59 protein-coding genes and 1 other RNA gene (2 of these 60 cut by a window edge) are annotated in these 54,533 nt (G+C 62.1%); 43 read left to right on the forward strand and 17 right to left on the reverse strand.

Annotated features, from left to right (window positions below):
* Positions 1-940, forward strand: partial view of an acetolactate synthase 3 large subunit gene (locus NKH90_RS19265; RefSeq protein WP_352820436.1) — the 3' portion only. It extends 857 nt beyond the left edge of the window; 940 of the gene's 1,797 nt are visible here — the last part of the coding sequence; its start codon lies beyond the left edge, outside the window; the stop codon is at positions 938-940.
* A 98-nt stretch (positions 941-1,038) separates the two neighbouring features.
* Here NKH90_RS19265 and ssrA read toward each other — a convergent pair.
* Positions 1,039-1,394, reverse strand: a transfer-messenger RNA (tmRNA) gene (gene ssrA, locus NKH90_RS19270).
* A 161-nt stretch (positions 1,395-1,555) separates the two neighbouring features.
* Here ssrA and NKH90_RS19275 point away from each other — a divergent pair.
* The 6 genes from NKH90_RS19275 (at position 1,556) to NKH90_RS19300 (ending at position 6,105) form a co-directional block, all read left to right on the forward strand.
* A complete protein-coding gene (locus NKH90_RS19275) occupies positions 1,556-1,867 on the forward strand; it encodes a DUF2853 family protein (protein ID WP_023676702.1) in 312 nt (103 codons plus the stop codon).
* A gap of 113 nt (positions 1,868-1,980) precedes the next feature.
* Positions 1,981-2,775 carry a thymidylate synthase gene (locus NKH90_RS19280; protein WP_023676701.1) on the forward strand — a complete coding sequence of 265 codons (795 nt, stop codon included), beginning with the start codon at positions 1,981-1,983 and terminating at the stop codon, positions 2,773-2,775.
* Positions 2,776-3,061: 286 nt separating this feature from the next.
* Positions 3,062-3,853, forward strand: a complete 792-nt coding sequence (gene modA / locus NKH90_RS19285; RefSeq protein WP_352471611.1) for a molybdate ABC transporter substrate-binding protein — start codon at positions 3,062-3,064, stop codon at positions 3,851-3,853.
* A 15-nt stretch (positions 3,854-3,868) separates the two neighbouring features.
* Complete coding sequence (modB, locus tag NKH90_RS19290) at positions 3,869-4,573, forward strand: molybdate ABC transporter permease subunit (RefSeq protein WP_352614324.1); 705 nt, start codon at positions 3,869-3,871, stop codon at positions 4,571-4,573.
* Entirely contained in the window at positions 4,570-5,682 is a 1,113-nt protein-coding gene (modC, locus tag NKH90_RS19295) for a molybdenum ABC transporter ATP-binding protein (protein WP_352820439.1), read from the forward strand. Before modB ends, modC begins: the two co-directional genes overlap by 4 nt.
* Positions 5,683-5,763: 81 nt before the next feature.
* Entirely contained in the window at positions 5,764-6,105 is a 342-nt protein-coding gene (locus NKH90_RS19300; protein ID WP_023676697.1) for a winged helix-turn-helix domain-containing protein, read from the forward strand.
* A 33-nt stretch (positions 6,106-6,138) separates the two neighbouring features.
* On the opposite strand, the gene cobF is transcribed toward NKH90_RS19300, so the two are convergent.
* Positions 6,139-6,912 (reverse strand): precorrin-6A synthase (deacetylating), encoded by a 774-nt coding sequence (gene cobF / locus NKH90_RS19305; RefSeq protein ID WP_352820440.1) that lies wholly within the window; start codon positions 6,910-6,912, stop codon positions 6,139-6,141.
* 141 nt (positions 6,913-7,053) lie between these two features.
* On the opposite strand from cobF, the gene NKH90_RS19310 reads away from it, so the two are divergent.
* From NKH90_RS19310 to NKH90_RS19330, 5 genes are all read left to right on the forward strand, one after another.
* On the forward strand, positions 7,054-8,064 hold the full coding sequence (locus NKH90_RS19310) for a DUF4424 domain-containing protein (RefSeq protein WP_352681743.1): 1,011 nt from the start codon (positions 7,054-7,056) through the stop codon (positions 8,062-8,064).
* On the forward strand, positions 8,064-8,582 hold the full coding sequence (locus tag NKH90_RS19315; RefSeq protein ID WP_352681742.1) for a dihydrofolate reductase: 519 nt from the start codon (positions 8,064-8,066) through the stop codon (positions 8,580-8,582). Before NKH90_RS19310 ends, NKH90_RS19315 begins: the two co-directional genes overlap by 1 nt.
* 161 nt (positions 8,583-8,743) lie before the next feature.
* Positions 8,744-9,838 carry an FtsH protease activity modulator HflK gene (gene hflK / locus NKH90_RS19320; protein ID WP_352471619.1) on the forward strand — a complete coding sequence of 365 codons (1,095 nt, stop codon included), beginning with the start codon at positions 8,744-8,746 and terminating at the stop codon, positions 9,836-9,838.
* Positions 9,838-10,800: a protease modulator HflC gene (gene hflC / locus NKH90_RS19325; protein WP_352471620.1), complete on the forward strand. Its 963-nt coding sequence runs from the start codon at positions 9,838-9,840 to the stop codon at positions 10,798-10,800. The genes hflK and hflC overlap by 1 nt, the downstream gene beginning before the upstream one ends.
* A gap of 145 nt (positions 10,801-10,945) precedes the next feature.
* Entirely contained in the window at positions 10,946-12,463 is a 1,518-nt protein-coding gene (locus NKH90_RS19330) for a DegQ family serine endoprotease (protein WP_352539566.1), read from the forward strand.
* A 46-nt stretch (positions 12,464-12,509) separates the two neighbouring features.
* Here NKH90_RS19330 and NKH90_RS19335 read toward each other — a convergent pair whose 3' ends face one another.
* Complete coding sequence (locus tag NKH90_RS19335) at positions 12,510-13,082, reverse strand: GNAT family N-acetyltransferase (protein ID WP_352820443.1); 573 nt, start codon at positions 13,080-13,082, stop codon at positions 12,510-12,512.
* Positions 13,079-13,966 (reverse strand): phosphoserine phosphatase SerB, encoded by an 888-nt coding sequence (gene serB, locus NKH90_RS19340; RefSeq protein WP_352820445.1) that lies wholly within the window; start codon positions 13,964-13,966, stop codon positions 13,079-13,081. The genes NKH90_RS19335 and serB overlap by 4 nt, the downstream gene beginning before the upstream one ends.
* On the opposite strand from serB, the gene miaA reads away from it, so the two are divergent.
* From miaA to NKH90_RS19355, 3 genes are all read left to right on the forward strand, one after another.
* On the forward strand, positions 13,956-14,924 hold the full coding sequence (miaA, locus tag NKH90_RS19345) for a tRNA (adenosine(37)-N6)-dimethylallyltransferase MiaA (RefSeq protein WP_352820466.1): 969 nt from the start codon (positions 13,956-13,958) through the stop codon (positions 14,922-14,924). The two genes, serB and miaA, sit on opposite strands and share 11 nt — an antisense overlap.
* Positions 14,925-15,028: 104 nt before the next feature.
* Positions 15,029-15,823, forward strand: a complete 795-nt coding sequence (locus NKH90_RS19350) for a GGDEF domain-containing protein (RefSeq protein ID WP_352501016.1) — start codon at positions 15,029-15,031, stop codon at positions 15,821-15,823.
* Between the two features lie 131 nt (positions 15,824-15,954).
* On the forward strand, positions 15,955-16,341 hold the full coding sequence (locus NKH90_RS19355) for an ester cyclase (RefSeq protein ID WP_352539569.1): 387 nt from the start codon (positions 15,955-15,957) through the stop codon (positions 16,339-16,341).
* Positions 16,342-16,377: 36 nt separating this feature from the next.
* Here NKH90_RS19355 and NKH90_RS19360 read toward each other — a convergent pair whose 3' ends face one another.
* Positions 16,378-18,204, reverse strand: coding sequence for an ATP-binding protein (locus tag NKH90_RS19360; protein ID WP_352820447.1), 1,827 nt, complete (start codon positions 18,202-18,204; stop codon positions 16,378-16,380).
* A gap of 151 nt (positions 18,205-18,355) precedes the next feature.
* Here NKH90_RS19360 and NKH90_RS19365 point away from each other — a divergent pair, with 151 nt between their 5' ends.
* The 7 genes from NKH90_RS19365 to NKH90_RS19395 all read left to right on the forward strand — a co-directional run bounded on the left by NKH90_RS19365 (position 18,356) and on the right by NKH90_RS19395 (position 24,601).
* Positions 18,356-18,922, forward strand: coding sequence for a helix-turn-helix domain-containing protein (locus NKH90_RS19365; protein WP_352768935.1), 567 nt, complete (start codon positions 18,356-18,358; stop codon positions 18,920-18,922).
* A gap of 1 nt (position 18,923) precedes the next feature.
* Positions 18,924-19,235, forward strand: coding sequence for a hypothetical protein (locus NKH90_RS19370; RefSeq protein ID WP_352471626.1), 312 nt, complete (start codon positions 18,924-18,926; stop codon positions 19,233-19,235).
* Positions 19,236-19,257: 22 nt separating this feature from the next.
* Positions 19,258-19,785: a GNAT family N-acetyltransferase gene (locus NKH90_RS19375; RefSeq protein ID WP_352471627.1), complete on the forward strand. Its 528-nt coding sequence runs from the start codon at positions 19,258-19,260 to the stop codon at positions 19,783-19,785.
* 219 nt (positions 19,786-20,004) lie between these two features.
* Complete coding sequence (locus NKH90_RS19380; protein ID WP_352539572.1) at positions 20,005-21,165, forward strand: PcfJ domain-containing protein; 1,161 nt, start codon at positions 20,005-20,007, stop codon at positions 21,163-21,165.
* 352 nt (positions 21,166-21,517) lie between these two features.
* Entirely contained in the window at positions 21,518-23,269 is a 1,752-nt protein-coding gene (locus tag NKH90_RS19385; RefSeq protein ID WP_352471629.1) for an acetolactate synthase 3 large subunit, read from the forward strand.
* Positions 23,270-23,335: 66 nt separating this feature from the next.
* On the forward strand, positions 23,336-23,908 hold the full coding sequence (gene ilvN, locus NKH90_RS19390; protein WP_023676680.1) for an acetolactate synthase small subunit: 573 nt from the start codon (positions 23,336-23,338) through the stop codon (positions 23,906-23,908).
* Between the two features lie 543 nt (positions 23,909-24,451).
* A complete protein-coding gene (locus NKH90_RS19395) occupies positions 24,452-24,601 on the forward strand; it encodes a hypothetical protein (RefSeq protein WP_352539573.1) in 150 nt (49 codons plus the stop codon).
* Here NKH90_RS19395 and NKH90_RS19400 read toward each other — a convergent pair.
* Positions 24,598-25,002, reverse strand: coding sequence for a metalloregulator ArsR/SmtB family transcription factor (locus NKH90_RS19400; RefSeq protein WP_352539574.1), 405 nt, complete (start codon positions 25,000-25,002; stop codon positions 24,598-24,600). The genes NKH90_RS19395 and NKH90_RS19400 overlap by 4 nt on opposite strands.
* Positions 25,003-25,188: 186 nt before the next feature.
* On the opposite strand from NKH90_RS19400, the gene NKH90_RS19405 reads away from it, so the two are divergent.
* From NKH90_RS19405 to NKH90_RS19440, 8 genes are all read left to right on the forward strand, one after another.
* On the forward strand, positions 25,189-26,145 hold the full coding sequence (locus NKH90_RS19405; RefSeq protein WP_352539575.1) for an acyl-CoA desaturase: 957 nt from the start codon (positions 25,189-25,191) through the stop codon (positions 26,143-26,145).
* 131 nt (positions 26,146-26,276) lie between these two features.
* Positions 26,277-26,873, forward strand: a complete 597-nt coding sequence (locus NKH90_RS19410) for a LysE family translocator (protein ID WP_352539576.1) — start codon at positions 26,277-26,279, stop codon at positions 26,871-26,873.
* A gap of 168 nt (positions 26,874-27,041) precedes the next feature.
* Positions 27,042-28,289 carry an efflux RND transporter periplasmic adaptor subunit gene (locus NKH90_RS19415; RefSeq protein ID WP_352820451.1) on the forward strand — a complete coding sequence of 416 codons (1,248 nt, stop codon included), beginning with the start codon at positions 27,042-27,044 and terminating at the stop codon, positions 28,287-28,289.
* Positions 28,286-31,444 (forward strand): efflux RND transporter permease subunit, encoded by a 3,159-nt coding sequence (locus NKH90_RS19420; protein WP_352820452.1) that lies wholly within the window; start codon positions 28,286-28,288, stop codon positions 31,442-31,444. The genes NKH90_RS19415 and NKH90_RS19420 overlap by 4 nt, the downstream gene beginning before the upstream one ends.
* 56 nt (positions 31,445-31,500) lie before the next feature.
* Positions 31,501-32,106, forward strand: a complete 606-nt coding sequence (gene nthA / locus NKH90_RS19425) for a nitrile hydratase subunit alpha (protein ID WP_352501008.1) — start codon at positions 31,501-31,503, stop codon at positions 32,104-32,106.
* Positions 32,103-32,762 (forward strand): nitrile hydratase subunit beta, encoded by a 660-nt coding sequence (gene nthB, locus NKH90_RS19430; RefSeq protein ID WP_352767821.1) that lies wholly within the window; start codon positions 32,103-32,105, stop codon positions 32,760-32,762. The genes nthA and nthB overlap by 4 nt, the downstream gene beginning before the upstream one ends.
* A 19-nt stretch (positions 32,763-32,781) precedes the next feature.
* On the forward strand, positions 32,782-33,114 hold the full coding sequence (locus NKH90_RS19435) for a nitrile hydratase accessory protein (protein ID WP_156937343.1): 333 nt from the start codon (positions 32,782-32,784) through the stop codon (positions 33,112-33,114).
* 148 nt (positions 33,115-33,262) lie between these two features.
* Positions 33,263-34,390: an ATP-dependent DNA helicase gene (locus tag NKH90_RS19440; protein WP_023720791.1), complete on the forward strand. Its 1,128-nt coding sequence runs from the start codon at positions 33,263-33,265 to the stop codon at positions 34,388-34,390.
* A gap of 19 nt (positions 34,391-34,409) precedes the next feature.
* Here the strand turns inward: NKH90_RS19440 and NKH90_RS19445 are convergent, their stop codons facing one another.
* Positions 34,410-34,814: a SpoIIAA family protein gene (locus tag NKH90_RS19445; protein ID WP_352450052.1), complete on the reverse strand. Its 405-nt coding sequence runs from the start codon at positions 34,812-34,814 to the stop codon at positions 34,410-34,412.
* Between the two features lie 115 nt (positions 34,815-34,929).
* Between NKH90_RS19445 and NKH90_RS19450 the strand changes: the two genes are divergently transcribed.
* The 3 genes from NKH90_RS19450 to NKH90_RS19460 all read left to right on the forward strand — a co-directional run bounded on the left by NKH90_RS19450 (position 34,930) and on the right by NKH90_RS19460 (position 39,758).
* A complete protein-coding gene (locus NKH90_RS19450) occupies positions 34,930-35,670 on the forward strand; it encodes a pyridoxine 5'-phosphate synthase (protein ID WP_352471639.1) in 741 nt (246 codons plus the stop codon).
* Between the two features lie 96 nt (positions 35,671-35,766).
* On the forward strand, positions 35,767-37,680 hold the full coding sequence (locus NKH90_RS19455; protein WP_352539580.1) for a potassium transporter Kup: 1,914 nt from the start codon (positions 35,767-35,769) through the stop codon (positions 37,678-37,680).
* Positions 37,681-37,838: 158 nt separating this feature from the next.
* Positions 37,839-39,758 (forward strand): potassium transporter Kup, encoded by a 1,920-nt coding sequence (locus NKH90_RS19460; protein ID WP_352820454.1) that lies wholly within the window; start codon positions 37,839-37,841, stop codon positions 39,756-39,758.
* Between the two features lie 43 nt (positions 39,759-39,801).
* Here NKH90_RS19460 and NKH90_RS19465 read toward each other — a convergent pair whose 3' ends face one another.
* Positions 39,802-40,692: an SDR family oxidoreductase gene (locus tag NKH90_RS19465; protein WP_352820455.1), complete on the reverse strand. Its 891-nt coding sequence runs from the start codon at positions 40,690-40,692 to the stop codon at positions 39,802-39,804.
* Positions 40,693-40,828: 136 nt separating this feature from the next.
* Between NKH90_RS19465 and NKH90_RS19470 the strand changes: the two genes are divergently transcribed.
* Both NKH90_RS19470 and NKH90_RS19475 read left to right on the forward strand, forming a co-directional pair.
* Complete coding sequence (locus NKH90_RS19470) at positions 40,829-41,239, forward strand: winged helix-turn-helix transcriptional regulator (RefSeq protein WP_352466906.1); 411 nt, start codon at positions 40,829-40,831, stop codon at positions 41,237-41,239.
* Positions 41,240-41,313: 74 nt separating this feature from the next.
* On the forward strand, positions 41,314-42,552 hold the full coding sequence (locus tag NKH90_RS19475) for an FAD-dependent oxidoreductase (RefSeq protein WP_352820456.1): 1,239 nt from the start codon (positions 41,314-41,316) through the stop codon (positions 42,550-42,552).
* On the opposite strand, the gene NKH90_RS19480 is transcribed toward NKH90_RS19475, so the two are convergent.
* Together NKH90_RS19480 and NKH90_RS19485 are read right to left on the reverse strand one after the other, a co-directional pair.
* Positions 42,500-43,225, reverse strand: a complete 726-nt coding sequence (locus NKH90_RS19480; RefSeq protein ID WP_352539583.1) for a glutathione S-transferase family protein — start codon at positions 43,223-43,225, stop codon at positions 42,500-42,502. The genes NKH90_RS19475 and NKH90_RS19480 overlap by 53 nt on opposite strands.
* Before the next feature lies 1 nt (position 43,226).
* A complete protein-coding gene (locus NKH90_RS19485; protein WP_352470198.1) occupies positions 43,227-43,532 on the reverse strand; it encodes a Rieske (2Fe-2S) protein in 306 nt (101 codons plus the stop codon).
* Positions 43,533-43,632: 100 nt separating this feature from the next.
* Here NKH90_RS19485 and NKH90_RS19490 point away from each other — a divergent pair, with 100 nt between their 5' ends.
* On the forward strand, positions 43,633-44,085 hold the full coding sequence (locus NKH90_RS19490) for a MarR family winged helix-turn-helix transcriptional regulator (RefSeq protein WP_352820458.1): 453 nt from the start codon (positions 43,633-43,635) through the stop codon (positions 44,083-44,085).
* 38 nt (positions 44,086-44,123) lie between these two features.
* Here NKH90_RS19490 and NKH90_RS19495 read toward each other — a convergent pair whose 3' ends face one another.
* Positions 44,124-44,552, reverse strand: a complete 429-nt coding sequence (locus NKH90_RS19495) for an anthrone oxygenase family protein (RefSeq protein WP_352768909.1) — start codon at positions 44,550-44,552, stop codon at positions 44,124-44,126.
* A 156-nt stretch (positions 44,553-44,708) separates the two neighbouring features.
* Between NKH90_RS19495 and NKH90_RS19500 the strand changes: the two genes are divergently transcribed.
* From NKH90_RS19500 to NKH90_RS19520, 5 genes are all read left to right on the forward strand, one after another.
* On the forward strand, positions 44,709-45,356 hold the full coding sequence (locus tag NKH90_RS19500; protein WP_352820459.1) for a TetR/AcrR family transcriptional regulator: 648 nt from the start codon (positions 44,709-44,711) through the stop codon (positions 45,354-45,356).
* 23 nt (positions 45,357-45,379) lie between these two features.
* Positions 45,380-46,399 carry a ketol-acid reductoisomerase gene (ilvC, locus tag NKH90_RS19505; protein WP_023676662.1) on the forward strand — a complete coding sequence of 340 codons (1,020 nt, stop codon included), beginning with the start codon at positions 45,380-45,382 and terminating at the stop codon, positions 46,397-46,399.
* Positions 46,400-46,656: 257 nt separating this feature from the next.
* Entirely contained in the window at positions 46,657-47,634 is a 978-nt protein-coding gene (locus NKH90_RS19510; protein WP_352820460.1) for a DUF3592 domain-containing protein, read from the forward strand.
* 494 nt (positions 47,635-48,128) lie between these two features.
* The gene (locus NKH90_RS19515; RefSeq protein WP_352767834.1) at positions 48,129-48,650 is read left to right on the forward strand and encodes a hypothetical protein; all 522 of its coding nucleotides are present in this window, start codon (positions 48,129-48,131) and stop codon (positions 48,648-48,650) included.
* Positions 48,643-49,266, forward strand: coding sequence for a hypothetical protein (locus NKH90_RS19520; RefSeq protein WP_352820461.1), 624 nt, complete (start codon positions 48,643-48,645; stop codon positions 49,264-49,266). The genes NKH90_RS19515 and NKH90_RS19520 overlap by 8 nt, the downstream gene beginning before the upstream one ends.
* Positions 49,267-49,276: 10 nt before the next feature.
* Here NKH90_RS19520 and NKH90_RS19525 read toward each other — a convergent pair whose 3' ends face one another.
* The 3 genes from NKH90_RS19525 to NKH90_RS19535 all read right to left on the reverse strand — a co-directional run bounded on the left by NKH90_RS19525 (position 49,277) and on the right by NKH90_RS19535 (position 50,508).
* Positions 49,277-49,561 (reverse strand): PilZ domain-containing protein, encoded by a 285-nt coding sequence (locus NKH90_RS19525; RefSeq protein ID WP_352470452.1) that lies wholly within the window; start codon positions 49,559-49,561, stop codon positions 49,277-49,279.
* Positions 49,562-49,736: 175 nt separating this feature from the next.
* Positions 49,737-50,321 carry a BA14K family protein gene (locus NKH90_RS19530; RefSeq protein ID WP_352539591.1) on the reverse strand — a complete coding sequence of 195 codons (585 nt, stop codon included), beginning with the start codon at positions 50,319-50,321 and terminating at the stop codon, positions 49,737-49,739.
* Between the two features lie 49 nt (positions 50,322-50,370).
* A complete protein-coding gene (locus NKH90_RS19535) occupies positions 50,371-50,508 on the reverse strand; it encodes a hypothetical protein (protein ID WP_352470206.1) in 138 nt (45 codons plus the stop codon).
* Between NKH90_RS19535 and NKH90_RS19540 the strand changes: the two genes are divergently transcribed.
* Both NKH90_RS19540 and NKH90_RS19545 read left to right on the forward strand, forming a co-directional pair.
* Positions 50,507-51,619, forward strand: coding sequence for an endonuclease/exonuclease/phosphatase family protein (locus NKH90_RS19540; protein WP_352539592.1), 1,113 nt, complete (start codon positions 50,507-50,509; stop codon positions 51,617-51,619). The two genes, NKH90_RS19535 and NKH90_RS19540, sit on opposite strands and share 2 nt — an antisense overlap.
* Positions 51,620-51,626: 7 nt before the next feature.
* Positions 51,627-52,355 (forward strand): hypothetical protein, encoded by a 729-nt coding sequence (locus NKH90_RS19545; RefSeq protein ID WP_352539593.1) that lies wholly within the window; start codon positions 51,627-51,629, stop codon positions 52,353-52,355.
* Here NKH90_RS19545 and NKH90_RS19550 read toward each other — a convergent pair.
* From NKH90_RS19550 to NKH90_RS19560, 3 genes are all read right to left on the reverse strand, one after another.
* Positions 52,352-52,594, reverse strand: coding sequence for a hypothetical protein (locus NKH90_RS19550; RefSeq protein WP_023720771.1), 243 nt, complete (start codon positions 52,592-52,594; stop codon positions 52,352-52,354). The genes NKH90_RS19545 and NKH90_RS19550 overlap by 4 nt on opposite strands.
* A 114-nt stretch (positions 52,595-52,708) precedes the next feature.
* Positions 52,709-53,926 (reverse strand): ABC transporter permease, encoded by a 1,218-nt coding sequence (locus NKH90_RS19555; protein ID WP_352820462.1) that lies wholly within the window; start codon positions 53,924-53,926, stop codon positions 52,709-52,711.
* A gap of 2 nt (positions 53,927-53,928) precedes the next feature.
* A protein-coding gene (locus tag NKH90_RS19560) for an ABC transporter ATP-binding protein (protein WP_352681709.1) crosses the window boundary here: on the reverse strand, positions 53,929-54,533 show its 3' portion. 106 nt of this gene lie beyond the right edge of the window; only the last 605 of its 711 coding nucleotides appear in the window; the start codon falls outside the window, past its right edge; it ends in the stop codon at positions 53,929-53,931.

Below are 54,533 nucleotides of genomic sequence, written 5' to 3' on the forward strand. Positions count from 1 at the left end.
CATGATCTGTGTCGGCGCGCGCTTCGATGACCGCGTGACCTCGCGTGTGGACGCTTTTTCGCCGAACTCCAGCAAGATCCATATCGATATAGATCCGTCCTCGATCAACAAGAACGTCCACGTCGATATCGGCATACAAGGCGATGTCGGCAATGTTCTGGATGACATGGTTCGTCTATGGCGCGCATTGCCTCAGAAACCGGATGGAGGCCGCCTCCAGGACTGGTGGAGAAGGATCGTCGGCTGGCGCGCACGGAATTCATTCTCTTACGAGATGAACAAGGATGTGATCATGCCGCAATATGCGGTGCAGCGTCTCTACGCGCTGACGAAGGATCGCGACACATACATCACCACTGAAGTGGGCCAGCATCAGATGTGGGCGGCCCAATTCTACGGCTTGGAAAAGCCGAACCGCTGGATGAGTTCGGGCGGCCTCGGGACGATGGGCTACGGCCTGCCGGCGGCGCTGGGCGTGCAGATCGCACATCCGGACAGCCTCGTCATCGATATCGCCGGCGACGCATCGGTTCAGATGACCATGAAAGAGATGTCGACGGCAGTCCAGTACGACGCGCCGATCAAGGTCTTCATCCTGAACAACGGATATATGGGCATGGTTCGCCAGTGGCAGCAAATTCTCCACGGCAACCGCCTCGCGCATTCCTATTCCGAGGCTTTGCCCGATTTTGTCAAATTGGCCGAGGCGTTCGGAGCGGTCGGCCTGCGCTGCGACAAACCAGCCGACCTTGATGATGCGATCCAGGAAATGATCGATGTGGACCGGCCGGTGCTCCTTGACTGTCGTGTTGCCAAGCTCGCCAATTGTTTTCCGATGATCAGGACGGGCAGGGCGCACAATGAGATGCTTCTGTCATATGAGGCTACCGACGAGACCTTTGGCAGCGCGATCGAAACGATCAGCCAGGGACTGGTATGAACGCCGCGGCGCCAGGGCGTATCAGGGCGTAAAAAGCCGAAGCCCGCAGCTGCACATATCGGGCGAGCCTGCGGCTGCGCATATCAAAAAGGGGGAGAAATGGAGGTTTCTGTTGCCAGGTACCTCCGAACCCCGCCTAGAAGTGCGAACCACTAGGGCTTGAATTGAAGCTATCGCACCGCTTACGCGGCGAGACGTGCTTCCGCATAGTTGTCGTTGGCAACTATAAGTTTAGCCCGATAACGGTGGTACAATGCCGGGCAAAAGTACGATCTTTACACCTTCGTCGATCCTATTTCGCCCCCAGCAAAAGCCGCTCCTGAGCAGCGGTTTTTGGTGGAGGCGCCGGGTACCGCCCCCGGGTCCGAACGGCTTATTTCATCGCCTGTTTATCGCCATAGTCGGTCGAGCCGACGAAGCGAATATAGGGACTGGCGGTGGAAAATGAAAGGCCGGAATGCCACTTTCGTCCGCGCCAAAGTGGATCATGAAGGGTTGACTTGCAGCCGGTCTCAACCGAAGCTTTGTGGCGGTGAGGAGACCTAGCGCATACTTGCGGCAGCGCGCCACAATCCTCATCGACCGGATCCCGTGGCGCCGACGAGGGGAAATTCGATGGCCGATTATCTCGCAGACGTAAAGAAGTATGATGCGGCGGCGGATGCCGACGCGGTCGCCAAGATCGTCAAGCATCTGGGCATCGCGCTCAGGAACCGCGATTCCTCGCTAGTGTCCTGCACCGACCCGGAGGAACTGAAGCGCGTCAGGAACAGCTGGGTCGCCGGCAAGCTCGGCGTCACCGACGGTGCCAAGGCGGATGCGGCTATCGAAAAGACCTGCAAGGCTATGGCGGCCGACAACAGCAAGAGCCGGGTGACATTCTATTACCTCGTCGCCAAGGATCTGGGCATGCTCGGCTCGCTCTGAGCAACCTCGCCGCCGGTGCTGGTGAGACTTCTGCTGGAATCGTCTCGCTTTGCTGTGTTCGGCCGACGGTCATTCGGCTATGATGGCTGACAACCCGAATCGGACCGGAGCCGATGCGCCAGTATCTCGACCTTCTGAAGCATGTGCTGGAAAACGGCGCTGATCGCGGCGACCGCACGGGCACCGGAACGCGCTCGGTATTCGGCTACCAGATGCGCTTCGACCTGGCCCGCGGCTTTCCGGTCACCACCACCAAGAAGCTGCACCTGAAGTCGATCATCCACGAACTTTTGTGGTTCCTGGCCGGCGACACCAACATCAAATATCTCAACGATCACGGCGTCTCGATCTGGGATGAGTGGGCCGACGAGAACGGCGATCTCGGCCCGGTCTATGGCAAACAATGGCGGTCGTGGCCGGACGGCCATGGCGGCGCCATCGACCAGATTGCGAATCTTCTGAAGGAGATACGCAAAAATCCTAATTCGCGGCGGCTGATCGTTTCGGCGTGGAACCCGGCCGAGGTGGAGGCCATGGCCTTGCCGCCCTGCCACTGCCTGTTCCAGTTCTATGTTTCGGAAGGCAAGCTTTCCTGCCAGCTCTACCAGCGTTCGGGCGATATCTTTCTCGGTGTGCCGTTCAACATCGCTTCCTATGCGTTGCTGACGCTGATGGTGGCGCAGGTGACCGGATTGAAACCCGGCGATTTCATCCACACGCTCGGCGACGCGCATCTTTACTCGAACCATTTCGAGCAGGCGCGCGAACAATTGCGGCGCACGCCCAAGGCGTTGCCGACGCTGTGGATCAATCCCGAGGTGAAGGATCTCTTTGCCTTCCGCTTCGAGGATTTCCGGCTCGAGAACTATTTCGCCGACGCGACGATCAAGGCACCGATCGCGGTCTAGCACCATAGCTGACTGTGCATGTCGACATTGCCTACTGCGGCTACGCCCTCGGGCGTTGTCAGCATCCATCTTTATTGGCCGACGTCGACTTGACGCTCAATCCCTGGTCGCTGATTTTCATGTGAATATTTCCGTCGGCCTCGGTGCCGCTGTATCCAACGAAGATTATCGCAGGCCGGGAAAACCTCAGCTCAGAATGCCGTAGGCGGTAAAGAGCCTTTCCTTGTTATGTTCACATGGATATATCGATGGACGGCTTCGGGCGTTCCGAGACGAGGAGAGTTTCATGCTGGCGCGCAAAGGTTCGACGACGATTGCCATCGCGGGTCTCGCCGCCATCCTGATGGCCGCGGTGCCGGCGGCCCATGCCGATGACAAGGTGGTCGTGTTTGCCGCGGCGAGCCTGAAGGATGGGCTCGATGCCGTCAACAAGGCCTGCGAGGCCGATGTCGGCGAGGCGGCGACCATTTCCTACGCGGCGAGCTCGGCGCTGGCGAGGCAGATTGAAAGCGGCGCGCCAGCAGACCTGTTCATCTCGGCCGATCTCGACTGGATGAAATATCTTGCCGACAGGAAGCTGACCAAGCCCGAAACCCAAGTGAAACTGCTCGGTAACCAGATCGTGCTGGTTGCGCCGCGGGATTCCAAGGTTGAAACCAGGATCGAAAAGGGTTTCGATCTTGCCAAGCTCGTCGGTGACGGCAAACTTGCCATGGGCGATGTCAAAGCTGTGCCGGCAGGCAAATACGGCAAGGCAGCCCTCGAATCGCTCGGTGCCTGGTCTTCGGTCGAAGGCAAGGTGGCGCAGGCCGAGAATGTCCGCGCCGCCCTAAAGCTGGTGTCGACCGGCGAGGCAGCACTCGGCATCGTCTACGCCACGGATGCGCATGCGGAGCCTGGCGTGAAGGTGGTCGGCACTTTCCCCGCGGGTACCCATCCGCCGATCATCTATCCAGTCGCCCAGCTTGCGGATTCGAAGAGCAGGGATACGCCGGCATTCCTGAAATGCCTGCAATCCGCCAAGGCTGGCGAACTCTTCAAGGCGCAAGGTTTTACAATCCTCGCGCCGAGCAACTGACGTACGGCACCGCACATGAACTGGCTGCTGGATCTCGCTCCCGACGAATGGAATGCGGTCCGGCTGTCGATCAAGGTGGCGACCGTGGCGATGATTGCCAGCCTGCCGCCAGGCGTCCTGATCGCTCTTGTGCTTGCCCGCGGCCAGTTCTGGGGCAAGACGCTGCTCAATGGTCTGGTGCATCTGCCGCTGATCGTGCCGCCGGTGGTGACCGGCTATTTGCTGCTGTTGACTTTCGGCAAGCGTGGTCCGGCCGGCGCTTTCCTGGCCGAACATTTCGGGATCGTTTTTTCCTTCCGCTGGACTGGCGCCGCGCTCGCCTGCGGCGTGATGGGCTTTCCGCTGATGGTGCGGGCCATCCGGCTGTCGATCGAGGCCGTCGACCGCAAAATCGAGGCGGCCGCCGGCACGCTCGGCGCCAATCCGCTATGGGTATTCGGCACGATCACGCTGCCGCTGATCCTGCCCGGGCTGATCGCCGGTGCGATCCTCTCCTTCGCCAAGGCGATGGGCGAATTCGGCGCGACGATCACCTTTGTCTCCAACATCCCGAACGAGACGCAGACGCTACCGTCGGCGATCTACACTTTCACGCAGGTTCCCGGCGGCGACGCCGGCGCGCTCAGGCTGACGCTGATCTCGATCGTCATCTCGATGGCGGCACTTGTTGCCTCGGAAGTGCTGGCGCGGCGCGTCGGCCGGCGGATGGACATCGAATGACGGTTCAGGTCGACATCAGCCACCGGCTTGGCGATTTCACCGTCAATGCCCGCTTCGAAAGCGCCGGGCGGCTGACTGCGCTGTTCGGGCCTTCCGGCTCCGGAAAGACGACGCTGATCAATTTGATTGCCGGGCTGATCCGCCCCGACAAAGGTCGCATCGCGGCCGAGGGCCGCGTGCTGGTTGATAGCGATGCCGGTCTGTTCGTGCCGAAGCACAAACGGCGGATCGGCATGGTGTTCCAGGATGCGCGGCTGTTTCCGCATATGAGCGTGGCGAGCAATCTGCGCTATGGCCGCTGGTTCACGCCGGCTGCCGAGCGTTACGCCGATATCAATGGCGTGGTCGAACTGCTCGGGATCGGCCATTTGCTCGATCGGCGGCCGGCAAAACTCTCCGGTGGCGAGAAGCAGCGCGTGGCAATCGGCAGGGCGCTGCTTGCCAGTCCGAAATTGCTGCTGATGGACGAGCCGCTGGCGTCGCTCGACGAGGCGCGCAAGGCCGAGATCTTGCCTTACATCGAGCGGCTGCGCGACGAGACGAAAATTCCGATCGTCTATGTCAGCCACTCGATCGCCGAAGTGGCGCGGCTGGCGAGCGACGTCGTGGTGCTGATGCAAGGAAAGGTCGCCGCTTCCGGTCCGACCGGAGCGATCATGCAGCGTCTGGATCTATTGCCGGCCGAAGAGCGCGGCGAGGGCGGTGCCGTGCTGGATACCGCGGTTCTGCGCCACGACGAAGCCTTCGGCATGACGGTGCTAGGCTCATTGGCGGGCGAGATCCGGGTGCCGCTTCTGGCAACGCCAGTCGGTGCGCCGGTGCGCGTCCGCATCCGTGCCCGCGACGTGATGATCGCCACCGAGCAGCCGGTTGGCCTCAGCGCGCTCAACATATTGCCGGGCACGATCGTGGCGATAGAGCCGGGCGAAGGGCCTACCGTCGAGATCGGCCTCGACTGCAATGGCGCAACCGTGCTTGCCCGCATCACAGAACAGTCGCGGCAGACACTGGGGCTTCGGCTTGGTCGACAGGCCTTCGCCGTGGTCAAGACGGTCAGCTTCGACCGGGCGAATACCGGCGCCGGCCTGCCCGCCGAGGCGGATGAGTGAACGGCCGATGATTCGCTATATCGTTTTGGAATAGCGGTATCGCCGCGGAACTTGTAGAATAGCGTGACCGCGGAGGAGCAAATGCCGTCGCTGAGTTTGCGGATAAATCTCGATCCAGATGGCCGCATCGGACCGGGCAAGATCGAGCTTCTGGAACAGATCGCCGCCTTCGGCTCGATTTCGGCCGCGGCACGCGGCATGGAGATGTCCTACAAGCACGCCTGGGATCTGGTCGAAGACATGAACCGCGTGTTCGGCAAGCCGCTGGTTGCGGCACAGACGGGCGGCAAAAAAGGCGGTGGCGCCCAGTTGACGTCGGTCGGGCTTGCTGTGGTCAGCCGCTTCCGCGCGATCGAGCGGGCTGCGTCTTCAGCAGCGGCGGCGCATATGGAGGCGCTGCAGGCCGAGATCGACGCAGCGTGACGCCGGCGGAATTCATGCCGCGTGTGATCCCTGTTACTTCTTAGGCTCGCCCGGCTTGCGCAGCAGATAGGTGTCCATGATCCAGCCTTTTTTCCGGCGGGCCTGCTCACGGGTGGTCACGATCTTGTCGCCGACGTCGCCAATCCGGCCCGAGATGACGATCTCGTCAGGCGTCCCGAGATAGGCGCCCCAGTGAACGGTGACGTCGTTGTCGTCCAGCGTGTTGAAGGCGCATTTGCCGTCCAGCATGACGATGGTGCTGCCGGCGTTTTCGGGCAGACCTTCCTCGGCGAGCCGGCGGCCGGTGGTGATCAAAATGGCGTCGCCGATCCGGTTCAATGCCATTTTGTGGCTGGCTGCGAGTGCCTGGATGGCGGTGATGCCAGGGACGACCTCCAGCTCGAACGCTACATTGCCTCTGAGGCGCACGCGCTCAAGGATGCGCAGCGCACTGTCGTAGAGCGACGGATCGCCCCAGATCAGGAAGGCGCCGCAGCCATCTTCAGGGAGTTCGTCGCGGATCAGGCCTTCGTAGATCGCGGCGATCGCCTCGTGCCAGTCGTCGACGGTCGAGCGGTAGGAAGGCGCCGGCTCGGCGCGCACCGGCACGTCGAATTCGACACGGCGCGAGTCCGGATTAATGACGAAGCGGTCGCAGATCTGGCGGCGCAATTCGGCGAGATCGTTCTTCTTGGCGCCCTTGTCGGGAATGAACAGCACGTCGGCCCGATTGAGACCGTTAATGGCCTGGACCGTCATGTGCTCCGGATTGCCGGCGCCGATGCCGATGACGAGAAGCTTGCGCATGGGCGAACTCCTGCCCGATCGGGACCGGCGTGTCTAGACCGACACGACATGCCGGCAGGCGCTGGCGCATTTGCCGAAAGGCTTTGAAACGCCACATTGAACAGCTAGAGTCATGTTGGCATTCTCGCCGGGGGAGTTTCCATGTTCCGTTACGTCCTGACCGCAGCCTTGGCGCTCTCGGCTACGCCTGCGCTCGCCAATGATTCGGTCGCCGAACTCGGCACCGGTGGGCTGATTCTTTCGCGCAGCGATGCGGTGGCGATGGAAAGCGAGGATCTCTACATCTCGCCGGAAAAAGTGATGGTCGATTACGTCTTCCGCAACAATACCGACAAGGATGTCGATGCGATCGTCGCCTTTCCGATGCCCGACATCGAAGGCGACCCCGAAGAAATACCAGCGATTCCGGAGGCGCAGAGCGACAATTTCCTCGGCTTCGAAGTGACGATCGACGGGGAGCCGGCAAAGCCGCAGCTCGAGCAGAAGGTGTTCGCGCTCGGCATCGACATCGGCGCTGACCTGAAGGCGCAGGGCGTGCCGTTCTATCCGTTCGGCGATGCGGCCAAGGCAGCGCTGGCAAAGCTGCCGCAAGCGGTCGCCGACGACTGGGTCAACCGCGGCATCATCATCGAGGACACTGCTGACGACGGTTCGGGCATGAAGACCGTCTATACGCCGTTCTGGCAATTGCGCTCGACCTATTGGTGGCGCTCGACGTTTCCGGCCAACAAGGCGGTCCATGTCTCGCATCGCTACAAGCCGAGCGTCGGCGGCACCTCCTCGGTCAGCTTCTTCTATGACGGCCAGTTCCAGGGTCAGTATGCCGCCTACAAGACACGCTACTGCATGGACGATGCCTTCGAGAATGCCGTGCGCAAGGCAGCCAAGGACGATCCCGACGGCTATCCCAAATATTTCGAGAACCGCATCGCCTATATCCTGACCACGGGCGGCAACTGGGCGTCGGGAAACATCGGCAGTTTCAAGCTGACCGTCGACAAGGGCGATGCGAAGAACCTGGTCTCGTTTTGCGGCGAAAACGTCAGGAAGATCGGACCGACGACGTTCGAGATGAAGGCGCAGAACTTCTACCCCGAGCACGACATCGACATATTGCTGCTGAAGCCATCGGATGGCGGAAACGGCGGCTGATGAACCTCGCGATTTATGTCGCCATCGCCGAGAACGGCGTGATCGGGCGCGAGGGTGGGTTGCCGTGGCGGCTGTCCACCGATCTCAAGCGGTTCAAAGCCGATACGATGGGCAAGCCCATCATCATGGGCCGCAAGACCTATGAAGGCATCGGCCGCCCATTGCCGGGCAGGCTCAACATCGTGGTGACACGAGACAAGGCATGGCGCGCCGAGGGCGTCGAAGTCGCGCACTCGATCGAGGACGCAATCGCGCTGGCGACGGTGCGCGGGCGCTGCATGGCCGGCGCCGACGAGATCTGCGTCATCGGCGGCGGCGAAATCTACGCTCAGGCGCTGCCGTTGGCCGATCGGCTGCACGTGACCCATGTTCTGGCCGCGGTCGACGGCGATGCCCATTTCCCGCCGATCGATCCGGCGCTGTGGCGGATCGTCCGCTCGCAGGAGGTGGAGGCTGGCGAAAAGGACAGCCATGCGACACGCTATTCGGTTTACGAGCGGCGCCGCGACGTGCATTGAAGGCGACAAAGGGGTCGCGACAGGTCTAGATGGACCCAAAGGCGGACAGTGGCGGCAGCCGATCGCGTTGAAAGCGTGCCGTCGCATCCCTATAGAAGAATAATATTGGATTTTGCGCCGGTGAGCCGGCGCTTGAGGGAATTCCAAGCGAAAGGACATTCATGCCCTGGAACGACAAGAGCGGCGGCGGCGGCCCGTGGGGCGGCGGCAACAATCAGGGGCCTTGGGGTCAGGGACCAAAAGGACCCAGCGGCCCGCAGGGCTCGCCTCCCGATCTCGAGGATATTATCCGGCGCGGGCAGGACCGGTTGCGGCGCGCGCTGCCGGGCGGCGGTGGCGCGAGCCCTGCCGTGTTCGGGCTGATTGCCGCGGCGCTGGTGGTGCTATGGGCGTTCAAGGCAGTGTACACCGTCCAGCCAGATGAAGTTGCGGTGGAGCTCAGGTTCGGCAAGCCGAAGGCGGAGCTGTCGCAGCCGGGCCTGCATTTCCATTGGTGGCCCATCGAAACGGTCGAGACCGCTAACATCGCCGAGCAGCTTGTCAGCATCGGCGGCGGCAGCACCAGCGGCGATGGCCTGATGCTTTCCGGCGACCAGAACATCGTCAACGTGCAATTCTCGGTGGCCTATCAGGTTTCCGACCCGAAGGCCTATCTGTTCGACGTGTCCGACCCGGGCGGCATGCTGCAGCAGGTCGCCGAAAGCGCGATGCGCGAAGCGGTCGGCCGGCGCCCGGCGCAGGACATTTTCCGCGACGACCGGCAAGGCATTGCGGCGTCGGTGCGTGAGATCATCCAGACGACGCTGGACGGCTACAAGGCCGGCCTCAACGTCAACGCAATTTCCATCGAGGACGCCGCGCCGCCGCGCGAGGTGGCAGACGCGTTCGACGAGGTGCAGCGGGCCGAACAGGACGAGGACAAGTTCGTCGAGCAGGCCAATCAGTATTCCAATCAGAAGCTCGGCCAGGCGCGCGGTGCGGCCGCACAGATCCGCGAAGACGCGGCCGCCTACAAGAACCGGGTCGTGCAGGAGGCCGAAGGCGAGGCGCAGCGCTTCATCTCGGTCTATGACGAATATGCAAAGGCGCCGGAAGTGACGCGCAAGCGGCTCTACCTGGAGACGATGGAGAGGGTGCTGAAGGATTCGAGCAAGGTCATCGTCGAGCAAGGCAACGGGCAAGGGGTGGTTCCCTACCTGCCGCTGCCGGCATTGCAGCAGAAGGCGCCGGCACCGGCCACCGGAGGAAACCAGTGATGGCCAACCGTCTTCCCGTCATTGCGGTCATCGCCGCGGTCATCCTGTTCCTGCTCTATTCGTCGGTCTTCGTCGTCAATGCGCGCCAGCAGGCGCTGGTGCTCAGGTTCGGCGAAATCGTCGACGTCAAGAACCAGCCGGGCATCTATTTCAAGGCGCCATTCTCCTTCTTCGATGCCGACACCGTCCAGCTGATCGAAAACAGGGTCCTGCGCTTCGACCTCGACAACATCCGTGTCCAGGTTTCGGGCGGCAAATTCTATGAGGTCGATGCCTTTATCGCCTATCGTATCTCGGACCCGCGTGTGTTCCGCGCCGCGGTTTCCGGTCAGATCGAACTGGCCGAGGCCCGGCTGAGGACGCGTCTCGACGCTGCCTTGCGCCGCGTCTACGGCCTGCGCGACTTCGAGGCGGCACTCTCGGAAGAGCGCGCCGTGATGATGCGCGAGGTGCGCGATCAGCTGAGGCCTGATGCCACCTCGCTTGGCCTGCAGATCGAGGATGTCCGCATCCGCCGCACCGATCTCACGGCCGAAGTCTCGCAGCAGACCTTCGACCGCATGAAGGCCGAACGTCTCGCCGAAGCCGAGCGGCTGAGGGCGCGCGGCAACGAGGCAGCGCAGCGGATCAGGGCTCGCGCCGACCGCGAAGTGGTCGAAATCGTCGCCGAAGCGCAGAAAGAGTCTGAAATCCTGCGCGGTGAAGGTGAAGCCCAGCGCAGCGCGACGTTTGCCGGGGCCTATCAGCGCGATCCGGCCTTCTTCGATTTCTACCGGTCGATGAATGCCTATGGCACGGCGCTGAACAGCGCAGGAACGACGATGGTGCTGTCGCCGAATTCCGAGTTCTTCCGCTTCTTCCGCGACCCGGACAGCAAGGAAACGCCTGCGGCACCGGCGGCACCACCGCCAGCACCTGCCGCTCCCGCGCCACCGGCGGCTCAGCCAAGCACCGGCCAGTAGGGCCGGTGCAGGGATAGCCGGCGTAACAGAGGATTTATTCTCTGGCGGTAGCCATAGCCGCAAACGTGCCTTATTTCTTGCCAACATGACGCGACGCGGCGTTTTTTGCCGAAGCGCTTTTTTCAGAACACCCGGAGGCCTTTCGATGACATCCACCACCCTTCTGCGTGCAGCGAGGCGGACGTTCATCGCCGGGGCCGCTGCGCTTCTGGTCGGCGCCATTGCCGTTCCGTCGTTCGTGGCGCCGACGATGGCAGCCGACGGGCCGCCCTCGGTTGCCGATCTCGCCGCCGGCCTGCTTGGCGCCGTGGTCAACATCTCGACGTCGCAGACTGTTAAAGGCACTGAGGGGCCGGGCGCAGTGCCGATGCCGCAGCTGCCGGAGGGCTCGCCCTTCCAGGACTTCTTCGACGATTTCTTCAAGAACCGTGGCGGCGACAAGGGCGGCGGCGGGCAAAAGGTGCAGTCGCTGGGCTCCGGCTTCGTGGTCGACGCCGAGCAGGGCATCGTGGTGACCAACAACCACGTCATTGCCGATGCCGACGACATCGAGGTGAATTTCTCCGATGGGGTGACGCTCAAGGCGACGCTGGTCGGCACCGACACCAAGACCGATGTCGCGGTGCTGAAGGTCGATCCGAAAGGGCACAAGCTGACGGCGGTGAAGTTCGGCGATTCCAACACGATGCGTGTCGGCGACTGGGTGATGGCGATCGGCAATCCGTTCGGTCTCGGCGGCACGGTGACGGTCGGCATCGTCTCGGCACGCAATCGCGACATCAATTCCGGCCCGTATGACGACTTCATCCAGACCGATGCCGCGATCAACCGCGGCAATTCCGGCGGACCGCTGTTCAACAGCAGCGGCGAGGTCATCGGCATCAACACGGCAATCATCTCGCCATCGGGCGGCTCGATCGGCATCGGCTTCTCGATCCCGTCGCAGCTTGCCTCGGGCGTCGTCGACCAGCTTCGCCAGTTCGGCGAGACGCGGCGCGGCTGGCTCGGCGTGCGCATCCAGCCGGTGACCGACGACATTGCCGAAAGCCTGGGCATGGCGACCGCCAAGGGCGCGTTGGTCGCCGGCGTTATCAAGGGCGGGCCGGTCGACAACGGCACCATCCAGGCCGGCGACGTCATCATCAAGTTCGACGGCAAGGACATCCATGAAATGCGCGACCTGCCACGCGTCGTGGCGGAGAGCCCGGTCGGCAAGGCGGTCGACGTGATCATCGTGCGCAAAGGGGTCGAGCAGACCGTCAAGGTGACGCTCGGCCGGCTCGAGGACGGCGAAAAGCTTGCCAGCGGCGGTGAAAACGGCAACGCCGACCAGGACGATGCCGACAAGGCGCCTGCGGTTTCGACGGCTGCCGTGCTCGGCATGACGATCGGCGAGCTCAATGAGGAGACGCGCACGAAATTCGGCATCGCCGCCGACGTCTCCGGAGTCGTCGTGACCGACGTCTCCAAGGATTCGGCGGCTGCCGAACGCGGCATCCAGCCGGGCGAGGTGATCACCGAGATCGCGCAGGAATCGGTCGCCACGCCCAAGGATGTCATGGACCGGATCGGCGCGCTGAAGGAGCAGGGGCGCAAGAACGCGCTTTTGATGCTGGCGTCGAAGACCGGCGAGCTGCGGTTCGTTACGATCCGGATGGATTGAGTCCGGAAGAGCCTGCAACGCTCTGATGTTAAAAGGAAAAGGGCGGCTAGCGGGCCGCTTTTTTTCTTGCCTGCCAGTCTGTGCGTGACAGCCTGTAGAAGACATGTCGCCTGAGTGCGGTGTGGCTGTCCGGAACACCGGGACGGTCGAAATCGGAGGCGGGGTCGGCGATCATGCCCAGGCGCTCCATGACGCCAGTGGACCGGCTGTTATCCTTGACTGCGAAGGACACGATTTCGTCGAGGCCAAGTCTTTCAAAGCCATAGGTGAGCCAGGCTTCGGCTGCTTCGGTGACATAGCCGCGGCCCCAGAATTCGGGTGCCAGCCGCCAGCCGATCTCGATCGTGCCGCGCGGCAGGAATGGCAAATGATCGGTTCCGGTTATGCCGACGAAGCCGATGCATTCACCTGTGGCTGCGATCTCAGCGGCCGCGAAGCCGAAGCCGTCGCGATCGATAGCCGCGCGCAACTCCTCCATCTTGGCGTCAGCCTGGGCGCGGTCGCGGCGAAACGGAAAGAATTCCATGACCAACTCGTCGGAATTGATGCGATGGAAGAGCTCGCGGTCACGATCTCCCCAGTTGCGCAGGATCAGGCGCTCGGTGCGGATCGGCGTCATTCGACAAATTCCTTCCGGCGATAACCCTGCAGATAAAGCAAGGCGGTGAGGTCGCCGTGGTCGATACGGATCTTTGCCTCGGCTGCCACGGCCGGCTTGGCATGCAAGGCGACGCCGATCCCGGCAAGACGGATCATGTCGAGATCGTTGGCGCCGTCACCGACGGCAATGGCATCGGCAGGCGTCAGGCCGAGGCCGGCGGAAATCTCGATAAGGGCTTCGGCCTTGGCGGCGCGGCCGAGGATCGGTTCGGCGACCAGGCCGGTGAAGCGGCGATCCTGCTCGATCAGGCGGTTGGCGCGATTTTCGTGAAAGCCGAGCAATGCTGCGATGCGGGTGGTGAAGATGTCGAAACCACCGGAGATCAGGGCCGTCCAGGCGCCATTGGCCGCCATTGTCTGGACGAGCGTGCGGCCGCCGGAGGCTAGCGTCAGGCGATTGTCGATGATGCGGTCGATGATTGCGGCATCGAGACCCTTGAGCAGCGCCACGCGCTCGCGCAAGGCCGGCTCGAATGCGATCTCGCCGTTCATCGATCGCGCCGTGATGGCGGCGACGCGATCCTTGACGCCGATCTCGTCGGCAAGCTCGTCGATGCATTCCTGGTCGATCATCGTCGAATCCATGTCGGCGATCAGGATCTTCTTGCGCCTGTTCTCGGCCGGCTGGACGGCCACGTCGATCGGTTCGGAAGCCAGCGCGGCACGCAGGCGCGCCGTTATTTCGGAAGCGTCGGCGGTCTCCGGCAAGTCGAGCTCGCAGGCGATGCCTTCGGCCAGCCAGCGAACAGCGCTTGCGCCGACCGACCGCGAGGCCATATTCGCTAGCGTCGGCGTCAATGCGCGGCCGGCGGGATGGGATAGAAGCGTGGCGATCAGCGGCATCGAAAATTCCAGCGGACGGGCGGGCGGCGGCCGCCTGAAGAACGCGATCCTGATAGCCGGGCCGACCGCCAGCGGCAAGTCGGCGCTCGCACTCGACCTCGCCGAGCGCAATGGCGGTGTCATCGTCAACACCGATTCCATGCAAGGCTATTCGGTGCTCGACGTGCTGACGGCGCGGCCTGGTCCCGCCGAACTCGCCCGCGTCCCCCACTTTCTTTATGGACACGTCGATCCGTCCACCGCCTATTCAACCGGCGCCTGGTTGCGTGATGTCATAAAGCTGATCGACGACGGCACGCTTTCGGAGCGGCCAGTGATTTTCGTCGGCGGAACCGGGCTTTATTTCCGGGCGCTCACGGAAGGTATCTCGGAGATGCCCGACATTCCGAAGTCGATCCGCGACCGCTGGCGCTACGAGCTCCAGGAACAGGGCGCAGTGAGATTGCACCGCATCCTGTTGCGCGAGGATTCTGCGGCCGGCATGATGCTGAAGCCGACGGATGGCCAGCGCATCGTGCGGGCGCTGGAGGTGCTCGACGCGTCGGGCCGTTCCATCCTGGACTGGCAGGCCGCGCGTGGCCGGCCGTTGATCGACGGGAGCAGCGCGCGTTTTTTCGTCATCGAGCCGGAGCGAGCGGCTCTGGTGGAGCGGATCGATGCCCGCTTCGACCGCATGCTGGATGAGGGGGCACTGGACGAGGTGAAACAGCTTTCAGCGCTCGGCCTCGATCCCGACCTGCCGGCGATGAAAGCAATCGGTGTTCGCGAGCTTCAGGCCGCGCTGGCCGGCGCCTTCAGTTTTCCCGAGGCCATCGAGCGCGCGAAAATCGCGACGCGGCAATATGCCAAACGGCAGGCGACCTGGTTCAGGCACCAATTGGGCCCGGAATGGCAGAGATTGCGTCCTGATGGGGGGATCGACTCGATGCTCTCACTCCCTCCTTCGAGCGCAACCTGAAAAGTCGACACCGAGGGGACATTTCGCGTTGAAGTTGTCCAGGTTAACTGTCCGTAAGTTCCCGCATGCCATAAGATCGCTACGAACTTTCCAACGGGGAGCAGATGCGTTTCCACAAGGCGGAATCAGCCTTTTTCGTCTTTATTTTTGTGATCCTGGCCGCCGGCCTGGTGACGCTTTACGCCTATGGGCTCCTGCAAACCCTGGCCGCCGACATTAGCAATACGCCTTCAAAACTCGATGAAATCGTCTATCTCAACAAGCTGCTGTTTGCGACGGGCGTGCTGTTGGCGACTGCGCTGTTCTTCGGCATTTTCTTCATCTACCCGCTGATCCGAAAGCAGGCGACGGAAGAAGGCAAGCTGCGCGCCATGACCGTTTCGCTCAGCGCGCGTTCGGAGACGCTGGAGCATGCGGCGCTCACCGACAGCCTCACCGGCATGCAGAACCGGCGTTATTTCGACGATGCGCTGAAGGAATATCTCGAAGAGTTCCGCCGCATCGAGAAACCAGTAGGGCTGATGATCCTCGACCTCGACCATTTCAAGCAGGTCAACGACAGCCACGGCCACGATGTCGGCGACGAGGTGTTGCGGGCGGTCGCCAACTGTCTCAAGGACATGACACGCTATCACGACGTGGTGGCGCGCCTGGGCGGCGAGGAGTTCGCGGTGGTCACGCCCAATATGGACGCCGAGCTGCTATCCAAATTCGCCGAGCGCATCCGCAAGGCGATCGCCAACATGTCGGTGCTGACGGGCAATGTCCGACTGAAAATCACCACCAGCGTCGGGCTTGCCGTCTGGGATCGCAAGGAAACCGCCGAGGAGTTCTATCGCCGCGCCGATCGCCAGCTCTATGAGGCGAAGAGGCAAGGGCGCAACCGCGTCTGTGCCTGAATTCCGTCATTGAATTCGTGATTCCGGCCGTCTGGTATCGTTTTCTTCGTTTCCGGTGCACGCAGACCGACATCACCCCGTCAAGCTGAGATGCTGCCTTTGCGGGGCTTGCCGGAAATAGAGGTGTTGCCGTGACTAAATCCGATCTCTCCGGTCTTTACCGAGGCTATATTGCATGCCTGAACAAGCAGGATTGGCCAAATCTGGGGAGGTTTGTTCATGATGAAGTGACCCACAACGGTCGCAAGCTCGGATTGTCCGGCTATCTCGAAATGTTGGTGAGAGACTTCGACGAAATTCCGGACCTTTATTTCAACATTCAGCTATTGGTTGCCGATCCGCCTTATGTAGCGAGCCGGCTAAGCTTCGACTGCGCGCCAAGGGGAACGTTCCTTGGGCTCGATGTAAGCGGGAAGAGAATTTCGTTTGCCGAGAACGTATTTTATGAGCTTCAGAGAGGGAAAATTCGCCAGGTGTGGTCAGTTATAGACAAGACAGCCATCGAAACTCAGCTTTGATATCTGCGAGCGCTGCCTAAAAGTCGCTCGGCTCAATCATTCTGGGGGACGCAGGCCGAAGGTCGCCGGCTTGAGGCCGTAGCGCAAGTCGAAATCGTCGTTTCGCTGGGTGCGTGCGGCCGACGGCTTGCGATAGTCCGAATCGCCGGCCTGCCGGCCCGGATCGACGACTTCCGCGAAAGGCATTGCCTGTTGTGATTTCGGCACGTTGCGCAGCCGTTCGACGATTGCCACGAGGTCGACCTCGTCGCCGGTTTCGGACGGCAAGGCATTCTCGCGTCTGGCGGTGCCGGGGATCAAATCCTCGGAGAGCTTTTCGAACTTCATCCGCATCGTCGTCGCCACGCCTTCCCCGAAGGCGATAGCCTCGCGCTGGCCCATGGAAGACAGGAACGCGAGCGTCGAAGCCGAGGAATCGGCGATCGCCGAGCGGATGATCGCCTGGTCCTGCTCGTTGGCGAGCCGCATGGCAAAGAACGTCGAGCACTGCGACAGGATGGTCGGGTCGAGTTCGCCCGGGCGCTGGGTGACGACGCCGAGATAACAGCCATATTTGCGGCCTTCCTTGGCGATGCGCGACAGCGCGTGCCGCGTCGGCGCGAAACCGAGGCGCGGATCGGCCGGCATATAGCGATGCGCTTCCTCGCACAGGAAGAGCAGCCGCAGGCGGCCTTCGCTCCACAACGCCAGGTCGAAGGCCAGCCGCGCCAGGACCGAGCAAACGGAATTGACCACCTCGGACGGCATGCCGGCCATTTCGAAGCAGGTCACCGGGCGGCCGTGATGCGGCACGCGGAAGATGTTGCCGATCGTCTCGTGGATGGTGTCCTCGATCAGGCGCGAGTTGAACATGAAACGGTAGCGCGGATCGGATGCCGCCGATTCGATACGTGTCTTCAGTGACCTGAGGGTCGGGCGATCGTTCTTGCTTTCCAGCAGCCCCATGCGCTCGTCGACCAGCTTGATGAGGTCGGCAATGCGATAGGGCACCGGCGCGTCTGCGGTCAGCGCATCGGTGCTGCGCCGTAGATAGTTGCCGGAGTTCGGATTGCGGTAGAGGTTCTTGGCCGCGGGGATGAGATCGCGCAAGGCGTCGACCTCTTCCGGGACCGTCTCGCGGCCGCGAAACAGCACCTCGGCAAATTCCTCTAGCTTGAACATCCAGAAGGGCAGGTCGAGCGTCGTCGAATCGACCCTGACGCAATATTCGGGCAACGACGCGGCGAACTCGTTGTGTGGATCGAGGATGAGCACGCGCAGGTCGGGCCGGGCGGCGATCGACTTGCGCAAGAGCAGCGACACGGCGGTCGATTTGCCGACCCCGGTGGTGCCGACAATGGCGAAATGCCGCGCCAGCGTATCGTCGATGGCGATATTGGCGTCGATCGCCTCGTCCTGCGACAGCGTGCCGATGGTGATCGAATGACGACCTGCGAGATCGTAGACGGCCTGCAGGTCGCGGCTGCGGATACGATGGGCAATGGCGCCGATATGCGGGTAGGTTGTGATGCCACGGTCGAAGATCGGCTTCGCGCCGGGTTCGGCCCCGTCGCGCACCTCGCCGATCAATTCGATGCTGACCTCGATCGGATTCTGGCCCTCGCTGCTCCACGCACGATCCGACTTGCCGATTTCATAGACCAGGCCGACGGTTCGTGATGTACCGAGATTGATCGAGATCATCTTGCCGACGCTCCACAGGCCGGTGACCGTGCCTTCGATATCGTCGGCATAGGCGCTGATGGTGGCGCGCGCGCCGTCGCATTGTACGACATTGCCCAGAATGCGCTTGTCGTTCTGCTCCGCCCTGCGGCGCTCCAGCAAAGTCGGTTCCCCAATGGAGGCTTCGCGTTCAACGAGCATGGATACGCCGGTCCCCTTTTCCCAAGCGATGAGCCTAGGCGAACGGGGTTAAGGTGGGATGAGGCCGGATGGTTTAGCGGACATTAAGGAGTTTGCGAAAACTGGATGAAACGGCCGTTGCTCTGTAGAAGAATTTCGATATATTGGATTAATGGATGATATAGCGAACGACATCTCCTCGACCATCGGCAGAAGAATACATACCGAAAGAGTGGCTCGAGGCTGGTCCTTGGCAGAACTGGCGGAGCGGTCCGATGTTTCGAAAGCCATGCTGAGCACGGTAGAACGCGGCATGACCAGCCCGACGGCGGCACTCCTTGTGCGTATTGCGGCCGCCTTCGGCATGACGCTGTCCACATTGATCGCAAGGGCGGAATTGCAGGGCGGTGGCCTGCTTCGCGAACGTGACCAGCCGCTCTGGCGCGATCCGGCTACGGGATATGTGCGGCGGCATCTTTCGCCGGTTTCGGACATGCCCCTCGAACTGATCCGGATCCAGTTGCCGGCCGGCGCCAAGGTAAGTTTCCCGGCGGCGTCTTATGCCTTCATCAGGCAACAGATATGGCTGATCTCCGGGCGGCTGGAATTCACAGAGGGAGACATCGTTCACCGGCTCGAACCGGGCGACTGCCTGGCGCTCGGCGCGCCATCCGATTGCGTCTTTCACGCTCCGGGGCCGGACGCCGCCGACTATCTGGTTGCGTTGGCCAGGAGCTGAGGTGAAGGCGCGCCGTCCAAAACGCTGCGACAATGGCGGTCCGCCGCTCGACGACTATGACGGTCCGCCCTGGGGCAAGGGCGACCCCTATGTGTTTCTTGCCTGGCAGACCGCCCATGCCCAGGCATGGAAAGTGCCGAGCCGCGAGATCATGCTGATGCGGCTGCACAAGGCCGAGCGGCTGGGCCTGACCTATGAGGAATACACGCTCGAACTGCTGGAACGCGGGCGACATCTGCAAGAGGAAGACGCCGATCGCATCGCGGAAATCCGGCGGGCCAGGAAGCGGAAGCGGACCAGTCGTTTCGACTGACGGACGGCGACAGGGGAACGACATGAGTTCGATCGAAATCAGGCCACTCAGCAATGCTGACGGAACGCAAAAAATGCTGACGGAACTGCTGATCGGGACAGTCGCTGCCGGCGGCTCGGTCAGCTTCATGCATCCGTTGGTGCCGGAGATGGCCGCGGCCTTCTGGAACAAGTCGCTTCAGGCGGCCGCCAGAGGCGAAAGGGCGGTGCTTGGGGCCTGGAACGGCGAGGCTCTGGTCGGCACCATCACCTTGCTGCTCGACTGCCCTCCCAACCAGCCGCACCGGGCCGAGATCGCCAAGCTGATGATCCGCCTCGATTACCGCGGCAAGGGCATCGCAACCCGCCTGATGGAGGCGGCGGAAGCCGTTGCTGTGGAGAAAGGCCGCACGCTGTTGGTCCTCGACACGGCAAAAGAGGAGGGGGCTTCCGGGCTCTATGAAAAGCTCGGCTTCACGCTGGCCGGCGAAATACCGGATTATGCGCTGAAGCCGCATGGCGGGCTCACAGGCACCCTCATCTACTGGAAACGCGTCGGCCGGACACGCTGATGGCGACAACGATGCACCTTTGCAACACCCGTCAGACCATCGCGGGCGTGGAAAGAATAGCTCTTGCGTCAAATTGGCGGCGAGCTTAGAGAAGCCGCCCATTCTGATCCGTCGTCCTGAAAGGAGACCTGTCAATGACCCGGCGATCCAGATCGACACATTCCGTGCCGACGCTGGAATTGCGTGCGGCTGACAGGGTTCCAATCAGGAAGAACGGCCATGGCAAAGTCCATGATCCAGCGCAGGCAGGATGCCGAGCGCGAACGCATTGAAGCATATGCCGTAACGCTGCGGCGGGTTTTTCCTGTCCCGCGTCCCGCTCCGGATTTCGAGCGGGCGCTCGACGAGGCACGTCGGGGCTTTGCCGGCATGGCGATCCGCGACGGCGCGCTGTGGCGTCCAAAGCTGAAGACGCGCGACCCCGCGCGGCTGCGGCTGGCCGCGGCGCGCCATCTCTATGCGCGCTACCCGGTTACAGCCGCGCTCGAGGGGATCTGGCTGGACAGCTCGGGGTTGAATGCCGGCGAGATTGCGCTTCGCAAGGCTTGGTATACCGCAGTGGCGCGTGGTGACTCGCTTTACAAGGCGGGCGCCTGTGCGTGGCTGTCTCGCAAGGAGGTGCATTGCTTCTTGAACTTGCCCGGCGATTTCACGTTCGACGAGGCATTTTGGGTGGTGATCGCCCGGTCCTACACGGATGATTCCGGGTTGGCGGCCCGACTTGCCAAGTCGAAAATCGCGCGCACGCCACGTAACGATCTGGCCTTCTGGCGCGAGGTGACACGGTTCTTCTGCGGGCAACCCGCGTCGAAGGAGGAGATCGACGATCTTTGCGACTATATCGGCGCCGTGCACCAGCGCGATGCGGCGTACAGCCTGAAGGGTCGCACGCTTGCCTCGCTGCGTCGGCAGATGCTGGAATGGCATCGAGACATTGCCGCGATCGAACGCATCGAGGCAATGCGCCGCCGCGCTGCCGGGCGGACCACGCGTACTGCCGGGACGCAGTCGCAGGGTCGCGCCTGGGACGGCTCGTGCCTGGACGACTGGGACTGGCAGCCGTCGACCAAGGAGGCAAAGGCGCATGGCGAGCGTTTCTTCGTCCGTCAGTTGAAGACAGCCGAGGATCTGGTCGCCGAGAGCCGGGCGATGCATCATTGCGTCTCGATATACGCGGCCAAATGCATCGCCGGCAATGCCTCGATCTGGGTGCTGCGGCGCTCGGCGCTGGGCAAGATCGAGCGGTTGCTGACGATCGAACTCGACCCGCAAAACCGTGCGGTGCAGGTGCGCGGTTTCGGCAATCGTCTCGCCTCGCTCGAGGAGCGCAAGATCATCGAGCGCTGGGCCAAGGCGAGGGGTGTGGTGCTCTGCGCCTGAAACGGAACACCCGCGCGGCGGAAAGGCGGCGCGGGTGCATAATGGGCGGATGTGCCGACGTCGGGCCAAGTGCACATTCGCCGTTGACAGCGGCGTCAAACCAATTCTATTGTCCGCCACCATGAAAAAGGCACTCATTCTCGTAGGAAAGCGCGTGGGCAAGGCGGTGTAACCGCCGGGCGGTGACCTCCCATGCGCAAGACACAGGCTCCCTCGGGGGCCTTTTTTATTGCCCGAAACACGACTAAACGACGAGCAATCGCCAGATGGCGAACAGTACGGGACCAGAACGATGAGCAGTGGACAGAATGAGCGGCGCGAAATGCCAAGAACTGAAATGCCAAGGAGCGAAATGACGGGTGCCGAAATGGTGGTGCAGGCGCTGAAGGACAATGGCGTCAAGCATGTTTTCGGCTATCCGGGCGGCGCGGTTCTGCCAATCTACGATGAAATCTTCCAGCAGGACGAGGTCGAGCACATCCTCGTCCGCCACGAGCAGGGCGCGGGCCACGCGGCGGAAGGCTATGCGCGCTCGACTGGCAAGGCCGGCGTCATGCTGGTGACCTCAGGGCCGGGCGCCACCAATGCGGTGACGCCATTGCAGGACGCGCTGATGGACTCGATCCCGCTGGTCTGCCTGACCGGCCAGGTGCCGACTTCGCTGATCGGCTCGGATGCGTTCCAGGAGTGCGACACGGTCGGCATCACGCGGCCCTGCACCAAGCACAACTGGCTGGTCAAGGACGTCAACGAGCTCGCGGCAACGATCCACGAGGCCTTCCATGTGGCAACGACAGGGCGCCCCGGTCCGGTCGTCGTCGACATCCCGAAGGACGTGCAGTTCGCCAGGGGTATCTATGTCCCGCCGCAGACGGCGCCGCGCACCAGCTACCAACCGAAGGTCCAGGGCGATCTGGAAAAGATCAAGGCGGCGGTCGAGCTGATGGGGGCTGCCCGAAAGCCGATCATCTATTCGGGCGGCGGCGTCATCAATTCCGGCCCGGAGGCGAGCCATCTGCTGCGCGAGCTGGTCGACCTCACCGGCTTTCCCATCACCTCGACGCTGATGGGCCTCGGCGCCTATCCGGCGTCGGGCAAGAACTGGATGGGCATGCTCGGCATGCACGGCACGTATGAAGCGAACATGGCGATGCACGATTGCGACGTCATGCTCTGCATCGGTGCGCGCTTCGACGACCGCATCACCGGGCGGCTGACGGCGTTTTCGCCGAATTCGAAGAAGATCCACATCGACATCGACCCGTCGTCGATCAACAAGAACGTCCATACCGACGTGCCGATCATCGGCGATGTCGGGCGTGTGCTGGAGGATCTGGTGCGGCTGTGGCGGGCAACCGCCAAGGCCGACAAGAAAGCGCTTCACCCGTGGTGGGAGCAGATTGCCAAATGGCGCGCGCGCGATTCGCTCGCCTACAAGATGAACCACGAGGTGATCATGCCGCAATACGCCGTCCAGCGGCTCTATGCGCTGACCAAGGACCTCGACACCTACATCACCACCGAGGTCGGCCAGCATCAGATGTGGGCGGCGCAGCACTATCATTTCGAGAAGCCGAACCGCTGGATGACCTCTGGCGGATTGGGCACGATGGGCTACGGCCTGCCGGCGGCACTCGGCGTGCAGATCGCGCACCCGGATGCGCTGGTCATCGATATCGCCGGCGATGCCTCGGTGCAGATGACGATGCAGGAAATGAGCGCGGCGGTGCAGCACGAGGCGCCGATCAAGATCTTCATCCTCAACAACCAGTATATGGGCATGGTGCGGCAGTGGCAGCAGCTGCTACACGGCAACCGGCTGTCGCACTCCTACACCGAGGCGATGCCGGATTTCGTCAAGCTCGCCGAAGCCTATGGCGGCCACGGCATTCGCTGCGACAAGCCGGACGAACTCGATGATGCCATCAAGGAGATGATCGCGGTCAAGAAGCCCGTCCTGTTCGACTGCCGCGTGGCGACGCTCGCCAACTGCTTCCCGATGATCCCGTCCGGCAAGGCGCATAACGAGATGCTGTTGCCGGACGAGGCGACGGACGAAGCTGTCGCCAACGCGATCGACGCCAAGGGTAGGGAACTGGTGTAGTCTGGTTCAAGGAAGCTGTGCGAAAACAGCAGATTAGCGCAAAAGTTTGAAATCGAGATTCATGTCATGAACGCACAGTTGCAACCGACCGGCTCCGCCTATTTCATCGCCAAGGAGACGGAAAAACCAGAGAACCACACGCTTTCGGTCCTGGTCGACAACGAGCCGGGCGTGCTTGCGCGGGTCATCGGCCTGTTTTCCGGACGTGGCTACAACATCGAGAGCCTGACGGTCTCGGAAACCGAGCACGAAAAGCACCTGTCGCGCATCACCATCGTGACGCGCGGCACGCCGCACGTGCTGGAGCAGATCAAGCACCAACTCGAGCGCATCGTGCCGGTGCACCGCGTCGTCGATCTCACCGTGCGGTCGCAGGAATTCGGACAGGAGCGGCCATTGGAGCGGGAACTCGCGCTGGTCAAGGTCGCCGGCACCGGCGAAGCCCGCGTCGAGGCGCTCCGGCTCGCCGATGCATTCCGCGCCAGCGTCATCGATGCCAACACCGAGCATTTCATCTTCGAGATCACCGGCAAGGGCTCCAAGCTCGATCAGTTCATCGCCATCATGAAACCGCTCGGGCTGGTCGAGATCTGCCGTACCGGGGTGGCGGCGATGAACCGCGGCCCGCAAGGGATGTGATCATGATGCTCGCGGCGGCAATTCTAGCAGGCGCCGGCGCAATCGTTCTTGCGGTCACGACGGCGGCGGCCAGCTAGGAGCCGGTATTCGACAAGTCAGTGCTGCCGAAATTGTTTGAAGAAATCGACCCGCAGGGGCACACCGAGCTATTATTTCCAACAATGCCCGGCCGATATTTTGGCGCAGGGCGTCGGGCGTCGATGACGCGCTCTTTTCCACGCCGGGAATAGATTACCAAGGTTGTGAGAAAGACGTCTTGGCCTGTGCCAGGCGGTGTTTCGACGGACGCAGGGGCGAAGCCTGTTTCGAGACGGCCAGGGTCATCCAGGAGCACTCGCCAGAAGACAAGCAATGGACCGAGGAGATGTTCGCCCAGGCCTGCGCAACTGGCAGTATCGGCGGCTGCACAAATCGCGGCGCGGGAATTCTCTTGGGTCGGCTTGGGCTAAACAAACTGCTTGCCGCCGGTAGTGCCAATGAATCTTGCCCTTATCGCGCACATTCAAGCTGAGCTGCAATGAGGGCGATGCCTGGGGTTGCACCATGTATGGCAGCGCCCTTCAGCATGGTGAAGGCGTCTCTGCGGACGAAGCCGAGGCGATGGCCGCTTACAAAAAGTCTTGCGAGATCGCTGTGGAATTTGACGCCTGCCGATACGCCAAGGCGCTCATGAAAACGATGCAAAGCCGCTAGGGCTTTTCAGATTTGCGCAACTGCGATCTTTGCGCTGCCTCGCCTCGACCAAGTTCTTTGCTTTCTCTCTTGATAGGGCGCGATACCGGGCAGACATCCTGAACAAATCCATTCAGCGTGTTCACAAGATTGTTCTGGACCAGAGAATAGTGGATGAACTGTCCGTGCCGCTCCTTGGCGATGAGCCCGGCCGTCTCCAGAATGCTCAAATGCTGCGAGATCGACGGCTTCGACATCTCGAAGCGCGCCGCGATCTCGCCCGCCGTTAGGGAAGAGTGCGCAAGATAGGCGAGGATCTTGCGCCGGGGCGCTGAAGATAGCGCTTCAAACACGCGCTGTATCGCGCCATTTGCGTGAGCAGCCGTTTCGGCATCCGCTGCGTGCTCTGCATCTTCGATCACTGTCTGCCACCTTGTGATGCCGAGGCGTTGGCTGCGCCTCGGTCCGCCTTTCTTATTTTCATTTAGACTATTGCCTAAATACCTAATTCACAGTAGTAGACGATTAGCTTACTGCCTAAGTAACGGACGACGCGCCAGAAGGCAAGGCTGTGGTCCGGAAATGTTCATGCAGGAGGAGGGGTACCGATGAAAACCATATCCACGGGCAGAATGATTTCCCAACAGGACAGTGACGCCGAAGACGGCAAAGTCGTGTGGGTGCCGGCAAAGTCGATCTGGGTCGGGGCGATGACGATCGCCGCCATTGTGTTGGGACCGATGACATTTAGCTGGAGTGCCTTCGCCTTATTCGTTGCGACAACGGCGGCGACAATCTGCGCCGGACACTCGGTGGGGATGCACCGTCTGCTCATCCACCGGTCGTTCAAGGTTCATATCTGGGTCGAGCATGCGCTGGTCTACCTTGGCGTGCTCGTCGGCATGGCCGGTCCTTTTGGGATGATCTATGCTCACGATATTCGTGACTGGGCTCAGCGCCAGACCGCATGTCACGATCTCCATGCCCATCGTCGGCCATTTTTCACCGATGCCTTCTGGCAGATGCATTGCGCGGTCGCTTTGCGCAATCCACCCACCTTCGTCATCGAACACTCGATCACGAATGACCGGTTCTACAAGTTCGTCGAGCGCACCTGGATGCTGCAACAACTGCCCTGGGCGATCCTCTTTTTCGCGCTTGGCGGCTGGGATTGGGTGGTATGGGGAATCGCGGTGCGCGTTTCAGTGTCGCTTACCGGGCATTGGTTGGTTGGGCATTTTGCGCACCGAGATGGGGAGCAAGGATGGCGCGTCGACGACGTTGCCGTGCAAGGATACAATTTGCCGCGTTTCGGGCTGGTAACGTTCGGCGAGAGTTTCCACGGCAACCATCACGCGTTTCCCGAGTCTGCACGGCTTGGTCTGGAACACGGACAGATCGATCTCGGCTGGCTATTCATTCAGGTTCTGGCGATCCTGGGTCTGGCGCACAGCGTCAAGATTCCGGAGAATACGCCGAGACGAAAAGGGCTGCGACGCGTGCGCCGTCAGCGCGAAACTGCCCCGAATTCAGATCTATGGTCGGTGCAGCCCTACCGCAGATAGATGTTCTCAGCGGATATTGGCCTAAGATATGAAGGAACGCTTGGGGCGCGTGGACCAACGAATTGCAATTGCACTCAGCACCTCATCGATTTAAGTCAGTATTTCAGTATTATTGATCTTTGCGATCCTCCATGACCTTCGATGCATTCCTTGCTCTGCTGGTTTATGCCTTCGTGACCTCGATCACGCCGGGTCCGAACAATTTCATGCTTTTGGCCTCGGGCGTGAATTTCGGCTTGGTCAAAACCGTGCCACACATGCTCGGCATCGGCATCGGCTTCCTCGTGCTGTTGCTTGCCGTAGGCTTCGGGCTTGGCGCCGTGTTGACGGCCTTTCCGGTCCTGCATACCGGGTTGAAGATCGCCGGCGGCCTCTACTTGCTTTATCTCGCCTCGAAGATCGCCATGTCGCGCTCGCTCGGCGGCGAAGACAAGACGAAGGGCCAGCCGATGCGCTTCATCGAGGCTGCGGCATTCCAGTGGGTCAATCCCAAGGCCTGGGTGATGGCGATTACAGCCATGGCCGTCTATACCAGTCCGGAACGCCCGTTTGTGTCGGTGGTGCTGATCGCAGCCGCTTTCGCCGTCGTCATGCTGCCGAGCATTTCGACCTGGGCCGGTTTCGGCATGGCGCTGCGCGGCTTTCTGGCGGATGCGGTGCGGCTCAAATGGTTCAACATCGTCATGGGTGTGATGCTTGCGGCGACGCTGTGGCCGATGCTGCGTTAGCTGCCGTTCTATTGTGCACTGCACATTAAATCTTCGTAATGACGGGTTTTGGCCCTTTTTCGCCTTCGGCATCCTCTATTATCTGGCAAAAGCGCGGCAAGAGGCTGCGAGTTGAGCTAGACTACGGCCACCGGATAGCGGCGTGTCGGATCGAGAGGTCTTTTGTCGATGCGCGGAAAGATCGTATTAGCGGTGATCGCTGCAGCCTGCGTTGCCGCGGCGTGGCTCTATCTTTCGCCCAGCGCAATGAGCGGTCTTCAGCAGATGCTGTCGGCGAAGCAGACGGCGACGGCGGACAAGCCCGCTGCAGCGGCAAATGCCGCGCGTACGACTTCGGTGGTTGCCGCCACCGCTACGACGGCCGATTTCCCGGTCCGGCGCTATGCCGTCGGCTTTGTGTCCTCTCCTGCCGTGGTCAGCATCAACGCGCGGGTCTCGAGCCAGATCGTCGCAATCGCGGTCAAGGACGGACAGATGGTGAAGGCCGGCGACCTTCTTTTCTCGCTGGACGATCGCTCGTTGAAGGCGCAACTGGCACGCGATCAGGCGACGCTCGCAAAAGACCAGGCGCTGCTTGCCAGCGCCACGGCCGATCTTCAGCGCGCCAAAAATCTCGTCGCCAGGCAGGCCGGAACACAGCAGACCTACGATCAGGCCGTCGCGGCACAGAAATCCGCCGCGGCCACCGTCGACGCCGACAAGGCAACGATCGATGCGGACCAAATCCAGCTTGGCTTCGCCACGATCAGGGCGCCGATCTCCGGCAGGCTTGGCGCAGTCAGCGTCGCCGTCGGCGATCTCGTCACCACCAGCAACGGCAGCAGCACGTCGACTCCACTGGTGACGATCACGCAGGTCGACCCGCTGCAGGTGAACTTCAATCTCCCCGAAAGCGATCTTGCCTTGCTGCACAAGGCGCTGGCAGCGCCGCGGCAAGGTGCGGTGACGCTGACCAAGGACGGCGACCCGAAGCCGGTCGGCAAGGGAACGCTGGATTTCGTCGATTCCAGCGTAGACACGGCGTCCGGCACGATCGCAACGCGGGCCAGTGTGCCCAACGCCGATCTTTCGCTATGGCCGGGCCAATACGTCAACGTCGTGCTCGATGCCGGCATCATGCCACAAATGACGTCCGTTCCGACGGTCGCCGTCCAGCCCAGCCAGAAGGGCCCGTTCGTCTATGTAATCAAGCCGGACAACACCGTTGAAATGCGGCCCGTGCAGGTCGCGCTGACAGAAGGCACCAACACCGCAATCAGCCAAGGATTGAAAAGCGGCGAGCGTGTCGTCGTCGAGGGTCAGACCAAACTGAAGAACGGCGCGGCGGTGCGCGAAGGCAAGGCTTCGACCGGCACAGGCGATCGGGCGGCTCCGAAGGTTGCCGAGGCTGACCGGACGGGCGGAACACAGCCATGATTTCCGAATTCTGCATCCGCAGGCCCGTCGCCACGCTGCTCATGTCGTTCGCCCTGGTTCTGGGCGGACTATTTGCTTACAAATTCCTGCCGGTCGCGGCGCTGCCAAGCGCCGAATTTCCGGTTGTCAACGTCTCGGCCTCGCTGCCCGGGGCTTCGCCGGAAACCATGGCGACCTCGGTGGCAACGCCTCTGATCAAGCAGTTTGCCACTATCGCTGGCATCGATTCGATCTCGACGACCAACTCGCTCGGCTCGACCTCGATCGCCATTCAGTTCGTACTCAACCGCGACATCGATGCAGCCGCCGCCGACGTGCAGGCAGCGATCGCACGTACGCAACGACAATTGCCGCCGGAGATGACCAGCCCGCCGAGCTACCGCAAGGTCAATCCAGCCGACGCGCCGATCCTGCTGATGTCGCTGGTCAGCGACACAATTCCGCTGACCGATCTCGACGCGTTTGCCGAGAATGTGATTTCGCCGTCGCTCTCGACGATCGACGGCGTTGCGCAGGTTTCGATCTACGGCCAGCAGAAATATGCCGTACGCGTCCAGATCGATCCTACGGCGCTCGCCGCACGCGGCATCTCGATCGACCAGCTGCAGACGGCCATTGCCTCGGCCAACAGCAACACGCCGCTCGGCGTGCTCAAGAACAACAAACAGCAGCTGACGATCACCGCGAACACGCAGCTGACCGATGCGGCGGGATTCTCGAACATCATCATCGCCACCAAGAACGGCCATCCGGTGCGGCTCGGCGAGGTGACCCGCGTCATCGATTCGGTCGAGACCACGACGACGGCAAGCTGGTATGACGGCACCCGCGCCATCATTATGGCGGTGCAGCGCCAGCCGGATGCCAATACCGTCGACGTCGTCGACCGCGTCAAGGCGATGCTGCCTTCCTTCGACGATCAGATGCCGGCAGCGGCGAGCATCCAGTTGCTAAACGACCGCTCGACATCGGTCCGCGAGGCGGTCGATGACGTGCAGTTCACGCTCCTGCTCACCATCGCGCTGGTGGTGATGGTGATCTTCCTGTTCCTGCGCCGGGTGACGGCGACGATCATCCCGGCGGTGGCGGTACCGATTTCGCTCATCGCCACGCTGGGCGTGATGTACCTGTTCGGCTTTTCCATCGACAACGTCTCATTGATGGGGCTGACATTGGCGGTCGGCCTTGTCGTCGACGATGCCATCGTCATGCTGGAAAATATTTTCCGCCATATGGAGGAGGACGGGCTCTCGGCCCTCGAGGCGTCGCTCAAGGGCGCGCGCGAGATCGGCTTCACCATCATCTCGATCTCGATCTCGCTGGTCGCCGTGTTCATTCCGGTGCTTTTGATGGGCGGCGTGATCGGGCGCATCTTCAACGAATTCGCAGTGGTGGTTACGGTCGCCATCCTGGCGTCGATGTTCGTCTCGCTGACGCTGACGCCGATGCTGTGCTCGCGGCTGTTGTCATTATCGAAAGCCGAGCAGAAAGCAGCGCACGGTGAAGGCCATAGACAAAACGTCTTCATGCGGGGCTATGACAGGCTGCTGACATTCTGCCTGCGCCACAATTTCCTTGTCTTCCTTGTCTTCCTCGTGACCGCCGGGCTGTCGGTGTGGCTGATCCAGATTTCGCCGAAGGGCTTCTTCCCGCAGGAGGATATCGGCCAGGTCTCGGTGACGACCATCGCGCGCCAGGACATTTCGTTTGACGCGATGGTGAAGCTGCAGGGGCAAGTGGCGGATGTCTTCACCCATTCGCCCTACGTCGCGCATGTCGGTTGGTCGGCGGGCAGTGGAAACAATGCGCTCAACCAGGGCCAGCTGTTTGTGCAGCTGAAAGACAAGGACCACCGACCGAACATCGACAAGGTGCTTACGGACCTGCGGCGCCAGCTGGCCAATGTGCCCGGCATCGAAACCTACATGCAGCCGGTGCAGAACCTGCGGCTCGGCGCGCGTTCTTCGGCGAGTGCCTACCAGCTTGCCGTTCAGGGCCTCGATACCGGCCTGACGAACGTCTGGGCGCAGAGGCTGACGGACGCGATGGCTGCCGATCATGCCGCCTTCACCGACGTCACCAATGACCTGCAGAACAACGCGCTACAGGCGACGCTGGTGATCGACCGCGACAAGGCGGCGAACCTCGGCGTCGATACCGACACGCTGCGCTCCAGTCTCTACGGCGGTTTCGGCACCCAGCAGGTGTCGACCATCTTCGGTTCGGCCGACAGCTACGACGTGATCATGGAGCTCGATCCGAAGATCGAGTGGTCGCCCGAGCGGATGCTGGCCATCAAGGTGAGAACGGCGAGCGGCAGCCTGGTGCCGCTCGGTGCGTTCGCCCGCGTCGATCGGACCGCCGGTGCTTTGACCGTCAACCAGCTCGGCCAACTTCCGGCAGTGACCATCTCCTACAATCTGCCGCAAGGCGTGGCCCTCGGCGACAGCGTGAGCCACATCAACGCGCTGAAGGACAAGATCGGCATGCCGCCGACGATCTCGACCGCCTTCTCGGGCACGGCCAAGACGTTCCAGGATTCGCTTTCCAACCAGGGGCTGCTGATCGGCGGCGCGATTCTGACCATCTATATCGTTCTCGGCATGCTCTATGAGAGCTTCATCCACCCGCTCACCATCCTGACCGGGCTTCCATCGGCGGTGCTCGGCGCGCTGGTGGCACTGCGGCTGGCGGGGATGGATCTGTCGGTGATCGCGGTGATCGGCATCCTGATGCTGATCGGCATCGTCAAGAAGAACGGCATCATGATGATCGACGTGGCGCTGGAACTCAGGCGCGAGGGGATGTCGCCCGTCGAATCCATCCACAAGGCCTGCCTGATGCGCTTTCGGCCGATCATGATGACCACGCTTGCCGCGCTGATGGGTACCATCCCGATCGCGCTCGGCACCGGCGCCAGCGCGGAATTGCGCCAGCCTCTCGGCGTGGCGGTGGTCGGCGGTCTTGTCGCCTCGCAGGCACTGACGCTGTTCGTCACACCCGTCATTTACGTCTACATGGAGCATTTTTCCGGCTGGCTGGTCAGGCTGTGGGCGCGGCGCCGGGGCGAGCCGAGCCCGGTCGAAGCGGTCGACCAGCCGTCACTGTTCGACGAGGAGGAAGAACCGGTGCCGCAAAAGGCGGCAGCCGAATAGCGCTGGCCCAAGCCGTGGTGCTTGCGGCCGGGGGTCCGCGATCGTAATTTGACGCCATGCCGCACAATCACGACCACGACAACGAGCTTGATCCCTTTGCGGCGCGGGTGCGCGCGCTGGAGACGATTCTCACCCGCAAAGGCCTGATCGATCCGGCGGCGATCGATGTTATCGTCGACACCTATGAGACTAAGATCGGGCCGCGCAACGGCGCAAAGGTGGTGGCGAAGGCCTGGGTTGATCCCGGGTTTGCCGCATGGCTGAAGCGTGATGCGACGGCGGCAATCGAATCGCTCGGCTACACCGGCCGGCAAGGCGAGCACATGCAGGCGGTGTTCAACACGGCCGACACGCACAACCTCGTCGTCTGCACGCTATGCTCCTGCTATCCGTGGTCGGTGCTCGGCCTGCCGCCGGTCTGGTACAAGGCGCCGCCCTACCGTTCGCGCGCAGTGATCGATCCGCGCGGCGTGCTCGAGGAATTCGGTCTGACCTTGCCGGCGAGGACGACAATCCGGGTGTGGGATTCGACCGCCGAGCTGCGCTATCTGGTGGTGCCGATGCGCCCCCGGGGTACGGAGGGCTGGGATGAGGCAAGGCTCGCCGATCTGGTGACGCGCGATGCCATGATCGGCACGGCGTTGGTGCGGGAACCGGCATGAACGGGCCGCAGGATCTCGGCGGCCAGATGGGTTTCGGGCCGGTCGCGCCCGAACCTGACGAACCCTATTTCCATGCCGATTGGGAAAGGCGGGCGCTGGGCGTGACGTTGTGCGCCGGCGCCATGGGCGCCTGGACCATCGACGAGAGCCGGCACGCGCGGGAATCGCTGCATCCAGCGGATTATTATGCCTCCAGCTACTACCAGATATGGATCAAGGCGCTGGAGGTGCTGCTCAAACGCCATGGTTTCGTCAGCGACAGGGACCTGACTACGGGCGACGCAGTCGACCCGGCAGCGACACCCAAACGGGTGCTGAAGGCTAAGGACGTTCCGGCGGTGCTGGCCAAGGGCGGGCACTGCGACCGGCCTGTCGCCGCGCCTGCGCGGTTCAAGGCGGGCGACCCCGTGCGAACCAAGAACTTTCATCCGACCGGCCACACCAGACTGCCGCGCTATGCACGCGGCAAGCGAGGCGTCGTCGAGGCTGTGCGCGACGGCTTTGTCTTTCCCGACACCAATGCGCACGGCCAGGGCGAAAACCCGCAATGGGTCTATACGGTGGCCTTCACCGGCGGCGAAATCTGGGGCGAGGGCGCCGATCCGACACTTGTCGTGTCGATCGACGCCTGGGAGAGCTACCTTGAGCCGGCGTGAGACGGGCTCAGTTGCCGCCATGCTGCCCGCCGGTGTCGAGGCGCCTGTGTTTGCCGAGCCGTGGCAAGCAGAGGCCTTTGCCATGACGGTAGCACTGCACGACAACGGGCTGTTTTCGTGGAGCGAATGGGCGGATGCTTTGTCGGCAGAGGTGAAGCGGCCGGGCGCCGCGCGCGACGGTCACGATTACTACGAGCACTGGCTGGCAGCGCTGGAAAAGCTGCTTTTGGCCAAGGGCGTTGCCGGAAAGCGCGACGTCGATGCGCTCGCCGCTGCCTGGGAACGCGCCGCGCACGCAACGCCGCATGGCAAGCCGATCCAGCTGGAGAACGATCCACAGCGGGCCGGGTAAGCTGCGGCCGCCCGGCCTTGTTCTCTTTACGTTCCTGTTCGTCACTGATAGCCTGACCCTGTCGCAGCGGCGTGATTGCCGGCGATGAAAATTTGCCGGTGACGGCAGTCACCTTGTCTTTCCCTCGCGAATCCGGTCTGTCGCGCTGATGGAATTCTCTCCTCAACAAGACGAGGCGCTGAAGGCGGTGGCCGGCTGGCTGAAAGCCGGCAAGCCGCAGCTGTTCCGGCTGTTCGGCTATGCCGGCACCGGTAAGACGACGCTGGCGCGCTATTTCGCCGAGCATGTCGACGGCCAGGTGCAGTTCGCCGCGTTTACGGGTAAGGCGGCGCAGGTGCTGCGTTCCAAGGGCGCGGTCAATGCCCGCACCATCCATTCGCTGATCTACCGGCCGAAGGGCGAGGAATCGGTAGCGGACGAGGTGACCGGCAAGACATCGATGTCGCCGACATTTTCGCTCAACCGGCAGAGCCCGATCTCGCGGGCCAAGCTCGTCGTCATCGACGAATGCTCAATGGTCGACGAGCAACTCGGCCGTGACCTGATGAGCTTCGGCACGCCGATCCTGGTGCTCGGCGATCCCGGCCAGTTGCCGCCAATCTCCGGCGGCGGCTTCTTCACCGACCACGAGCCGGACATTCTGCTCACCGAAATCCACCGCCAGGCGCGCGACAACCCGATCATCAGGCTGGCGCTCGACGTGCGCGAGGGCCGCGAGTTCATGCGCGGCGACTATGGCGCGGCGCAGGTGATCGGCAAGGAAGACGTCACCCAGGAATTGGTGCTGAAAGCGGACCAGGTGCTGGTCGGCACCAACCGTACGCGCCGCCGTTATAACCAGCGGCTGCGCGAGCTGAAGGGGTTCAACGCCGATTATCCGCAGGCCGGCGACAAGCTGGTCTGCCTGCGCAACGATCCGGCCAAGGGGCTGCTCAACGGCTCGCTGTGGAAGGTGATGACCTCGTCGCGCGAGACGGTCAAGCCCGGCATCAATCTGCTGGTTTCGCCGGAGGAAGATGACCCGGATCGCGGCGTCGCCAAGATCAAGCTGCTCAAAGCCGCATTCGAGGATCCCGACGCCGACATTCCCTGGCAGCAGAAGAAGCGCTTCGACGATTTCGATTACGGTTACGCGCTGACCGTGCACAAGGCGCAAGGGTCGCAATGGAACGAGATCGTGCTTTTCGACGAAAGCTGGGCATTCAAGGAAACTCGCCAGCGTTGGCTCTACACCGCGATCACGCGCGCAGCCGAACGGCTGACGATCGTCCGATAGGGCTGTCAGGTCCGTCGTATCAGCGCTGGGCGATCGGTCTGGCGTCAAGCCATTCCCAGGCGGCGGCTTCGTCCTTGGCCTCGAAATGCCGGAGTTCGATAGGCAAAGAGGCAGGCAAAAAGGCTCTTGCCTCCGGTATCCAGTTCGGCTCACCGATCGCCGCGCAGCGGCCGATATGCTCCACGGCATGAGCTATGCCCTGTTCGATCGTCTCGTCCGATACGTCGGCCCAGTCGACACCCTCATGGTCGATCAGGCGCACCAGCACGTCGATCTTCGGATGCAGCGCATAGGCCGCCTCCAGCAATCCGAACAGGTTTTCGGCGTCAGCCGCTGCGACATGGCCGACGACATCGATGGCGAAAAGATCTTCGCGATCGGTGTCGATGCGGCGAACCGCCGGCACGGCCTCGAGAAAATTCAACAGGAAACTCCTTGCGCTCTATTTTCTTCGCACACCTTGGAACACCTGAAACCCTCTGTCTGTTCCCGTTAAAGGCGGTATAGATGCGCGCCAAGATCAGCCTGGAGCCGTGCAAATGCCTGCAAAGCTTTCCGTCAATCTCAATGCGATCGCCATGCTGCGCAACCGGCGCGACCTGCCGTGGCCAAGCGTGACGGGGCTCGGACGCATCGCCCTTGCCGCCGGCGCGCATGGGCTCACGGTGCACCCGCGACCCGACGAGCGGCACACCAGGCATTCCGATCTGCCTGAGATCAGGGCGCTGATCGACGACGAGTTCCCGAATGCGGAATTCAACATCGAGGGCTATCCGACCGAGGAGTTCCTGGCGCTTGTGGAAAAGCATCAGCCCGAGCAGGTGACGCTGGTGCCCGACGACCCGGCGCAGGCGACTTCCGACCATGGCTGGAACTTCGCCGCCGAGGCTGCGTTCCTGACACCGGTCGTCAAGCGCCTGAAGAAGGGAGGCTTTCGCGTGTCGCTGTTTTCGGATCCGGATCCCGCTGGCGTGAACGCCGCTCGCGACACCGGCGCCGATCGGATCGAACTCTATACGGGTCCATACGGCAGCTATCATTCCGATTCGGCAAAAGCGGCGAAGGAATTGGAGAAATTGGGAAAGACGGCGGATGCCGCATTGGCGGCAGGGCTCCAGGTCAACGCCGGGCACGACCTTGTGGTGAGCAATTTGCCGGCGCTGGCCAGGCGCATCCCGGCATTGGCCGAAGTGTCGATCGGACATGGGTTGACAGCCGATGCGTTGGAGTATGGCATGGCCGCAACGGTCAGGCGGTTTCTGAAGGCTTGTGGCTGGTAGAGAAAGGCGAGCCGATAGGCCATGCGTTCCGGGCACGGCAGCGCGTCCTTTCCATCCCGCAGCGTCGAGCGCCGCACGTCTATGGGAGTGTCGTCCATGGCTCTTGCCCACGCCGGTAGCGAGGCAGAACCCATCGAACAATCCAGCCACTCCAAGGCCGAGCAGCACAGCACCAGAGTTTTGATGCTGGGCGCGTTGGGCGTGGTTTACGGCGATATCGGCACGAGCCCAATCTACGCGTTTCGGGAAGCGCTGCACGCATCGTCGGGACCGGTAGCGCGCAACGACGTCCTTGGCGTGCTGTCGCTTATCGTCTGGGCGCTGACGATCATCGTCACGATAAAGTACGTCGCTTTCGTGCTCAGAGCCGACAACAAGGGTGAGGGCGGCACGCTGTCGCTGATGGCGCTTGCGCGCAACGCTTATCCAAAGGGAGCCCGGTTCATTCTGGGGATCGGACTTTGCGGCGCGGCGCTGTTTTTCGGCGACGCCATCATAACGCCGGCCATCTCCGTGCTTTCGGCGGTCGAGGGCCTGGAAGTGGTGACCCCGACGCTGGAAACTTATGTTGTTCCGATCACGCTGATCATCCTGGCAATGCTTTTTGCCGTGCAACGCTTTGGCACCGGCAGGGTGGCGGCCGTGTTCGGACCGGTGACGGCAGCGTGGTTCCTGGCGATCGGTGCCGCCGGGGTCTACCATCTGCTGGACGACCCGTCGGTCCTGCTGGCGATCAATCCCTATTACGCGGTCGCTTATCTGGCCAATACGCCCACCGGTGCGTTCGTCACGGTCGGGGCTGTGTTCCTGGCGGTCACCGGGGCCGAAGCCCTTTATGTCGATCTCGGCCATTTCGGCCGCAGGCCGATCGTGCTGGCGTGGTTCTCCGTGGTGTTCCCTTGTCTGCTCCTCAACTATTTCGGACAAGGCGCGTTCGTTCTGGCCAACGGCGGCAAACCCACCAATCCATTCTTCCAGATGCTGCCGGATTGGGCGCTAATGCCCATGGTTGGGCTGGCCACGGCAGCGACGGTGATCGCCAGTCAGGCGGTGATCTCCGGCGCTTTCTCGCTGACGCGGCAGGCGGTGCAGCTCAATCTGCTGCCACGTATCGAGGTGCAGCATACTTCCGAGATGCAGTCCGGCCAGATCTACATGCCGCGGGTCAATCTGGTGGTCGCGCTCGGCGTGATGTTGCTGGTGGTCGGCTTTGGCAGCTCGAGTTCGCTGGCTTCCGCCTATGGCATTTCGGTGACTGGCGAAATGCTGATGACAACCATCCTGCTGTTCGTGGTGATGCGGTTCCGGTGGAAATGGCAGCTTGCACTGGCAGCCGCGCTCACACTGCTGTTCGGCACGATCGATACTGGATTTTTCCTCGCAAACGTCGTCAAGATCCTCGAAGGCGGGTGGGTGTCGATCACGGTCGCCTGCGGCATGGGGCTGATCATGTCCACATGGATACGCGGCACCCGCTATTTGTTCGACAAGACGCGCCGGAACGAGATCCCGCTGGATTTCCTCGCCGGCAATCTGCTGAAGAAGAAGCCGCATCTGGTGTCGGGCACCGCGGTGTTCCTGACCAGCGATCCGCTGAGCGCGCCGACGGCGCTGATGCACAGCCTCAAGCACTACAAGGTGCTGCACGAGCAGAACGTCATCCTTTCGGTGGTGACGGCACCGCAGCCGGTTGTGCCCGACAGCGAGCGCGTCAAGATGGAAATGGTCAACGAGCTGTTCATGCGGGTGACGCTGACCTTCGGCTACATGGAGCAGCCCAACATCCCGCGTGCGCTGGCGATCTGCCGCAAACAGGGCTGGAAGTTCGACATCATGACGACGTCCTTCTTCCTGTCGCGGCGCTCTCTCAAGGCCTCGCCCAATTCCGGCATGCCGGTCTGGCAGGACAAGCTGTTCATCGGGCTGGCGCGCTCGGCGGCCGATGCGACGGAATATTTCCAGATCCCGACCGGACGCGTCGTCGAGATCGGGACGCAGGTGGCTATTTAAAAACGTGTCCGTTGCGACATTCCAGGTGGTCTGCCGATCGGACTGAGTCTGCCAAGTCGTGGAGGGCTCGCAATATCGGGACGGAGCCATTACGTGACGGCACTTGATATTGCAGCGCAGCAAGCGTAGAGCACCGCCCGCTTACCGGAGTGTCGTCCATGGCCCTTACCAATGCTGGTAACGAGGCAGAACCTGTCGAACAATCCAGCCATTCTGAGGTCGAGCAGCACAGCACCCAGGTGCTGATGCTGGGCGCGCTCGGCGTGGTTTACGGCGATATCGGTACCAGCCCGATCTATGCATTTCGCGAGGCGTTGCACGCATCGGCCGGTGGCAACGTCGCCAACCGTGGCGACATCCTCGGTGTGTTGTCGCTGATCATCTGGTCGCTGACGATCACCGTCACCATCAAATACATCATGTTCGTGCTCCGCGCCGACAATCGAGGCGAGGGCGGGGTGCTGTCGCTGATGGCGCTGGCGCGCAACAGCTCCCCGACGCGCTCGGCGGTGATCCTCGGCATCGGCATCGTCGGCGCGGCGCTTTTTTTCGGCGACGCAGTCATCACGCCGGCGATCTCGGTGCTATCGGCGGTCGAAGGTATGAACGTCGTCACGCCGACATTCCAGCCCTATGTGGTGCCACTGACACTGGCCATCTTGGCGATCCTGTTTGCGGTACAGCGATTCGGCACCGGCGGCGTAGGTTTGGTGTTCGGGCCAGTCACCGCGCTGTGGTTCCTGGCCATCGGCCTTTCCGGCATTAACCACATCATCGCCGATCCGGAAATCCTGCTGGCGATCAGCCCGCATTACATCGTGTCGTTCCTGGTCAACTCGCCCGATGTCGCCTTCGTCACGGTTGGTGCGGTCTTCCTCGCCGTCACCGGCGCCGAGGCGCTCTATGCCGACCTCGGCCATTTCGGCCGCAAGCCGATCGTACTCGCCTGGCTGGCAATCGTGTTTCCTTGTCTGTTGCTCAACTATGTCGGGCAAGGCGCCTTCGTGCTGGCAAATGGCGGCGTTGTCGGTCATCCATTCTTCGAGATGAACCAGGGCTGGACGCTTATTCCGATGGTCGTGCTGGCGACGGCGGCGACCGTCATCGCCAGCCAGGCGGTGATCTCCGGCGCTTTTTCGCTGACCAGACAGGCGGTGCAGCTCAATATGCTGCCGCGTTTCGTTATCCAGCATACGTCGGAAAAACAGTCGGGCCAGATCTATCTGCCGCGCATCAACCTGATGCTGGCGCTGGTGGTGATGTTGCTGGTGGTCGGCTTCGGCGAATCCAGCCGCCTGGCCTCGGCCTACGGCATTTCGGTGACCGGCAACATGCTGGTGACGAATGTGCTGCTTTTTGTTGTGATGACGCGCATCTGGAAATGGCCGCTCGGCGTCGCGATCGCCTTGATGGCCGTGTTCGCCTTCGTCGATACCGGCTTCTTTGCCGCCAACATAGTCAAGGTGTTTGAAGGTGGCTGGGCATCGCTTGCCATCGCCGCAGTTATCGTGATGACTATGTGGACCTGGATCCGCGGCAGCCGCTATTTGTTCGACAAGACGCGCCGGAACGAGATCCCGCTGGATTTCCTCGCCGGCAATCTGCTGAAGAAGAAGCCGCATCTGGTGTCGGGCACCGCGGTGTTCCTGACCAGCGACCCGCTGAGCGCGCCGACGGCGCTGATGCACAGCCTCAAGCACTACAAGGTGCTGCACGAGCAGAACGTCATCCTTTCGGTGGTGACTGCGCCGCAGCCGGTTGTGCCCGACAGCGAGCGCGTCAAGATGGAAATGGTCAACGAGCTGTTCATGCGGGTGACGCTGACCTTCGGCTATATGGAGCAGCCCAACATCCCGCGTGCGCTGGCGATCTGCCGCAAACAGGGCTGGAAGTTCGACATCATGACGACGTCCTTCTTCCTGTCGCGGCGCTCTCTCAAGGCCTCGCCCAATTCCGGCATGCCGGTCTGGCAGGACAAGCTGTTCATCGGGCTGGCGCGCTCGGCGGCCGATGCGACGGAATATTTCCAGATCCCGACCGGACGCGTCGTCGAGATCGGAACGCAGGTGGCTATCTAAATAAATGGCCGTGCCCTTCGAAGGGCACGGCCATTTGTCAGGCTCAGCTCACCAGAGCCGCCTTATTTGCCTCAAGAAATTGCTTCAGCGGCCGCGGCTTCCTGCCGGACAGCGTCTCGACCGCGTCGGTCACCATGCTGATGCGGCCGGAGCGTGTGTTGGTGTCGAACGAAACGATGACCGGGGCGAAACCTTCGGGGACGCCGGCTGCCTTCAATCCCCCGGTCAGTGCTTCGTCCGAAAGCTGGACGACCTCGATCGGCTTGCCGGTAACTTCGGTGACGAGGGCCGCGATTTCAGCTGCCGTATAGGCCTGCGGACCCGTCAGAGTGTATGTCTTGCTTTCGGTTGCCCCCGATGCGAGACAGGCGGCGATCGCCGCGGCCATGTCGTCGCGTGCGCCATGGGCAATGCGGCCGTCTCCAGCGGATGTGTACCAGTGCCCCGAGGCGATGGCGTGCGGCAGCGCCATGAACAGGTTCTCCTGATACCAGCCGTTGCGGAAGATGGTGTAGGGGATACCGCTCGCCTTGATCGCCTGCTCGGTGCCGTGGTGATCGGGCGCAAACAGTACCGGCGATCCTGGCTCCGGACTGGGCATCGACGTGTAGAGCAGATGCGAAACGCCGGCGCTTTTTGCGGCGGCGACCGCGGTCTCATGTTGCTTCAGGCGCTTGCCCGGAACGGCGAGCTCGTTTGTCGAAATGATCAGAACCCTGTCCGCGCCGGTAAATGCACTGGCCAACGACGTGGCGTCGTCGAAGTCGACTGCCCGGATGGTGACGCCTCGGGCTGCCAGATCGGCCAGATTTTCCGGGTTGCGGGTGGCGGCGATGATGCGCTGAGGGGAGACCTTGAGCGTGTCAAGCAGATGATTGATGACGCCGCGGCCAAGCTGGCCGGAGGCGCCGGTGACGAGAAGGGTGTCGGTCATGAGATGTCCTGACGTTGCGCCGGAGCGGCGGGTGCATATGTTAGTCTCAAAAAGAGACCAGCACTAAAATAGGAATTGACCCATCCTCGTAAAGAAGGCAGTTTTGCGGGAGGTAGGCACACCCAGGGAACCAGCCATGGACGGCAAGATCGTCAATCTGAGATCGAAGCTCGAGATATACAAAGCAGGCAGCGGTGGCGGAAACCTTGCGGATTGCCCGGTTCGCGACGTAATCCAGGGCATAAGCAATAAATGGAGTTCACTGTTGATGGAGGCCTTGGCCGAGAAGCCGTACCGCTTCGGCGAATTGCGGCGGCTGGTGCCCGATATTTCACAGCGCATGCTCACCCAGACGCTGCACGATCTGCAGCGCGACGGCTATGTGCATCGCCAGGTGTTCCCGACCAAACCGCCGAGCGTCGAATACAGCCTCACCGATCTCGGGCGCTCGATGTTTGGACCCTTGCATCAGCTGATCCAATGGGCCGAGCTCAATCACGGCGCTGTACGCGAGGCACGGAAGGTTTTCGATGCTGCCGAAGGCTGAGCCTCCAGGCCGAGACGGCGGCTTGATTTAGCGGCGGTGCTGAAGGATTGTCCGGCCTGGGTTGGGGCGGGCAGATGGGCAATTCTCTGGACATCGCGATTGCCGGCGCCGGGCCGGCTGGACTTGCCGCCGCGCTCTATCTCACGCGCGCCGGACATAGGGTCACCATCTTCGAGCGCTTCGACCAGCCACAACCGGTCGGGTCCGGGCTGATCCTGCAGCCGACCGGGCTGACGGTGCTTGCCGATCTCGGCCTGCTCGATGACATTCTGGCGCTGGGCAGCCGCATAGACCGCCTGCATGGTGCAGATGCCAAGACCGGCCGCACAGTGCTCGACGTCCGCTACGATGCCCGGAGTGGCGGCTGCTTCGGGCTGGCGGTGCACCGCGCGGCTCTGTTCGGCGTGCTTTTCCGCGCCGCCCGGCGCCAGGCGCTCACCATTGAGACAGGTATCGAGCTCGAGACGCTGGAAACCGGCGAGCGGGCAACATTGATCTGCGGCAACGGACAACGGATAGGGTCGTTCGACCTCGTAGTGGATGCCAGCGGTTCGCGCTCCAAACTGCGGCGGTGCGTGAACAATCCGGGCGAACCGCGATCGCTCGCCTATGGCGCGTTCTGGGCATCGCTTGGCTGGCGCGGCGAGGGTTTCGACGAGCACGCGCTGCTGCAGCGCTACGACAGCGCGAGCGTGATGATCGGCGTGCTGCCAATCGGCCGGCCCGAGCCGGATGCCCAGAAGATGGCGGCATTCTTCTGGAGCCTCAAGCCGGCGGATGCCGAGCGCGTCTGGGCGGCAGGTCTCGAGGCATGGAAGGCGAGATTGGTCGGGCTGTGGCCTGAATGCGCGGCCTTCATCGACCAGATCGACAGTTTCGAGCAGCTCTCGCTGGCGCGCTATGGCCATCACACGATGAAGACGCCAGCCGGACGGCGATTGGCCGTTATCGGCGACGCGGCCCATTCAACGAGCCCGCAGCTCGGCCAGGGCGCGAACATGGCGCTGCTCGATGCAGCCGCGCTCAACTACGCACTAATAGGAACGGACCGTATCGATACTGCACTGGAGGCCTATGTCCGGACACGGCGATGGCATGTGCGGGTCTTCCAGGCGCTGTCGCTGGTGCTGACGCCGTTTTATCAATCGGACTCGATTGTGATGCCGTTCGTCCGCGACAGGCTGGTGGCGACGCTGGCAAAAGTCCCGCCGGCGCCGCAGTTTCTTGCTTCCATGGTTACAGGAACGGTGCTCAATCCATTCAAGCCGATAGGGCTTGCGGAAGCGCTGTGGCCGGATCGTTTTGGCGGATGATTTCCGAAAGGTGCGAACCCTTAGCCTGCAAGAATGCATGGAGGCGTTGCGGATGATCGGGAGCGACCGCGCCCTTCACGGATGGGCGTTTGCGCAACGCCTCGCGCCACACCTGGACATGCGGCTTTCCGTCCAGGATGCCGAAATCGCCGATCCGGTCGAAGGCGTCGAAATAGCGAAAAATCGGGCCGTAGACCGCGTCGACCAGTGAAAAGCGCTCGCCGTCGAAGCATGGCCCAGCCGCGCCGTTCGCCAGTTCCACTTCCAGGCGATCGAACATTGCTGCCAGAGCCCCGCGTTCGGCGATGAAGGCGGCTTCGGTGAGAGCTGAATAGAAGCGGCCGATGGCATTGAGGATTGCCGAGCCGAACTCGATCCAGGCGCGATGCCGGGCACGGGCGTAGGGGTCGGTGGGATGCAGCGGATTGGGCTGGGTTTCCTCGAGGAATTCGAGGATGACGAGCGATTCGAAGATCACCGTTTCCTGGCCGTCATGCTCAACGCGGAGCAGCGGCACCTTGCCGAGCGGCGATATCGCCTTGAACCAGGCAGGCTTGTTGGCGAGATCGACCGTGATGCGTTCGAACGGCACGCCCTTTTCGCGAAGCGAAATCGCCGCGCGCTGCACATAGGGGCAAAGATGATGGCTGACGAGAGTGAGCTTGTCGGTCATCTCACTCCCCCCAGACATAGTTCAAAGCACCGTCCTCGACGCGGGTGGAGAGGAACATCAGGCGGGAGCCCTTCGGCGCCGGGCCTTCGAGGCGATCACCGTTCGCCATGTCGAACGAGGCGCCGTGCCACTGGCAGACGAGCTTGCCGTCCTTGCAGTCGAGCGGGCCACCGAAATGCAGGCAGACGTTGGCGGCGGCGCGGATACGCTCGCCGCTGCGGTAGACATGGACCTCGCGGCCGAAAAACGGAGCGATGAGGCTGCCTGTTTCCGGAATGTCGGCGATCTTGCAGATTTCATGCTTCATCGGAATTGCCTCTCGTGATTGATGCGATTGCATCTATATAGATGCATTTGCATCGATCGTCAAGCTTGATGCAATTGCATCTATCGCCTACGATGCAATCATGACCGGGATTCCTACACCTCCAGCCATCAAGGCCTGGGCTCGCCTGATGCGGGTTTCGCGCCAGTTGTTGGAAAGAGCCGAGGACGCGCTGAAGGACAGTGGCCTGCCGCCGCTTGCCTGGTACGACATCCTGCACGAGCTTGCCGAGGCGGGCGAGGGCGGATTGCGGCCGTTCCAACTCACCGAGCGCACCCTGTTTGCGCAGTACAACATCTCCCGGCTGCTGGCGCGGCTCGAAGCCGACGGGCAGGTCGAGAAGCTTCCAGTTGCCGATGACGGCCGCGGGCAAACAGTCCGCGTCACAGACAAGGGACGCGAGACGCGCCGCCGCATGTGGGCTGTCTACGGCCGGTCGATCGCGGAGTTGGTCGGCTCCCGGCTTTCCAATGTTGAACTGGACGCGCTGTCAGCTCTGCTTGGGCGCCTGCGAGATCCGCCCGCCCTGGAGTGACACGCCTTCATGACGAAGATGGCGACCGATTGGCGAGGTCAGGCACTGCCCAAGAGGAATGCCAACGTCGCCAGAACGCCAAGCCCGACGCGGACCAGATGCAGATTGCCCCATTTGGCGATCAATGTCCGAGCTTCAGGATTGACGGAGTTCGCGTCCATCGCCTCCAGCAACCTATTTGCCGGCATCATCACCAGCAGCGTCCATGGCCAAGGCAGGATGATCAGCACAGCGCCGGCCAGAAAAGCGAGATTGCCGGTCAGCCACCACGCGACGAGGCCTAGAATACAGGCGATGACGGCGATCGAGGCCTGCATGGCGGCGCCGCGCTTGTAGGAAGGCTGCCATTCCTGCAGCAATGCTTTGTCCTCGAGGCGAAGCCGCGCCGGCTGTTCGGCGACGCTGACGTAGATAGCCGCACCCGCGAACACTGCGGTAACGGTCAACGCAAGCAATCCGGCGAGCATGATCAGTGTCTCCCGTGATGCCCCGCATGGAGCAAGCTACAGAAATAAAGGCTTGCGTCGGGTCGGGCAATACGCCATAAGGCCGAACCGTAACGTACGGTACGCCATCGAGCTCGTATCTGAACTGCGGGTGAGTTCGCGTCCTGAGGAAAAACTGTGTTGCACGCTGTGACCGACATCGACACCAGCGAGGCGCTGACGGAGCGGCAGAAGGACGTGCTCGACGCCGCCCTTCGCCTGCTGGTCGAAGAGGGCGATCAGTTGACCATGACCGCCGTGGCGCGGCGGGCGAGCTGCTCGAAGGAGACGCTCTACAAATGGTTCGGCGATCGCGACGGGCTGTTGACGGCAACGGTACAATGGCAGGCGTCTAAGGTGCGGGTAGTGCCGGTCGACCGCAAGGGGCTCGACCTCCCTTCGCTGACGGCGAGCCTCGAACGCTTCGCTTCGGACTGGCTCAAGGTAATTTCGAGCGACACCTCGATCGCGCTGAACAGGGTGGCGGTCGGCCATGCTAGTTCGGGGAAGGACGATCTCGGCGCCATCGTGCTGGAGAACGGCCGCTTCGCACTGGCCCGGCGCCTTAAACCGGTGCTGGAGGCAGGCAAGGAAGCTGGTTTCCTCGAGTTTTCCGACGCGGAGACGGCGTTCCGCACCTTTTTCGGGCTGGTCGCCCGCGACGTGCAGATCCGCCTGCTGCTTGGCGACCGGCTGGAATTGGCGGCGATCGGCGGCGATGCCGTCCGGGCGACGCAGCAGTTTCTCGCTCTTTACGGGGCAAAAACCGAGCCGCAAGGCCTCTGAATTCAAAACGGGAAGGAACAAAAATGCGTGTCTATTACGATCGCGATGCCGATCTCAACCTGATCAAGGGCAAGAAGGTCGCCATCATCGGCTATGGCAGCCAGGGCAGGGCGCATGCGCTCAACCTTAAGGATTCCGGCGTCAAGGACATCGCCATCGGCCTCAAGGCCGGCTCGGCGACCGCCAAGAAGGTCGAGGCCGACGGGCTCAAGGTGATGAGCGTAGCCGATGCCGCCAAGTGGGCCGACCTGATGATGATGGCCACGCCGGACGAGCTGCAGGCCGACATCTACAAATCCGAGATCGCGCCGAACATCCGCGATGGCGCAGCGATTGCCTTTGCCCACGGCCTCAACGTGCATTTTGGCCTGATCGAGCCCAAAGCTTCGGTTGACGTCGTGATGATCGCGCCGAAGGGGCCTGGCCATACGGTGCGCGGCGAATACCAGAAGGGCGGTGGTGTGCCGTGCCTGGTCGCGGTCAACCAGGACGCTTCGGGCAATGCGCTCGACCTGGCGCTCTCCTATGCCTGCGGCGTTGGCGGCGGCCGCTCGGGTATTATCGAGACCAATTTCCGCGAGGAGTGCGAGACCGACCTGTTCGGCGAGCAGGTGGTGCTGTGCGGCGGCCTAGTCGAATTGATCCGCGCCGGCTTCGAGACACTGGTGGAAGCCGGCTACGCGCCGGAAATGGCCTATTTCGAGTGCCTGCACGAGGTCAAATTGATCGTCGACCTGATCTATGAAGGCGGCATTGCCAACATGAACTACTCGATCTCGAACACCGCCGAATGGGGCGAATATGTCTCGGGCCCGCGCATCATCACCGCCGAGACCAAGGCCGAGATGAAGCGCGTGCTGAAGGATATCCAGACCGGCAAGTTCACCTCGGAATGGATGCAGGAATACCGCGCCGGCATGTCGCGCTTCAAGGGCATCCGCCGCAACAACGACAGCCACCAGATCGAGGAAGTCGGCGCCAAGCTGCGCGCGATGATGCCGTGGATTTCGAAGAACAAGCTGGTTGATAAGGCCAAGAACTGAAGGACACCCACGTTCGTTTCGTTACCCGTCCTCGGGCTTCGCCCTGCGGGCGCGTGGGAATTTCCATGAACAAGCTGGTCGACAAGGCCAAGAACTGATCGCAATTTCATTGCCGATCAAGAAAGGCCGGCGGAGCGATCCGCCGGCCTTTTCGCATCAAGATCGTGTGGTTTCCAGGCTTCTGGACAGGCGCATTATCCTCATCACCGTGATATGCCTGTGCGGGGCATGGCGCAAAAGTGCCAAGGGGGTGAGAGTTGGAACTCAAATTTCTGTTGGTCGGGTTTGCCTGCGCGGTTGCCGGCATGCTCTCCCTCGTCACCTTGCTGAAGTGGTGGGAGGTGAGGGCGGTCAGCCGCTGGTCTCCGACGCCGGGAAAGATCATCTCGTCGCAGGTCGAGGCTCGCGAGGTGACCAGTTCGGGATCCGGTTCGGACAGCAGAGGGTCGACCGAAATCCGCAACTTCCCGGCAATCACCTTCGAATACAAGGTGAACGGCAAGACATTTCGCAGTTCGCACTACAGCGTGCAGGAGAACCTTGGAAACTTTGCAGTGGCGGAAACCCTTGCGAAATTTCCAAACGGGGCCGGCGTAACCGTCTTCTACAATCCGGCCGATCCAGCCAAGGCGGTGATCGAACGCACCATGCCCGACGGCTCCTTCAAGTTCATGGTCCAGCTTTCGTCCGGGCTGGTGGTCGGCGCGCTTGTATTGGTCTTCTCCGTCGGCGGCCTCCTCGAAGCGATCCGGCCGTTTTTGCCCAGGCCGCAGAACCTCGGCGCCGCTGCCCTGCTGCTTTTCATGGGATTGTTTGTGCTGCGCATGGGCTTTGCCCAGAAGTCACTTGCGGAACAGGCGGCCAAATGGCCGATCACGGCAGGACGCATCGATGCTTCGGGCCTGCAGAAATTCGAGACCCGCGACAGGTCCGGAGGCAGCTATCGGCCCTGGCGGACAGTCTTCAAATCCCGCGTCGTCTACAGCTATAGCGTCGCCGGCCAGCGCTACGCCGCCGATCGCATCGCGTTCGGCGCAAACGTGACGGCTTCGCTGCCGAGCCTCGTCAGCGGTCGATCGCAGCGCTACCTCCAGGGCGACAAGGTCGAGGTCCACTACGATCCCGACAACCCAGTTGCAGCGGTTCTCGAATGCAGGGTTAGCGGGCTTTGGCTCCTGTGGGGCTGCGCAGTTGGCCTCCTCGGTGGAGCCGCGCTGCTGGTAGGCGTCATCTGAAGCTGCTGTCCTAGGCTGCATATCCAGCGGAAAAAGATGCCTGTCTTCAGCATCTGACAAGAACTCCGCTGTCGAAGCCAGGCCATGTCAATCTCACCGTCGCCCCGTCGACCACAATATGGATGACACGGGAGAACGGCTCTTCGGCCGACGGGTCGGATCCGTAGCATTGGCTGGCCCGAGCCACCCAGCCCGTAGGCGTCTTGAGAAACGATGCGTGTTCGCAGCCGAGAGCAGGGACCGACAGCGCGTCGCGGTACAATGTGTAGACAGTCTGGCGTTGAACATCCGCAACGGCGGTACAGTTCGATCTGTCCCCGGACCATGTGCCCACATAGGGTTCCGTGGCAAAGGCGCTGCCGCACGTAAATGTTAAGATCGAAATGAGCATCAAGAGATTTCGCATCATCGATTCTTTCTTTTCGACGCGGCCTTGGGCCATGCTAAAGCATCGATGCTCAAACTTCACAATGATGCTGCTCCAAGGGACTTAAATGATCATCCGCAAAGCAGCAGCTATTTTTCTGAGCATGCTGAGCCTGTTGCAAGCAGCGAACGCAACAGAATGTTCGCTCAGCCATGCGACCTATCGCGAGCCGCGTTCGGGAGCGACGATACAGTTCCGGCCAACCAACAACGAGCCGGCCGCGCTGACGACCGAGGTCTTTTCGTTGATCGTGCCCAATACCGACATTCGTCTGCCGTCGGACATTACCTGGACCAATGGCAAGTACTCCTTTCCTGTGGGCACGATCCGGCACACCTGCACCGACGACGATCGTGAGGCTGGTCTCGAGGACGGCACCGGGCTGTGCAGAGTGTGGGATGGGCAGGTCTATGCGTTCAATGCAGGCGGTGCCGAGCAGTTGAATTCCCGCGAAGCCTCGCCGGCACCGGCAGGGTTGCTGTTGCCTGACTTCGGCGCGATTTTTACCGAATGGCCCGATTTCGCCAAAGCCAATCCCGACGGTTCAGCCTGGGACGCCTTTAGTTTGACGGGTTGTAGCGATGAATAGCAAGAGACTGCCGGCCTGCATGTTCGCCCTGTCGGTCCTTATTGCCATGGCAACCGGCGCTCGTGCCGACCAAAGCAAGCCGTCGCGTCCGCCTGTCGACAAATGCGCTTGGGAACGGCTGGCGGACAGGGATGTCGGGCTGGCTGCCTGGGTGCAGCGTTGCGATTTCGGTTTTCGCCGGATTCATTTCGAGCTTGGCGGCAATGCTCTTGCCATCAAATACAGCGACGGCGGGCCGGCCGATCCTGTCGTCGAAGTCTTCGATATGCTGCCTGGCGAGGCCGCCGATTCTGCGTTGCAGCGCATTTTTACGGAGAAGACCGAGAAAGCCATCAGCACACGTTGCGTGCTCATGCCTTACACCGAAGGGGCGACGCCCGCGCGCATCCTCCGGTATGTTTTCAGTCCCAATGCCGCCTATCGTGAGGAATTGAAGACCGTCGCCAACCCTGACGAGGTCGGCGTACCGCCTTGCGGCGAATGGGGCGAAGCCCCGGACGGCATTCAGTATTTCGAGGTGCAATCACCCGAACTGCGAAAGCTTCTATTCGTTCGCGTCGGCCAGGATGAGCCGCTGTTTGACGAGCAGACACTGCGAGTCCTGCCACCCGGATAGCGCCGGGATCTCAGCCGTAGTGCCAACTGGGCTTTGGTTCGGTACCGGTGAACATCACGCCGATACGATCCTCGCGGCGCCAGCGGACCACGGCCTTGTAGGCAATGCCGTCGGTCGGAACATAGAGCAGGAACTCATCGGGCACGCGCGCGTCGATCGAGACCTTCAATTCGGCGCCGCCGGCGTGCATGTTGCGCAGCGTGCATGTGACCTCGGAATTGCTCACGCCGGTCAGGATCGTCGCGCCCTTCAAGACGCGCTGCCGGTGTTTGTCCCTCTGTTCGTCCTCGGCCATCGCACGCAATCCAGCCATTTTTCGCGTCTCGGGCGTTCTGATCGGGAGGATTATTAGACCTGCCTGATAAAAATAGCGTTATCAGCAGTCGGGACTGGGCGATGTTCGCGGTTCCTGGCTGGAAGAAAAAGGCGCCGCGAAGCACGGCGCCGAATGATGCTTGTTGTCGGCCTGCTTACCTATAGGGCGAGTAGCATTGCTGGCGCGGCCCGTAATAGGGCTGGAAGGTGTTGTCCCAGGCGCGGTACGACCGGTAGCGATTGTAACACCATTGGACATGTGCACTGGAAAGCCGCCCTGCGCGATAATAGCGGCGCGGTGGCGGCGCGTCGTAGTAGTTGTAGCTGTTGTACAGGCTGCCAAGGCCGAGGCCCAGGCCCAAGCCAAGAATCGCGGCACCCGCACCATCATCATAGTAGCCGCCGCGGTAATGGCGGCGATGGTGGCGCCAGCGCCAGCTGTCGTCCCAGCCGCCATTGTCCCAGTGTCTCGAAAAATGACGGCCGCGGAAATTGTGGGACCGCCATCTCCAATCGTCGCCGCCGTGCCATTGCCGAAAGCCGCGATTGCGCCAACGCCAGATCTGCCTGTCATTGCCGCCTGCCCAATCTTCACGAATTTGCACGATGTCGGCAGCGTTGCCCGCCACCGGCAGCAGGGGTTTGGGCATCGGCCCGGCAAGCGACGGGGCCGAGAGGCTGGCGATCAGACCGAGGGCCATCAGCCCGGATCTGACGGAAGATAAAAAGAGCGGTTTCATCGCACTCTCCGAAATTCAGGCCCCACGCCCAGAAACCTCGGGGAAGGGCCTATTGATGGAACTTTCCATCTGAACGGAAGATGAACAAAAAGGTTCCGTCAACCATGGCGAGCGCGCGATCAATCAGAGCCGCCTGGTTTCTGCGCCCTTGTTTTCGGGCGCGCTTGCGGGCAAAGCTCAAAGCCATGTCGCTGCGCCTTGCCACCTTCAACGTCGAAAACCTAATGAACAGGTTTGATTATTCCGGATACCGCAATCAGCTCAACGAAGATCGCACACTGGCGCTTTTCGACATCCAGAGCGAGGCCGAATACAAGATGCTCGAGCAGGCGCGGGCGATCGCGCAGTCCGACGACACGCGCCAGTTGACGGCGCTGGCGATCGCGGCCACCCGCGCCGACATCATCTGCATGCAGGAAGTCGACAATATCGAGGCGCTGAGGGCCTTCGAATATGGCTATCTGTTCAAGATGGTGGGGCAAGGCTACCGGCAGAAATACACCACCGCCGGCAATGATTCGCGCGGCATCGACGTCGCCGTGATGATGCGCAACGAGACCGCGCAGGGCCAGCCAATCGAATTCGTGCGCATGACTAGCTACGCCTATGTCACGTTCGAGCAATTCGGCCTGCACACGGCGGAATTGGCAGCGCTTGGTCACCAGGCCAATGAACGCATCTTCCGACGCGACTGCCTGGAAATCGATCTGACGGTCGCTGGCGCGCCGTTGACGCTGTATCTCGTGCATTTCAAGTCGATGGGCTCGCCCCGTAACGGCCTCGACGGCCGCGAGGCGACAATGCCGCTGCGCATCGCCGAGGCGCAAGCGGTGCGCCGGATCATCGAGGAGCGCTTCGGTAAGGATAATGCCGCCGACAAGCGCTGGGCAATCTGCGGCGACATGAACGACTACCGGCAGCGCGTGAAGATCACTGGCGATGTTTTCGACGGCCATCGCTTCGAGGTGATCGACGAGACCCGGTCCTGCATCGACGTGCTCACTGCCGGCGGTTTTTGCGAAAACACGGTCGAGCGGCGGCCGGAAATGGACCGCTGGACTTTCTATCACACGCGCGGACCGGAAGAGCGGCATCTCTGCCAGCTCGACTACATCCTTTTGTCGAGGGCGCTAGCCAGGCAGAACGCCACCGCCGTTCCCGATATCATCCGTAGCGGGCAGCCTTGGCGCACCATATTTCCGGCGGGCCAGGAGGTCGAGCGCTTCCCACGCGCCGGGTGGGACCGGCCGAAGGCATCCGACCATTGCCCAGTAGCAATTGCCCTCGACATGGTGTGAGACAGGCGTGAGTTTCGATTTGCCGCGCAACGTCATCCTGCCGGTCGATGCCATCGACGTCAGGCTCGATTCCGGCCCGCATCCGTTCGAGCGCGATCATGCCGACGCGATCGCGGCGAACTGGCGGCGTGAGACCGCGGCCAAGCCGGCGCTTTTCGACGGCACCGTGGTGCTGCTTTCCGCTCTCAGCTATCGCGACAATCGCCTAGTCGGCCGTTGCCATGCGGTGCGTTATTCGACCTTCATGCTTTGGCGCAGCAATCGACAGGTGCCTGGCGCCGAACATGCCTACGCGCACGCCATGCTGGTCGCCGGCGACAACGCGTTGGTGGCGATCCGTATGGCACCGCATACGGTCAATGCCGGGCGCGTCTACTTCGCCGCCGGTTCGTTCGAGCCAACCGATTTCCGCGACGGCATTGTTGACGTCGACTTCAACATGATCCGCGAGGTACTGGAGGAAACCGGGCTCGATCTATCAGGTGCGACACGCGGCAGGCGCCATTACGCCCTGTCGACGGCAACCGGCACGGTGATCTTTCGCCGCTACCGCGAGACGGCCTCCGCCGACGACCTCGCACAGCGGATCAGTGCATTCGTCGCCGCCGAATCAGAGCCTGAAATCGAAGGCCCTGTAATCATCCGCAATGCCGCCGATCTGCCGGACGGGCTGATGCCGCATATGAGACCGCTGATCGAATGGCACTTTGCGAGCGAGCAAGGTTTCCAACTCTAACGCCGTAGCCTACCTTCAATAGCCTTGCGGTCGTTGCGGGCGGCAACAAAATACAACAGCACGCCGAGACCCAGGAGCGCCCCCATCGCTGTTCCCATCGTCTGCCCAATTACCTGCTGGAAGTCAGCGGTGACGCGATCGGGATTCTCCATCCCATAAAGGATCAAATTCCACCAAAGCCCTGCCAAGGCGGCTTCGACGATCACAATCGCCAGAGCCAGTCGCGCTTTCTTGCTCATCCATTGTTCCCCCCTTAGTCCCCAACAGCATTGTTATCATTGCAGAATGTGCTGCGACAAGGGCAGGTTGCATAAAAAATTGGCAGCGTCTGGAGGCGACACTTGCTGCAATGCCTATTCATGCCTCAGCGCGTCCATCGGGTTAAGCCGCGCGCCGCGCAGCGCCGGGAAGAAGCCGAACACCATGCCGATCAGCGCGGAAAAGCCGACAGCAAGCAGGATGACCGCCGGGCTTGGCGCAAACGGGATCGTCAGCGTCAGCGAGGCGAGGCCGGCAAGGGCCAGGCCGATCAGGATGCCGATGATGCCGCCAAGCAGCGACAGCACGGTTGCCTCGACCAGGAACTGGATGAGGATGTGCTTTTCGTGGGCGCCGATGGCGAGCCTGATGCCGATCTCGCGCGTGCGCTCGGTTACCGACACCAGCATGATGTTCATAATGCCGATGCCGCCGACGAGCAGGCTGACGCCGGCGACGGCACCGAGCATGCCAGTCATGGTGGTGGTCGCGCTGGCCATGGCATCGGCGATCTGGGTCATGTCGCGGATCGAGAAATCATCGTCGCGGTCGGGCGTGATGCGGCGTGTGTCGCGCAAGATGTCCTCGACGCGCTGCTGCAGCACCGTGGTTGGCGTACGGTCGTCGGCGGCGACATAGATCGAATCGATGTCGCGATTGCCGGCAATGCGACGCTGATAGGCGGCGAGCGGCATCAGCACGACATTGTCCTGGTCCTGGCCGAAACCGGTATAGCCCTTCGGTTCGAGCAAGCCGATGATCTTGCAGGAAGTGCGGTTGACGCGGATGATCTCGCCTTCAGGGTCGCCGGCGCCGAAGAACTGCTGGCGCACCGTCTCACCGATGAGGCAGACGCCGGTGCCCGAGCGGGTTTCCGAATCGCTGAACGGGCGGCCCAAAACCAGCTTCCAGTCGCGGGCATCGAGATAGGCGCTGTCGGTTCCGGTGACGCCCGAGGTCAGGCTTTCGGTGCCGAAAATGACGCGCACCTGCTTTTGCGACGCCGGCGAGATGGCACGCGCGCCGTCCAGATGCGCGACAAGCGCTGCGAGATCTTTGTCGCCCAGCGGTCGGACGACCTGATCGAGCCCTCCAGGTCCGCCAGGCCCGGCCGGACGGCCGGAACGGATGACGAGCAGATTGCTGCCGAGCTTGGAAATGTCGGATTTGACCTTCTCGGTGGTGCCCGAGCCGATGGTCAGCATGGCGATGACGGCGGCGACGCCGATGACGATGCCGAGCAGCGTCAGGAACGAGCGCAGCACGTTGCGGCGGATGGAGCGGAGCGAGAGGCGAACGGTTTCCCAGATCATGGCTAGGCCATCTCGAGATTGGCTGTGTCCAAGGCGACATGGCCATCGAGGAAACGGATCGTGCGCTGCGCATAGCCGGCAACATCGGCTTCGTGCGTGACCATGGCGATAGTCAGCCCGAGCTCGCTGTTCAGCTGCGTCAGGAGTTCCATGATCTCGTGCGTGCGTGCGGTGTCGAGATTGCCGGTCGGCTCGTCGGCAACGAGCAGCGTCGGCCTGGTGACGATGGCGCGGGCGATCGCCACGCGCTGCTGCTGGCCGCCGGACAGCTCGGCTGGCGTATGATGCTCGCGGCCGACAAGGCCGACCTCGGCAAGCGCCTGCATGGCAAGGCCGCGACGCTCGCGGGCACCAACGCCGCGGTAGATCAGCGGCAGTTCGACATTCTCCGCCGCCGTGGTGCGCGGCAAGAGGTTGTAGCCTTGGAAGACGAAGCCGACATAGAGGTTGCGCAGTACGGCGCGGCGATTGCGATCGAGACGGCCGGCGTCGATGCCTTCGAAGCTGTAGGTCCCAGCGGTCGGCGTGTCGAGGCAGCCAATGATGTTCATGGCCGTCGATTTGCCCGAACCGGACGGGCCCATAATGGCGATGAATTCGCCGCGCC

Source organism: Mesorhizobium sp. M0898, from assembly GCF_040319695.1.
Classification (GTDB): Bacteria; Pseudomonadota; Alphaproteobacteria; order Rhizobiales; family Rhizobiaceae; genus Mesorhizobium.

What these genes read in the sequence shown, in the direction of transcription:
- NKH90_RS19300 (WP_023676697.1), top strand. Translation starts at nt 5,764, where the DNA reads ATGCCGTCGCTGAGTTTGCGGATAAATCTCGATCCAGATGGCCGCATC.
- NKH90_RS19335 (WP_352820443.1), bottom strand. Translation starts at nt 13,082, where the DNA reads ATGACGCCGATCCGCACCGAGCGCCTGATCCTGCGCAACTGGGGAGAT.
- ilvN (WP_023676680.1), top strand. Translation starts at nt 23,336, where the DNA reads ATGAACGCACAGTTGCAACCGACCGGCTCCGCCTATTTCATCGCCAAG.
- hflK (WP_352471619.1), top strand. Translation starts at nt 8,744, where the DNA reads ATGCCCTGGAACGACAAGAGCGGCGGCGGCGGCCCGTGGGGCGGCGGC.
- NKH90_RS19280 (WP_023676701.1), top strand. Translation starts at nt 1,981, where the DNA reads ATGCGCCAGTATCTCGACCTTCTGAAGCATGTGCTGGAAAACGGCGCT.
- NKH90_RS19385 (WP_352471629.1), top strand. Translation starts at nt 21,518, where the DNA reads ATGACGGGTGCCGAAATGGTGGTGCAGGCGCTGAAGGACAATGGCGTC.
- NKH90_RS19405 (WP_352539575.1), top strand. Translation starts at nt 25,189, where the DNA reads ATGAAAACCATATCCACGGGCAGAATGATTTCCCAACAGGACAGTGAC.
- hflC (WP_352471620.1), top strand. Translation starts at nt 9,838, where the DNA reads ATGGCCAACCGTCTTCCCGTCATTGCGGTCATCGCCGCGGTCATCCTG.
- NKH90_RS19415 (WP_352820451.1), top strand. Translation starts at nt 27,042, where the DNA reads ATGCGCGGAAAGATCGTATTAGCGGTGATCGCTGCAGCCTGCGTTGCC.
- NKH90_RS19375 (WP_352471627.1), top strand. Translation starts at nt 19,258, where the DNA reads ATGAGTTCGATCGAAATCAGGCCACTCAGCAATGCTGACGGAACGCAA.
- NKH90_RS19380 (WP_352539572.1), top strand. Translation starts at nt 20,005, where the DNA reads ATGGCAAAGTCCATGATCCAGCGCAGGCAGGATGCCGAGCGCGAACGC.
- NKH90_RS19465 (WP_352820455.1), bottom strand. Translation starts at nt 40,692, where the DNA reads ATGACCGACACCCTTCTCGTCACCGGCGCCTCCGGCCAGCTTGGCCGC.
- NKH90_RS19360 (WP_352820447.1), bottom strand. Translation starts at nt 18,204, where the DNA reads ATGCTCGTTGAACGCGAAGCCTCCATTGGGGAACCGACTTTGCTGGAG.
- NKH90_RS19450 (WP_352471639.1), top strand. Translation starts at nt 34,930, where the DNA reads ATGCCTGCAAAGCTTTCCGTCAATCTCAATGCGATCGCCATGCTGCGC.
- NKH90_RS19350 (WP_352501016.1), top strand. Translation starts at nt 15,029, where the DNA reads ATGCGTTTCCACAAGGCGGAATCAGCCTTTTTCGTCTTTATTTTTGTG.
- NKH90_RS19275 (WP_023676702.1), top strand. Translation starts at nt 1,556, where the DNA reads ATGGCCGATTATCTCGCAGACGTAAAGAAGTATGATGCGGCGGCGGAT.
- ilvC (WP_023676662.1), top strand. Translation starts at nt 45,380, where the DNA reads ATGCGTGTCTATTACGATCGCGATGCCGATCTCAACCTGATCAAGGGC.
- NKH90_RS19440 (WP_023720791.1), top strand. Translation starts at nt 33,263, where the DNA reads ATGGAATTCTCTCCTCAACAAGACGAGGCGCTGAAGGCGGTGGCCGGC.
- NKH90_RS19520 (WP_352820461.1), top strand. Translation starts at nt 48,643, where the DNA reads ATGAATAGCAAGAGACTGCCGGCCTGCATGTTCGCCCTGTCGGTCCTT.
- NKH90_RS19485 (WP_352470198.1), bottom strand. Translation starts at nt 43,532, where the DNA reads ATGAAGCATGAAATCTGCAAGATCGCCGACATTCCGGAAACAGGCAGC.
- NKH90_RS19490 (WP_352820458.1), top strand. Translation starts at nt 43,633, where the DNA reads ATGACCGGGATTCCTACACCTCCAGCCATCAAGGCCTGGGCTCGCCTG.
- nthA (WP_352501008.1), top strand. Translation starts at nt 31,501, where the DNA reads ATGCCGCACAATCACGACCACGACAACGAGCTTGATCCCTTTGCGGCG.
- modC (WP_352820439.1), top strand. Translation starts at nt 4,570, where the DNA reads ATGACGGTTCAGGTCGACATCAGCCACCGGCTTGGCGATTTCACCGTC.
- NKH90_RS19310 (WP_352681743.1), top strand. Translation starts at nt 7,054, where the DNA reads ATGTTCCGTTACGTCCTGACCGCAGCCTTGGCGCTCTCGGCTACGCCT.
- NKH90_RS19525 (WP_352470452.1), bottom strand. Translation starts at nt 49,561, where the DNA reads ATGGCCGAGGACGAACAGAGGGACAAACACCGGCAGCGCGTCTTGAAG.
- NKH90_RS19550 (WP_023720771.1), bottom strand. Translation starts at nt 52,594, where the DNA reads ATGAGCAAGAAAGCGCGACTGGCTCTGGCGATTGTGATCGTCGAAGCC.
- nthB (WP_352767821.1), top strand. Translation starts at nt 32,103, where the DNA reads ATGAACGGGCCGCAGGATCTCGGCGGCCAGATGGGTTTCGGGCCGGTC.
- modA (WP_352471611.1), top strand. Translation starts at nt 3,062, where the DNA reads ATGCTGGCGCGCAAAGGTTCGACGACGATTGCCATCGCGGGTCTCGCC.
- NKH90_RS19410 (WP_352539576.1), top strand. Translation starts at nt 26,277, where the DNA reads ATGACCTTCGATGCATTCCTTGCTCTGCTGGTTTATGCCTTCGTGACC.
- NKH90_RS19435 (WP_156937343.1), top strand. Translation starts at nt 32,782, where the DNA reads ATGCTGCCCGCCGGTGTCGAGGCGCCTGTGTTTGCCGAGCCGTGGCAA.
- NKH90_RS19535 (WP_352470206.1), bottom strand. Translation starts at nt 50,508, where the DNA reads ATGGCTTTGAGCTTTGCCCGCAAGCGCGCCCGAAAACAAGGGCGCAGA.
- NKH90_RS19475 (WP_352820456.1), top strand. Translation starts at nt 41,314, where the DNA reads ATGGGCAATTCTCTGGACATCGCGATTGCCGGCGCCGGGCCGGCTGGA.
- serB (WP_352820445.1), bottom strand. Translation starts at nt 13,966, where the DNA reads ATGCCGCTGATCGCCACGCTTCTATCCCATCCCGCCGGCCGCGCATTG.
- NKH90_RS19315 (WP_352681742.1), top strand. Translation starts at nt 8,064, where the DNA reads ATGAACCTCGCGATTTATGTCGCCATCGCCGAGAACGGCGTGATCGGG.
- NKH90_RS19515 (WP_352767834.1), top strand. Translation starts at nt 48,129, where the DNA reads ATGATCATCCGCAAAGCAGCAGCTATTTTTCTGAGCATGCTGAGCCTG.
- NKH90_RS19495 (WP_352768909.1), bottom strand. Translation starts at nt 44,552, where the DNA reads ATGCTCGCCGGATTGCTTGCGTTGACCGTTACCGCAGTGTTCGCGGGT.
- NKH90_RS19460 (WP_352820454.1), top strand. Translation starts at nt 37,839, where the DNA reads ATGGCCCTTACCAATGCTGGTAACGAGGCAGAACCTGTCGAACAATCC.
- NKH90_RS19540 (WP_352539592.1), top strand. Translation starts at nt 50,507, where the DNA reads ATGTCGCTGCGCCTTGCCACCTTCAACGTCGAAAACCTAATGAACAGG.
- NKH90_RS19365 (WP_352768935.1), top strand. Translation starts at nt 18,356, where the DNA reads ATGGATGATATAGCGAACGACATCTCCTCGACCATCGGCAGAAGAATA.
- NKH90_RS19530 (WP_352539591.1), bottom strand. Translation starts at nt 50,321, where the DNA reads ATGAAACCGCTCTTTTTATCTTCCGTCAGATCCGGGCTGATGGCCCTC.
- NKH90_RS19395 (WP_352539573.1), top strand. Translation starts at nt 24,452, where the DNA reads ATGTATGGCAGCGCCCTTCAGCATGGTGAAGGCGTCTCTGCGGACGAA.
- NKH90_RS19555 (WP_352820462.1), bottom strand. Translation starts at nt 53,926, where the DNA reads ATGATCTGGGAAACCGTTCGCCTCTCGCTCCGCTCCATCCGCCGCAAC.
- NKH90_RS19470 (WP_352466906.1), top strand. Translation starts at nt 40,829, where the DNA reads ATGGACGGCAAGATCGTCAATCTGAGATCGAAGCTCGAGATATACAAA.
- NKH90_RS19420 (WP_352820452.1), top strand. Translation starts at nt 28,286, where the DNA reads ATGATTTCCGAATTCTGCATCCGCAGGCCCGTCGCCACGCTGCTCATG.
- NKH90_RS19455 (WP_352539580.1), top strand. Translation starts at nt 35,767, where the DNA reads ATGGCTCTTGCCCACGCCGGTAGCGAGGCAGAACCCATCGAACAATCC.
- modB (WP_352614324.1), top strand. Translation starts at nt 3,869, where the DNA reads ATGAACTGGCTGCTGGATCTCGCTCCCGACGAATGGAATGCGGTCCGG.
- NKH90_RS19330 (WP_352539566.1), top strand. Translation starts at nt 10,946, where the DNA reads ATGACATCCACCACCCTTCTGCGTGCAGCGAGGCGGACGTTCATCGCC.
- cobF (WP_352820440.1), bottom strand. Translation starts at nt 6,912, where the DNA reads ATGCGCAAGCTTCTCGTCATCGGCATCGGCGCCGGCAATCCGGAGCAC.
- NKH90_RS19480 (WP_352539583.1), bottom strand. Translation starts at nt 43,225, where the DNA reads ATGACCGACAAGCTCACTCTCGTCAGCCATCATCTTTGCCCCTATGTG.